The organism is Ruegeria sp. BE1 (assembly GCF_056538885.1).
This window is the reverse complement of the sequence record NZ_JBQFTY010000002.1, coordinates 555,111-611,856: the sequence shown is the minus strand read 5'-3', so window position 1 is coordinate 611,856 and position 56,746 is coordinate 555,111. Positions and strand designations below refer to the sequence as shown.

At 59.7% G+C, this 56,746-nt stretch carries 55 protein-coding genes (2 of these 55 only partly in view); 30 read left to right on the top strand and 25 right to left on the bottom strand.

Features of this window, described 5'->3' with window-relative positions; all coding sequences use genetic code 11:
• The 8 genes from ACR0J5_RS09320 to ACR0J5_RS09285 form a co-directional block, all read right to left on the bottom strand.
• Positions 1-865, bottom strand: the 5' portion of a protein-coding gene (locus tag ACR0J5_RS09320; protein WP_480652590.1) for a type II secretion system F family protein. It extends 104 nt beyond the left edge of the window; the window shows 865 of its 969 coding nt (coding positions 1-865); the start codon lies at positions 863-865; the stop codon falls past the left edge of the window.
• A 14-nt stretch (positions 866-879) separates the two neighbouring features.
• A complete protein-coding gene (locus ACR0J5_RS09315) occupies positions 880-2,313 on the bottom strand; it encodes a TadA family conjugal transfer-associated ATPase (protein WP_480652588.1) in 1,434 nt (477 codons plus the stop codon).
• A 25-nt stretch (positions 2,314-2,338) separates the two neighbouring features.
• Positions 2,339-3,568 carry a CpaE/TadZ family protein gene (locus ACR0J5_RS09310; RefSeq protein ID WP_480652587.1) on the bottom strand — a complete coding sequence of 410 codons (1,230 nt, stop codon included), beginning with the start codon at positions 3,566-3,568 and terminating at the stop codon, positions 2,339-2,341.
• Positions 3,569-3,766: 198 nt separating this feature from the next.
• Positions 3,767-4,393 carry an OmpA family protein gene (locus ACR0J5_RS09305; RefSeq protein ID WP_480652585.1) on the bottom strand — a complete coding sequence of 209 codons (627 nt, stop codon included), beginning with the start codon at positions 4,391-4,393 and terminating at the stop codon, positions 3,767-3,769.
• Positions 4,394-4,409: 16 nt separating this feature from the next.
• Positions 4,410-5,816 (bottom strand): type II and III secretion system protein family protein, encoded by a 1,407-nt coding sequence (locus tag ACR0J5_RS09300; protein WP_480652583.1) that lies wholly within the window; start codon positions 5,814-5,816, stop codon positions 4,410-4,412.
• 191 nt (positions 5,817-6,007) lie between these two features.
• Positions 6,008-6,883: a Flp pilus assembly protein CpaB gene (cpaB, locus tag ACR0J5_RS09295; protein WP_480652581.1), complete on the bottom strand. Its 876-nt coding sequence runs from the start codon at positions 6,881-6,883 to the stop codon at positions 6,008-6,010.
• A gap of 160 nt (positions 6,884-7,043) precedes the next feature.
• Positions 7,044-7,247: a hypothetical protein gene (locus ACR0J5_RS09290; RefSeq protein ID WP_480652579.1), complete on the bottom strand. Its 204-nt coding sequence runs from the start codon at positions 7,245-7,247 to the stop codon at positions 7,044-7,046.
• 94 nt (positions 7,248-7,341) lie between these two features.
• Positions 7,342-7,551: a Flp family type IVb pilin gene (locus tag ACR0J5_RS09285; RefSeq protein ID WP_480652577.1), complete on the bottom strand. Its 210-nt coding sequence runs from the start codon at positions 7,549-7,551 to the stop codon at positions 7,342-7,344.
• Positions 7,552-7,904: 353 nt separating this feature from the next.
• Between ACR0J5_RS09285 and ACR0J5_RS09280 the strand changes: the two genes are divergently transcribed.
• Positions 7,905-8,771 carry a lytic transglycosylase domain-containing protein gene (locus tag ACR0J5_RS09280; protein WP_480652575.1) on the top strand — a complete coding sequence of 289 codons (867 nt, stop codon included), beginning with the start codon at positions 7,905-7,907 and terminating at the stop codon, positions 8,769-8,771.
• Positions 8,772-8,823: 52 nt separating this feature from the next.
• On the opposite strand, the gene ACR0J5_RS09275 is transcribed toward ACR0J5_RS09280, so the two are convergent.
• From ACR0J5_RS09275 to tldD, 5 genes are all read right to left on the bottom strand, one after another.
• Positions 8,824-9,450 (bottom strand): 3-oxoacid CoA-transferase subunit B, encoded by a 627-nt coding sequence (locus ACR0J5_RS09275; RefSeq protein ID WP_480652573.1) that lies wholly within the window; start codon positions 9,448-9,450, stop codon positions 8,824-8,826.
• Positions 9,450-10,154 carry a CoA transferase subunit A gene (locus tag ACR0J5_RS09270; RefSeq protein ID WP_480652571.1) on the bottom strand — a complete coding sequence of 235 codons (705 nt, stop codon included), beginning with the start codon at positions 10,152-10,154 and terminating at the stop codon, positions 9,450-9,452. The genes ACR0J5_RS09275 and ACR0J5_RS09270 overlap by 1 nt, the downstream gene beginning before the upstream one ends.
• Before the next feature lie 92 nt (positions 10,155-10,246).
• Positions 10,247-12,871: a type I DNA topoisomerase gene (gene topA / locus ACR0J5_RS09265; protein ID WP_480652569.1), complete on the bottom strand. Its 2,625-nt coding sequence runs from the start codon at positions 12,869-12,871 to the stop codon at positions 10,247-10,249.
• 149 nt (positions 12,872-13,020) lie between these two features.
• Complete coding sequence (gene dprA / locus ACR0J5_RS09260; protein ID WP_480652567.1) at positions 13,021-14,148, bottom strand: DNA-processing protein DprA; 1,128 nt, start codon at positions 14,146-14,148, stop codon at positions 13,021-13,023.
• Positions 14,149-14,376: 228 nt separating this feature from the next.
• Positions 14,377-15,798 carry a metalloprotease TldD gene (gene tldD / locus ACR0J5_RS09255; RefSeq protein ID WP_480652565.1) on the bottom strand — a complete coding sequence of 474 codons (1,422 nt, stop codon included), beginning with the start codon at positions 15,796-15,798 and terminating at the stop codon, positions 14,377-14,379.
• 176 nt (positions 15,799-15,974) lie between these two features.
• Here tldD and coxB point away from each other — a divergent pair, with 176 nt between their 5' ends.
• From coxB to ACR0J5_RS09200, 11 genes are all read left to right on the top strand, one after another.
• Positions 15,975-16,886, top strand: a complete 912-nt coding sequence (coxB, locus tag ACR0J5_RS09250; RefSeq protein WP_480652563.1) for a cytochrome c oxidase subunit II — start codon at positions 15,975-15,977, stop codon at positions 16,884-16,886.
• 73 nt (positions 16,887-16,959) lie between these two features.
• Positions 16,960-17,916 carry a heme o synthase gene (gene cyoE / locus ACR0J5_RS09245; RefSeq protein ID WP_480652561.1) on the top strand — a complete coding sequence of 319 codons (957 nt, stop codon included), beginning with the start codon at positions 16,960-16,962 and terminating at the stop codon, positions 17,914-17,916.
• On the top strand, positions 17,913-18,074 hold the full coding sequence (locus tag ACR0J5_RS09240; protein ID WP_480652559.1) for a hypothetical protein: 162 nt from the start codon (positions 17,913-17,915) through the stop codon (positions 18,072-18,074). The genes cyoE and ACR0J5_RS09240 overlap by 4 nt, the downstream gene beginning before the upstream one ends.
• Positions 18,074-18,649 (top strand): cytochrome c oxidase assembly protein, encoded by a 576-nt coding sequence (locus ACR0J5_RS09235; protein WP_480652557.1) that lies wholly within the window; start codon positions 18,074-18,076, stop codon positions 18,647-18,649. Before ACR0J5_RS09240 ends, ACR0J5_RS09235 begins: the two co-directional genes overlap by 1 nt.
• Positions 18,650-18,671: 22 nt before the next feature.
• Positions 18,672-19,487: a cytochrome c oxidase subunit 3 gene (locus ACR0J5_RS09230; RefSeq protein ID WP_480652555.1), complete on the top strand. Its 816-nt coding sequence runs from the start codon at positions 18,672-18,674 to the stop codon at positions 19,485-19,487.
• 153 nt (positions 19,488-19,640) lie between these two features.
• Positions 19,641-20,318, top strand: coding sequence for an SURF1 family protein (locus ACR0J5_RS09225; RefSeq protein WP_480652553.1), 678 nt, complete (start codon positions 19,641-19,643; stop codon positions 20,316-20,318).
• Entirely contained in the window at positions 20,315-21,703 is a 1,389-nt protein-coding gene (thrC, locus tag ACR0J5_RS09220) for a threonine synthase (RefSeq protein WP_480652551.1), read from the top strand. The genes ACR0J5_RS09225 and thrC overlap by 4 nt, the downstream gene beginning before the upstream one ends.
• Positions 21,700-22,962 carry a M16 family metallopeptidase gene (locus ACR0J5_RS09215; protein ID WP_480652549.1) on the top strand — a complete coding sequence of 421 codons (1,263 nt, stop codon included), beginning with the start codon at positions 21,700-21,702 and terminating at the stop codon, positions 22,960-22,962. The genes thrC and ACR0J5_RS09215 overlap by 4 nt, the downstream gene beginning before the upstream one ends.
• A complete protein-coding gene (locus tag ACR0J5_RS09210; protein ID WP_480652547.1) occupies positions 22,962-23,546 on the top strand; it encodes a GNAT family N-acetyltransferase in 585 nt (194 codons plus the stop codon). The genes ACR0J5_RS09215 and ACR0J5_RS09210 overlap by 1 nt, the downstream gene beginning before the upstream one ends.
• Before the next feature lie 103 nt (positions 23,547-23,649).
• The gene (locus ACR0J5_RS09205; RefSeq protein WP_480652545.1) at positions 23,650-24,468 is read left to right on the top strand and encodes an MBL fold metallo-hydrolase; all 819 of its coding nucleotides are present in this window, start codon (positions 23,650-23,652) and stop codon (positions 24,466-24,468) included.
• Between the two features lie 38 nt (positions 24,469-24,506).
• Entirely contained in the window at positions 24,507-25,913 is a 1,407-nt protein-coding gene (locus ACR0J5_RS09200; protein WP_480652543.1) for an FAD-binding oxidoreductase, read from the top strand.
• A 39-nt stretch (positions 25,914-25,952) separates the two neighbouring features.
• On the opposite strand, the gene ACR0J5_RS09195 is transcribed toward ACR0J5_RS09200, so the two are convergent.
• From ACR0J5_RS09195 to ACR0J5_RS09185, 3 genes are all read right to left on the bottom strand, one after another.
• Complete coding sequence (locus tag ACR0J5_RS09195) at positions 25,953-26,435, bottom strand: fasciclin domain-containing protein (RefSeq protein WP_480652541.1); 483 nt, start codon at positions 26,433-26,435, stop codon at positions 25,953-25,955.
• A 168-nt stretch (positions 26,436-26,603) separates the two neighbouring features.
• Positions 26,604-27,143, bottom strand: coding sequence for an adenine phosphoribosyltransferase (locus ACR0J5_RS09190; protein ID WP_239336031.1), 540 nt, complete (start codon positions 27,141-27,143; stop codon positions 26,604-26,606).
• Between the two features lie 79 nt (positions 27,144-27,222).
• Positions 27,223-27,357 (bottom strand): hypothetical protein, encoded by a 135-nt coding sequence (locus tag ACR0J5_RS09185; RefSeq protein ID WP_480652538.1) that lies wholly within the window; start codon positions 27,355-27,357, stop codon positions 27,223-27,225.
• Positions 27,358-27,463: 106 nt separating this feature from the next.
• On the opposite strand from ACR0J5_RS09185, the gene ACR0J5_RS09180 reads away from it, so the two are divergent.
• On the top strand, positions 27,464-27,637 hold the full coding sequence (locus ACR0J5_RS09180) for a hypothetical protein (protein ID WP_480652536.1): 174 nt from the start codon (positions 27,464-27,466) through the stop codon (positions 27,635-27,637).
• A gap of 3 nt (positions 27,638-27,640) precedes the next feature.
• On the opposite strand, the gene ACR0J5_RS09175 is transcribed toward ACR0J5_RS09180, so the two are convergent.
• Together ACR0J5_RS09175 and ACR0J5_RS09170 are read right to left on the bottom strand one after the other, a co-directional pair.
• The gene (locus ACR0J5_RS09175) at positions 27,641-28,270 is read right to left on the bottom strand and encodes a LysE family translocator (RefSeq protein WP_480652534.1); all 630 of its coding nucleotides are present in this window, start codon (positions 28,268-28,270) and stop codon (positions 27,641-27,643) included.
• A gap of 51 nt (positions 28,271-28,321) precedes the next feature.
• Complete coding sequence (locus ACR0J5_RS09170; RefSeq protein ID WP_480652532.1) at positions 28,322-29,338, bottom strand: DUF418 domain-containing protein; 1,017 nt, start codon at positions 29,336-29,338, stop codon at positions 28,322-28,324.
• A gap of 215 nt (positions 29,339-29,553) precedes the next feature.
• Between ACR0J5_RS09170 and ACR0J5_RS09165 the strand changes: the two genes are divergently transcribed.
• Positions 29,554-30,423 (top strand): alpha/beta hydrolase, encoded by an 870-nt coding sequence (locus ACR0J5_RS09165; RefSeq protein WP_480652530.1) that lies wholly within the window; start codon positions 29,554-29,556, stop codon positions 30,421-30,423.
• Positions 30,424-30,428: 5 nt separating this feature from the next.
• Here ACR0J5_RS09165 and ACR0J5_RS09160 read toward each other — a convergent pair whose 3' ends face one another.
• Both ACR0J5_RS09160 and ACR0J5_RS09155 read right to left on the bottom strand, forming a co-directional pair.
• On the bottom strand, positions 30,429-31,301 hold the full coding sequence (locus tag ACR0J5_RS09160; protein ID WP_480652528.1) for an S-methyl-5'-thioadenosine phosphorylase: 873 nt from the start codon (positions 31,299-31,301) through the stop codon (positions 30,429-30,431).
• A 77-nt stretch (positions 31,302-31,378) separates the two neighbouring features.
• Entirely contained in the window at positions 31,379-31,936 is a 558-nt protein-coding gene (locus ACR0J5_RS09155; RefSeq protein WP_480652526.1) for a hypothetical protein, read from the bottom strand.
• 168 nt (positions 31,937-32,104) lie between these two features.
• Between ACR0J5_RS09155 and ACR0J5_RS09150 the strand changes: the two genes are divergently transcribed.
• On the top strand, positions 32,105-33,739 hold the full coding sequence (locus ACR0J5_RS09150) for a SulP family inorganic anion transporter (RefSeq protein WP_480652524.1): 1,635 nt from the start codon (positions 32,105-32,107) through the stop codon (positions 33,737-33,739).
• A 135-nt stretch (positions 33,740-33,874) separates the two neighbouring features.
• Here ACR0J5_RS09150 and ACR0J5_RS09145 read toward each other — a convergent pair whose 3' ends face one another.
• On the bottom strand, positions 33,875-34,480 hold the full coding sequence (locus ACR0J5_RS09145; RefSeq protein ID WP_480652522.1) for a flavin reductase family protein: 606 nt from the start codon (positions 34,478-34,480) through the stop codon (positions 33,875-33,877).
• 72 nt (positions 34,481-34,552) lie between these two features.
• On the opposite strand from ACR0J5_RS09145, the gene ACR0J5_RS09140 reads away from it, so the two are divergent.
• The 5 genes from ACR0J5_RS09140 (at position 34,553) to ACR0J5_RS09120 (ending at position 37,594) form a co-directional block, all read left to right on the top strand.
• A complete protein-coding gene (locus tag ACR0J5_RS09140) occupies positions 34,553-35,047 on the top strand; it encodes a GNAT family N-acetyltransferase (RefSeq protein ID WP_480652520.1) in 495 nt (164 codons plus the stop codon).
• Positions 35,048-35,100: 53 nt separating this feature from the next.
• On the top strand, positions 35,101-35,844 hold the full coding sequence (locus tag ACR0J5_RS09135) for an EcsC family protein (RefSeq protein ID WP_480652518.1): 744 nt from the start codon (positions 35,101-35,103) through the stop codon (positions 35,842-35,844).
• Positions 35,845-35,965: 121 nt separating this feature from the next.
• Complete coding sequence (locus ACR0J5_RS09130) at positions 35,966-36,427, top strand: NUDIX hydrolase (RefSeq protein WP_480652516.1); 462 nt, start codon at positions 35,966-35,968, stop codon at positions 36,425-36,427.
• A gap of 70 nt (positions 36,428-36,497) precedes the next feature.
• Positions 36,498-36,953: a DUF1178 family protein gene (locus ACR0J5_RS09125; RefSeq protein WP_480652899.1), complete on the top strand. Its 456-nt coding sequence runs from the start codon at positions 36,498-36,500 to the stop codon at positions 36,951-36,953.
• Positions 36,954-36,955: 2 nt separating this feature from the next.
• Positions 36,956-37,594: an SDR family NAD(P)-dependent oxidoreductase gene (locus ACR0J5_RS09120; protein WP_480652514.1), complete on the top strand. Its 639-nt coding sequence runs from the start codon at positions 36,956-36,958 to the stop codon at positions 37,592-37,594.
• Here ACR0J5_RS09120 and ACR0J5_RS09115 read toward each other — a convergent pair.
• Complete coding sequence (locus tag ACR0J5_RS09115) at positions 37,588-37,944, bottom strand: hypothetical protein (RefSeq protein WP_480652512.1); 357 nt, start codon at positions 37,942-37,944, stop codon at positions 37,588-37,590. The two genes, ACR0J5_RS09120 and ACR0J5_RS09115, sit on opposite strands and share 7 nt — an antisense overlap.
• 163 nt (positions 37,945-38,107) lie before the next feature.
• On the opposite strand from ACR0J5_RS09115, the gene ACR0J5_RS09110 reads away from it, so the two are divergent.
• From ACR0J5_RS09110 to ACR0J5_RS09085, 6 genes are all read left to right on the top strand, one after another.
• Positions 38,108-39,346, top strand: a complete 1,239-nt coding sequence (locus ACR0J5_RS09110; RefSeq protein ID WP_480652509.1) for an aspartate kinase — start codon at positions 38,108-38,110, stop codon at positions 39,344-39,346.
• 45 nt (positions 39,347-39,391) lie between these two features.
• Positions 39,392-41,635 carry a phosphoenolpyruvate--protein phosphotransferase gene (gene ptsP, locus ACR0J5_RS09105; protein ID WP_480652507.1) on the top strand — a complete coding sequence of 748 codons (2,244 nt, stop codon included), beginning with the start codon at positions 39,392-39,394 and terminating at the stop codon, positions 41,633-41,635.
• A gap of 141 nt (positions 41,636-41,776) precedes the next feature.
• On the top strand, positions 41,777-43,222 hold the full coding sequence (zwf, locus tag ACR0J5_RS09100) for a glucose-6-phosphate dehydrogenase (protein ID WP_480652505.1): 1,446 nt from the start codon (positions 41,777-41,779) through the stop codon (positions 43,220-43,222).
• 2 nt (positions 43,223-43,224) lie between these two features.
• Positions 43,225-45,030: a phosphogluconate dehydratase gene (edd, locus tag ACR0J5_RS09095; protein ID WP_480652503.1), complete on the top strand. Its 1,806-nt coding sequence runs from the start codon at positions 43,225-43,227 to the stop codon at positions 45,028-45,030.
• 3 nt (positions 45,031-45,033) lie between these two features.
• Positions 45,034-45,666 (top strand): bifunctional 4-hydroxy-2-oxoglutarate aldolase/2-dehydro-3-deoxy-phosphogluconate aldolase, encoded by a 633-nt coding sequence (locus ACR0J5_RS09090; protein WP_480652501.1) that lies wholly within the window; start codon positions 45,034-45,036, stop codon positions 45,664-45,666.
• A 51-nt stretch (positions 45,667-45,717) separates the two neighbouring features.
• Positions 45,718-46,908 carry a pyridoxal-phosphate-dependent aminotransferase family protein gene (locus ACR0J5_RS09085; RefSeq protein WP_480652499.1) on the top strand — a complete coding sequence of 397 codons (1,191 nt, stop codon included), beginning with the start codon at positions 45,718-45,720 and terminating at the stop codon, positions 46,906-46,908.
• Positions 46,909-46,984: 76 nt separating this feature from the next.
• Here the strand turns inward: ACR0J5_RS09085 and ACR0J5_RS09080 are convergent, their stop codons facing one another.
• Complete coding sequence (locus ACR0J5_RS09080) at positions 46,985-48,094, bottom strand: pyridoxal phosphate-dependent aminotransferase (protein WP_480652497.1); 1,110 nt, start codon at positions 48,092-48,094, stop codon at positions 46,985-46,987.
• A 122-nt stretch (positions 48,095-48,216) separates the two neighbouring features.
• Between ACR0J5_RS09080 and ACR0J5_RS09075 the strand changes: the two genes are divergently transcribed.
• Both ACR0J5_RS09075 and ACR0J5_RS09070 read left to right on the top strand, forming a co-directional pair.
• Entirely contained in the window at positions 48,217-48,999 is a 783-nt protein-coding gene (locus ACR0J5_RS09075) for a crotonase/enoyl-CoA hydratase family protein (protein ID WP_480652495.1), read from the top strand.
• Complete coding sequence (locus ACR0J5_RS09070) at positions 48,996-49,364, top strand: VOC family protein (protein ID WP_480652493.1); 369 nt, start codon at positions 48,996-48,998, stop codon at positions 49,362-49,364. The genes ACR0J5_RS09075 and ACR0J5_RS09070 overlap by 4 nt, the downstream gene beginning before the upstream one ends.
• Positions 49,365-49,367: 3 nt before the next feature.
• On the opposite strand, the gene ACR0J5_RS09065 is transcribed toward ACR0J5_RS09070, so the two are convergent.
• Positions 49,368-50,531, bottom strand: coding sequence for a benzoate/H(+) symporter BenE family transporter (locus ACR0J5_RS09065; RefSeq protein WP_480652898.1), 1,164 nt, complete (start codon positions 50,529-50,531; stop codon positions 49,368-49,370).
• 131 nt (positions 50,532-50,662) lie between these two features.
• A complete protein-coding gene (locus ACR0J5_RS09060) occupies positions 50,663-53,776 on the bottom strand; it encodes a valine--tRNA ligase (RefSeq protein ID WP_480652491.1) in 3,114 nt (1,037 codons plus the stop codon).
• Between the two features lie 140 nt (positions 53,777-53,916).
• Between ACR0J5_RS09060 and ACR0J5_RS09055 the strand changes: the two genes are divergently transcribed.
• Together ACR0J5_RS09055 and ACR0J5_RS09050 are read left to right on the top strand one after the other, a co-directional pair.
• Entirely contained in the window at positions 53,917-56,208 is a 2,292-nt protein-coding gene (locus ACR0J5_RS09055) for a xanthine dehydrogenase family protein molybdopterin-binding subunit (protein WP_480652489.1), read from the top strand.
• Positions 56,186-56,746, top strand: partial view of a DUF2235 domain-containing protein gene (locus ACR0J5_RS09050; RefSeq protein WP_480652487.1) — the 5' portion only. It continues 516 nt past the right edge of the window; the window shows 561 of its 1,077 coding nt (coding positions 1-561); its start codon is at positions 56,186-56,188; its stop codon lies beyond the right edge, outside the window. Before ACR0J5_RS09055 ends, ACR0J5_RS09050 begins: the two co-directional genes overlap by 23 nt.

Sequence of the window (56,746 nt, the reverse complement as noted above, 5' to 3'; positions counted from 1 at the left end):
CGTCGTAGTAGGTGGGGTCTGTTACCAGAATGAAGAGCAGACAGAACAGTGGGAAGCCGGACAGGAATTTACCGGACCACTGCGCCTCGGCTGTGATTGCTTTTACACGGCGGAACAGGCGGAAACGGGCACGGATCACCTGGGCAAGACCGGCTAGAATCTCTGCAAGGTTACCACCAGATTGTTGCTGAATGCCGACGGCGACCGACAAAAAGCGCATATCCTGCATGTCCAAACGTTCGGCCATGTCTTTCAGCGCCTCGCCCACGTCACGGCCATAGGCGCATTCGTCAGCTATGATGCCGAATTCGGTGCCCAGTGGGTCCTGAATCTCATTCGCGACGATCTGGACCGAGGAGACAAACGGGTTGCCCACGCGTAGCGAGCGTACCATCAGTTCAACCGCATCTGGCAGTTGCTCTTCCATCATGGACAGACGCTTTTTGGCCTTACGGCTCACCCAGGTGTAAACACCGCCGACGCCAATGCCGACCGACAGCGCGATCCGCAAAAGCATTTCCGTTGCCGTGCCGATGGTGAGCGCAACAAAGGCGAAGCCGGACAACAGAACCATAATCATGATCAGCTGCCGTGGAGAGAAGGCAATCGCCGCTTTCTGTGCCTTGTCAGACAGCAATGAATAGAGCGGTATGCTCTGAGACTTCATATGCTGCTGCATTTCCTTGCGCAGCTGTTCCAGAACCTGCTCGCGGCCGACGCCCTTGTCCAGCATGTCCAGACGGCGGTTCACCTTGCTGTTCAGGCTGATGGATTTGCCGAAAGCAACCAGGTAGATGCCTTCGACCAGAGCGAACACTGCGACGAAGATCACGACATATATGAGTGCCTCGATAGGCAATTGCATGATCAGATCTCCTACTACATTGTCGTTGCTTCGTAGATCGAAGCAGGCAGGTCAAAGCCCCACAGGCGGAAGCGCTCGGAATAGTGGCTGCGCACGCCGGTGGCCGTAAAGTGACCGATGATCTTGTTGTCCGGGGTCAGGCCAACACGTTGGAATTTAAAGATTTCCTGCATCGAAATCACGTCGCCTTCCATCCCGGTAATCTCAGTGATCGAGGTCATTCGACGCGAACCATCCTGCAGACGGCTGGCCTGAACGATCAGGTTCACAGCGCTTGAGATCTGGCTGCGGACCGCTTTGATCGGCATTTCGATGCCAGCCATCGCGATCATGTTTTCCAGACGCGAGATCCCGTCACGGGCCGAGTTGGCGTGGATCGTGGTCATCGAACCGTCGTGGCCGGTGTTCATGGCCTGCAACATGTCGATCACCTCGGCGCCACGCGTCTCGCCCACGATGATGCGGTCAGGGCGCATACGCAGGGCGTTTTTCAGACAGTCGCGCGGGCTGACTTCGCCTTTGCCTTCAACGTTGGGTGGGCGGCTTTCCATCCGACCCACATGGGTCTGTTGCAGCTGAAGTTCCGCCGTATCCTCGATGGTCAGGATGCGCTCGGCGTCGTCGATAAAGCTGGACAGGGCGTTCAGCGTGGTCGTTTTACCCGAACCCGTACCGCCCGATACGATGATGTTCAGACGGGTGGACACAGCGGCCTGCAGATAAGCGGCCATTTCTTCGGTGAACGCGCCGAAATTGACCAGATCGTCAATGCCCAACTTGTCCTTTTTGAATTTACGAATCGAAACCAGCGAACCGTCCACCGCAATCGGCGGAACCATGGCGTTGAAACGCGAACCATCTGCCAGACGGGCGTCAACATACGGATTGGATTCGTCGACACGACGACCCACCGCGGATACGATCTTGTCGATGATCCGCATCAGGTGTTTTTCGTCTTTGAACGTGATGTCGCTGATTTCCAGCTTACCATCGCGTTCTACGAAAATCTGCTGAGGGCCATTCACCAGAATATCGTTGACCGTATCGTCCTGCAGCAAGGTTTCAAGCGGGCCTAGGCCCGTGACCTCGTCATACAATTCCTTGTTCAGCTGCGTGCGGTCTTCGCGGTTCAGAACGATGTTACGCGCTTCGAGAATTTCGTTGGAAATGGCGCTGATCTCCGAGCGCAACTCGGACTCGCCAGCATTTTCCAACGCGGCGAGGTTCAGGTTTTCCAGCAATTCGCGGTGAAGCTCGATCTTGATCTCGCCCAGGCGTTCTTTGCGTTTGCGGTCTTTGTCCGCCGCGACCGGCTCGGCCGCTTTCTTCTGCGCGGGTCGGCGCGCCACAGCGTTGGCAGTGGGCGCTTGTTGGGCCGCAGGTTTGGGTGCTGCGGCCGGGGTTTGAACCGGCTGCGCCTCAGACTGTTTCTTGTATCTTGAAAACACGGCGGCTCTCTCCCTTTAAAACTCTTTACGCGGCTTCGGCGTCGCTGCTGCCCAGGCTGTGCAGAGATTTCGCAAGTTTTGCGATTTCACGACGCAGCGGGTTTTTAGCGGCCGCATTTGCCAATGGTTGCCCGTGGTCGCCGCTCTGCATGACCGGCTTGCCACCATCGGGCAGTTGTAAATCAATCGAAATTCCCAGGCTCTCGCCCATACGTTTGACCCGGCCTTTGCCATTCAGGTCGGTAAATTTGGGGGCGCGGTTCAAGGCAAACCGCAGCTTGTTGAACGGCAGTTCCTCTGCCTGCAGCGCGCGTTTCAGGCGCAGCGCATTCTGGGCCGAGCGCATATCTAGCTCGATCATCGCGAAATAGACATGAGCGGCCTGCAAAACGGTCTCGGACCAATGCACAAGGGTCGACGGCATGTCGACAACCACATAATCGAAATGCCTGCGGGCCGTGTCGATCACGCGCTCAATATCTTCAGGGGTGATCAGGTCCAGCGGCACCATATCGGAGGGCGCGGTCAGAACCTGCAATTTGTCTTCATAGCTCTGCAACGCCGTGGCGAAGACTTCCTCGTCCATCGAGGCGGTGTCGGACAACATCTCAAACACAGTCTCGCGGCGCGGCAGGTCCAAATAAGTGGAAACCGTGCCGAATTGAAGGTCCAGATCCAACAGGCACACTGACGGCGCCTCTTTGTCGGATACCGTGGCCAGTTCCCAGGCGAGGTTCACGGCCATTGTGGTCGAACCTACGCCGCCAGCCAGCCCGTGTACGACAAAAAGAGCAGCCTCCTTGGATTCGCCCTGTGTCAGCGGCGCAGCTTGTTGAACGGCCACCGGATCGGGCTGGTTCATCCGGGCGATAGCTTCCTGCAATTCACCTTCGGGCAGAGGGTAGGGGACAAATTCATCCGCCCCTTTGCGCAATAGCTGGTGCAGCGCAGCTGGTGTGACATCCTCGGCGATCAGAACAACTTTGATCCGCTTTTCCTTGGCGCGGGTGATGATCTCACCCATCAGCGACAGGTTGTCTTCGTCTTCGCCGTCAATCGCAAGAGCAACGAATTCCAGTGATTCGGCATCAGGCTGGCTGAAGAACGCCAGAGCCTCGGCAAATCCCAGATCACCCCATCGCTCGCCAAGTGCGGCCTCCATGTCCTCGATCAACAGATCGAAATTCTGGACATCGCGGCTGATGGTACAGGCCTGGATGGCATTTTCATCGTTTCGTGGCGATCCGCTCGTCATAGACACAATCCTCATCGCAGGTGCAGGCAAACGCAGTAAGCCTGATGGCTTTGACTGGTTCGCTTTTGCCCCGGTGCGACCACGATCGGCCGCAAGACACCTAATTGTTGAAAAACTGGCTTGGAACTTAGGCAAGATTTAGGCGCAAAAGAACCAATTGTAGGGAAATGGGCGACGATGCCGCCCATTTCCTAGGGATTATTGTTCACCTGAGGAAGAATCTTCACGCTCAATGTAGCTGTCGCGCTCACCGCTTTCTACATATTCGCGATAGATCACCTCGGCGTATTTGCCATCCAGCAATTGCGGCGCGCGATCAACAAAGCCCGAAACCTCAGTCACCGTGCGGCGGTTGCGACGATCCCGGTTCGGCGTGTCGATCAAAGGCTGCGATTTGCCAAAGGACACGACGGCCTCAAGCCGCGAGCGCGAGATGCCCTGCCGTGTCAGGAAGGCGACGGCCGCATTGGCGCGGCGCTGACCCAGTGCCCTGTTATAGGCAGTCGATCCAACAGCGTCGGTATGGCCGAATACACGGAACCGCGCCTCTGGGAACTGTTTGATCCAGTCCGCTTGACGCAACAGAACCCGCTGTGCCGTTTCATCCAGCTGAGCGCTGTCGAAGGCAAAGTTGATTTGCGTCGGAACTTCGGCCGCGAATCGCTGGCCCAGGATCTGGGCGTAGGTCAGTTCGCCGTTCAACACTTGGGTGTTGTTCAGGGTCGCATTCCCGAAAGCCCCCTGGTCGAGCTCGTACCCGGCCTCACGTGTACACGCGGTGACAGCAACCGAAAGACCCAGTGTAAGTAATGTCCACTTCTGCATTGGTCCTATCCTCCTATCAATCCAGAACGTAGCCGTAAGAGTTGCCAAAGTCCTGTTTGGCTACTTCCGAGGCTGCGCCGGAACCCGGACGCGTTGTACGAGCGGTTTTACCGTTCACGAACAGATCGAATTCGCTGGGTGGTTTCACCCGATCCGTCGGCAGCGCCAGCGCTTCGCCGCGTGTCGGCGAGACCAGATGCGCAGTGACGATGATCACCAGTTCGCTTTGATCACGCTGGTATTCCGCGCTGCGGAACAGGGCACCCAAAATTGGAACATCACCGATCCAGGGAAGCTGGCTGTTCAGGTCCGTGAAGTTGTCCTGAATCAAACCTGCAATCGCAAAGCTTTCGCCATCTCTCAACTCAACCGTGGTTTTTGTATCGCGGCTGATGAAAGTCGGTACGTTGTTGCCGGCAATTGTGAAGCTGGAATTCGGATCAATGCTCGATACCGATGTACCCAGTTCGAGGTTGATCAGATCTCCATCGACCACCCGGGGTGTAAACAGAACCTGAACACCAAAGGCACGGTACTCGATGGCAATGTTGCCGTCATCTGCAGGAACCGGAATCGGCACCTGACCACCGGCTAGGAACTCAGCCTCTTGCCCCGAAAGGGCAGATAGGTTGGGCTCTGCCAGGCTGCGGGCAAGTCCTTTGGATTCAAGAGCTTCAAGCAACAGACGAACCTGTGTCGACCCAGCGCCGAAGCCAAAAAGAATGGCACCTGTGTTTGTCTGCTGGAGCGGGATGTTGTTGTTCAATGCGTTGGCCAAAGCACCGGCATTGTTCAACGTATTGATACCGCCGGTTACATCGCTGCCGCCAAAGCCGAGCGACGCGGTCAGACTTTTCGCGACCGAGCGGTTCATTTCCGCAAAGCGCACTTTCAGCATCACCTGCTGAACACCGCCAACCGACATCAGGTTAGACACGCGTTCTGGTGCATACCGTTCGGCCAGCTCAAGTGCCCGCGCCATCTTTGCGCTGCTGGAAATCGTACCGGAAAGCACGATGCCGTCATTGGCTGTGCGCACTTCAATGGGCTCACCCGGCAGAATCTGCCGCAGACGCTCTTTGAATTCAGACACATCCGGGGACACGCGAACGCGGACGTTTGCCAGCAAACTACCGGTTGCATCAAACAGTGTCAGCGTGGTCAGGCCCGGAGCCTTACCCAATACATAAATCGTCCGATCCGACAGCGACGAAATATCCGCGATGCCCGCATTTGCAATGCTGAGTTCGGCGAAGGGTTCTTCGCTTTCAACGACAATTGCGCGGTTCATGGGAACGTCCAGCGTTTCGGCCGTCCCGTTTTTCACCACGCGCAAAGTTTCAGCCCAAGCCGTATGGCCGACCGGACCAACTGTAAGCGCCAACCCCAGAAGGGTTGCGCTAATCCAAGATGTTATTTTCATGTGACCTGCCTCTCCGATCACGCCTCGTTTTAGGTCTAATGCCCTATGCTCACTAACACTGCGCGAATTACGAATTTATTGCAATAATCAATGGTTTCTGGAATTTTCCTTATGTGGACAATCCGCAACAACCCCAAAAAAACAAGCCGCGCAATTGGCGCGGCTTGATACTGTAACGTTCTGATTTAACGTCAGTTTGTGCAGGGGATTTCCGTTTGAACGGTTTCCGCTCCGCGACGGATGTTGGTATAGCATTTACGCTCTTCAGCTTGGACTGGTTCAGGTGCAATTTCCTTGAGTCCCAACAGTTTCCGTTGGTCTACTTCGACAGCGCTTGCAACTGTGTTGTCCAACACTCCGACCAGAGCGAGCGACAGCCGTCCGGTGTTTTGCGCCTGTGCCAGCGCTGCAATCTCTTCTGGAGTTGCTGCTACCGTTACGGTGCGTGCGATTGTTGCTCCTGCCAGGTCAGAGCCTGCGGTCTGATCGACGGCAATGATTTCGATGTTCGTCTGAATCAGACGGGTAATTTCGCCACCGGCCCCCTCAAAGTCGCCCCGAATCGAACCTGTCCAGTACACGTCCACATTGTCGCCCGGTCGCAAGAAGCCAGACACACCCGAGGAAACGTCAACGCTGATAGCAAAGGCGCGTTTGCCTTCCGCGATACGCGACGTCAGGCCAGCGGCCTCACCAGGATTGGTGACTTTCACCTCCATCAGAGCTTCATCTTTTTCCATTGTCCGCAGCACATAACGATCACCGATGGCATCTTCGGGGAACAATGCGGCCATGTCGGTGAAGGTACCTTCTGGGATCGCATCTTCGGGCCAATTAACGATTCGAACGTCCTCGGCAACGATGCGCTCACCATACTTCATAGCACGGTTCGAAACGATGACGCCTACAGTCGGAACCGATTTCACGTTTGCCAATGCATCCTGTGTCGCCTGACGTTCTGCGGCCAGTTGGGCCTGGTGCTGAGCTATATAATCGCGCGCCAAGTAAACGGCGCCCCCGGCCAAAGCAACCCCGAGAATCAGGACAAGTCCAAATACCAAACGCATTCGCGTCCCCTTATATTATTAGTTTCTGTTTGATCGCTATAGATTATCGCGATGGTCAACTGGTATTAAAGGAAGATTGTGTCGAAAAGGGGGACAATGTCCGATTTTTTCGGTCTGGCGCTTTTTCAGCACGCTGCAAAACGGATCAATCGGCGACGGGTCAATCGAAAGTTATGGTGATCTGCTCCGCGACGTCGATGCTGCGAATCGCAGCTCCGTTTTTGGCGTCGAAGTCTTTTACTGGTTGGCCGAAGAAGACGAAAATGCTTGCAGCAATCCCGACAATAGCAGCTGTCAGAACAACCCAGTCGACGGTTACAGCGCCGTCTTCGTTTTGCAGGAACGCTTTGAAGATGTGTGTCATGGAGCCGCCAGCTTGCAAGTGGTTGCATAAAAAGAGGGGCCCGGCCAAAATTAGCCAGGCCCCACCAAATAATTTTCAGATCAAGCAGTAAAATTTACTGCGGGTTGATCTGAACGCTGCTGACAGCAGTGCCGGCAGTGGAGGTCAGAGCAGCGCCGACGTTGTCAGCGATATCTTTGGTGCCGTTACCGATCTGGGTGTAGGCAACTGCGGCCAGGCCAACGATAGCTGCGGTCAGAACAACCCAGTCAACTGTTACGGCGCCGTCTTCGTCTTTGCGGAAGTTCTTGATGAACTTGATCATGGTACGTCCCTCCTAAAGGATCAAAAAGTAATCAAACCTCGGTGTCTAACAGAGCTTTCTCTCTCAGTCCGCTCTCGACCGTCTCGGTGTGGCATTATGTTTGCATGTCAGGCATGGCAGGAATTGGGCCAAACAGCATTTTTTTCCTCCAGAGTTTAACTTTTTGGTAGTTTTTCGGCTAACATTTTGAAAAATAACAAATAAAAACTTGCATTGCCCAGCGGTGCCTTGTGATCTCGGTGCAAAATTACGCCAAATGAGGCGAAATTGCCCCAATTCGACGTGTTTTTCTGGCATTTCAAAGGGATTCGAGGTTCAACTTGTTGAAAAGACGAAAACACGAGGCAGGCAAAATGAAACTCCGGTTCGCAATCACATGCGTCGGCGTTATGGCGTCGATGATGTCGGTGCCGATCTCCGCCGTAGCGACCGAGGTCGAACCACGCGGTGTATATAAGCGTGTAAAAGCGGCGAAGCCCGGCGTTCGGTCCAGACCTCTCGTGCAGATCTCGCCCGAGGAACATGCAGCAGCGCCCTTTGCACCAAGCACTGGCGCAGAAATCGAAGTGCCTGAGATCATCACCCGGACAAAGGTTGTCCCCCCCAGTGTTCCGGGGGCGACCCCCAAGGGCAAACCGGTCGGTTCCTACAAAGCATTTTGGGACAAAATCTCACCCGCGTTAGCCGATTCCAGCACCGGGCGTCTGCCCGAAGCCATCAACGCCCTGGCGGCGACTAATGTGGCGTCCCCGCGTCTGCAGACATTGCAGAACATCGCCGAGAAGCAGGGGGTCGAAATTCTGCGCTCGACGGTCGGCACCGAAGTTTCGCCCGCGCTTGTTCTTGCGGTCATTTCAGTTGAATCGGCAGGCCGGGTTGACGCCGTCAGTTCAGCCGGGGCGCAGGGGTTGATGCAGTTGATGCCGGCAACCGCCCGTAGATTTGGCGTAAAGGACAGCTTTCATCCGTCGCAGAACATTTCCGGTGGCGTGAAATACCTGAACTGGCTGATGGAGGAATTCGGCAATGACCCGATCATTGTTCTGGCCGGGTATAACGCGGGCGAAGGGTCTGTACGCAAGCATGGTGGCGTTCCACCGTTTGCCGAGACACGGGATTACGTACCCAAAGTGCTGGCCGCTTTTCAGATTGCCAAAGCGCTTTGTTCAAGCCCGCCAGAGTTGATTTCAGACGGGTGCGTGTTTCAGACGCTCAATTGAAAAAGGCCCGCCGAAACTGGCGGGCCTTTTCCTTTGAAAGCCTGAGAGGCGCTCAGTTGACGATATTGGCCTCAGTCGCGGCGCGAATCTCATCTTCGGTGACGCCTGCGGCGATCTCGACGATCTTGAGCCCGCCCTCAACCACATCAAGAACGCCCAGGTTGGTGATCACGCGGTTGACCACCTTTTTGCCTGTCAGAGGCAGGGTGCACTTCTTCAGCAGCTTGGATTTGCCGTGCTTGTTGGTGTGATCCATCACAACGATCACACGGCCCACACCGGCCACCAGATCCATCGCGCCGCCCATGCCTTTGACCAGCACACCGGGGATCATCCAGTTGGCCAGATCGCCTTCTTCATCGACCTCCATCGCGCCCAGCACGGCGGCGGCGATCTTGCCGCCCCGGATCATACCAAAGGACGTGGCGCTGTCGAAATAGGCGGTGCGGGACAGCTCGGTGATTGTCTGCTTGCCTGCGTTGATTAGGTCTGGATCTTCCTCACCTTCGAACGGGAAGGGGCCCATGCCCAGCATGCCGTTCTCGGACTGCAGCGTGATGTCCTTGTCACCCACATAGTTCGCCACCAGCGTCGGGATCCCGATGCCGAGGTTCACATACATGCCGTCTTCCAGTTCCTCAGCCGCGCGTGCGGCCATCTGATTGCGGTCCCAGGGCATTATGCGTCCTCCTTCTTGCGCGTGGTGCGCTGTTCAATGCGCTTTTCGTGACTGCCCTGAATGATGCGATGCACATAGATGCCGGGCAGGTGGATCGCGTCGGGATCCAGCGAACCACGGGGCACGATTTCCTCAACCTCGGCCACGCAGATTTTGCCGCAGGTCGCAGCAGGCACGTTGAAGTTGCGGGCGGTCTTGCGGAACACCAGATTACCGGTGTCGTCCGCCTTCCACGCCTTGACGATGGCGAGGTCGGCAAAGATGCCTTCCTCCATGATATAGGTCTCGCCGTTGAAGTCCTTGTGCTCTTTGCCTTCGGCGATCACCGTACCCACACCGGTCTTGGTATAGAAACCGGGGATACCTGCGCCACCGGCGCGCATCCGCTCGGCCAGGGTGCCTTGCGGGTTGAACTCCAGCTCCAGTTCTCCGGCCAGATACTGGCGCATGAATTCAGCGTTTTCGCCGACGTAAGAGCTGATCATCTTTTTGACCTGCTTGGTCTGCAGAAGGATGCCGATGCCGAAATCGTCGACGCCCGCATTGTTCGACGCAAAGGTCAGGTTCTGCGTGCCTGCGTCCTTGATCGCCTCAAGCAGCAATTCCGGTATACCGCAGAGGCCAAAGCCGCCAGCCGCGATGAACATGTCGTCATGCAGCAGCCCGTCCAGCGCCTCGGCCGCGTTTGCATAGACTTTTTTCATGAAAAAACTCCCCCAATGACATGGTGATGGGCAGGTTGTGCCGCCACGTCACGGGGAAGTCAACGAATCCAAGGGGGTGGTGGTATTTCTACCTAAGAGGCCGCCTTCTTGGTGGTTTTCTTGGCCGCGGCCTTTTTCTTTGGCGCGGCTTTCTTTTTGGTGCCTTTCTTGGCGGCGCGTTCATTGACCAGTTCGATGGCCATCTCCTGCGTCACGTCCTCGGGCTTGATGTCCTTGGGGATGGTCGCGTTGACCTTTTCCCATTTCACATAGGGCCCATAGCGCCCGTCCAGCACCTGCATCGCGCCCCCGTCGGGGTGGTCACCCAGTTCCTTGAGCGGCTTGGCCGCCGCCCGCCGCCCACGCCCCGGATTGGCGCGTTTTTCGGCCAGCATCTCAACCGCGCGGTTCATGCCGATTTCAAAGACGTCATTGGGGTCTTTGACGTTGACATAAACGGGTTTCGCCTCTTCGGGCAGCTGGTGCATGATATACGGCCCGAACCGCCCAAAGTTCGAGCTGATCATGCCGCCCTCGGGGTGTTCGCCGATCTGGCGGGGCAGCGACAACAGCGTCAGCGCCTTGTCCAGATCCATGTCATCTTTGCTCCATCCACGGGGCAGGGACGCGCGGGGCGGCTTCTTGTTCTCGGGCGTCGGCTCGCCGCGCTGAACATAGGGACCAAACCGGCCGGATTTCAACCAGATCTCATCACCCGCATCCTCGCCCAGCAGACGCTCATCACCCTCGGCACCTTCGCCCGCGATGGGGCGGGTATAGGTGCATTCGGGATAGTTGCCACAGCCAACAAACCCGCCTGTGCGCGAGGTTTTCAGGTGCAACTGACCCACACCGCATTTCGGGCAGACGCGGGGGTCGGACCCATCCTCACGCGGGGGGTACAACTGAGGCGCAAGCGCCTCATCCAGCTTGTCCAGCACCTCGGAAATGCGCAGTTCCGAGGTCTCGCCAATCGCGGCTGAGAAATCGCGCCAGAACTTGCCCAGCAGGTCTTTGTAGTCACGCTCACCGGCGCTGACATCGTCCAACTCGCCTTCCAGATTGGCGGTGAACTCATAGCCGACATATTGCCGGAAGAAATTCAGCAAAAAGATCGTGACGATCCGGCCTTTTTCTTCGGGGATCAGCCGGTTCTTGTCCTTGCGCACATATTCGCGGTCCTGAATCGTGGTCACGATCGAGGCATAGGTGGACGGGCGCCCGATCCCCAGCTCTTCCATCCGTTTGACCAGCGTGGCCTCGGTATAGCGCGGGGGCGGCTGGGTGTGGTGTTGCAAGGCCAGCACGGCCTCATTCTCGGACAGCACCGCCTGTTTGTCGTCGCTGGTGGCCTTGGTGAATTGATCCTTCAGAGAGGTCTTGGCGAACCGCGCCGGATCGCCTTGCATGATCTGCGGCAGGCGTTTGTCGTCGTCATCGGCCACGTCATCGCGGCCTTCCTCATAAACGCGCATGAACCCGTCGAACATCACCACCTGACCGGTGGCGCGCAGGCCAACCTGACCATCGTCGCTGCCGATCTCGACCGTGGTGCGTTCCAGCCGTGCGGCGGCCATCTGACAGGCGATGGTGCGCTTCCAGATCAGGTCGTAAAGCTTGCGCTGATCCTCATCCGTAACCTTCAGGTCGCTGGCATCGCGGGCCATATCCGTGGGGCGGATACACTCGTGGGCTTCTTGCGCGTTTTTGGCCTTGTTCTTATAGATACGCGGGCTGTCGGGCACATATTCCGCGCCGTACCGGTCGGCAATCGCATCGCGCGCGGCAGCGACGGCCTCGGGCGCCATATCGATGCCGTCGGTTCGCATGTAAGTGATGTAGCCCGCCTCGTACAGCCGCTGGGCCACCTGCATCGCGTGGCGCGCGCCCATGCCGAACTTGCGGCTGGCCTCTTGCTGCAAGGTCGACGTCATGAACGGGGCCGACGGGTTGCGCGCCGCGGGTTTGGCCTCGACCGAGGTGACGCTCAGCGCGCGGCTGGTGATCGCCTGAACGGCCAGTTCGGCTTGTGTGGCGTTTTTCAGGTCATGCTTGTCCAGCTTGTTCCCGGCCAAGGTGACCAGACGCGCCTCATAAGTCTGGCCGCGTGGAGTTTCGAACAGCGCTTTGACCGACCAGTATTCAACCGGTTTGAACGCCTCGATCTCCATCTCGCGTTCAACGATCAGGCGCAGGCAGACCGATTGCACGCGACCGGCTGATTTCGCGCCGGGCAGCTTGCGCCACAGGACCGGCGAAAGGTTGAAGCCCACCAGATAGTCCAGCGCACGGCGGGCCAGATAAGCCTCAACCAAAGGCATATCGACTTGACGCGGGTTCTGCATCGCCTCGGTCACGGCGTCCTTGGTGATGGCGTTGAAGGTGACGCGGCTGACCGGCGTATCCTTTTTGATCGAGCGGCGTTTGGTCAGCGCCTCTTGCAGGTGCCAGCTGATCGCTTCGCCCTCACGATCGGGGTCGGTGGCGAGGATCAGGGCGTTGTCTTCTTTGAGCGCGTCGGCGATGGCTTTGACATGCTTGCGGCTGTCGTTGCCAACCTCCCACTTCATCTCGAATTCGTGTTCGGTATCGACCGATCCGTCCTTGGGAGGCAGGTCCCTCACGTGGCCGTAAGACGCCAAAACCGTGTAGTCAGGGCCAAGGTATTTATTGATTGTCTTGGCCTTGGCAGGGGATTCTACAACAACTACAGGCATTTAAGGGGAAACCTCGCTCGACGAATTGGGCGCCTTCTATGATGGTGCAAAATGTGTAGGGCAAGAGGGAATTGTCAATGCGTTCCTTTACAAACCCTAAAATCATGGCGATTTCAGAGCGCTAGGGGGTGGAATCTGTAGCGTGCGGATCAGGCCGACAAGGACAGCAGCCCGCCCGGCTGGCGTTGAATGCGGCCGTCCAACTCCAGATCGACCAGTGCCGGGCCGATCTCACCGGCTGAGGCGGCGACGTCGCGGATCAGCTGGTCTTCGGCGATAGGAGAAGGTCCGAGGCAGGACAGGATCTGCTGGTGCAGCGAGCCAGAGGGGCGCACGGGTTCCGGCGGGGTTTCCGGCTCGATCGGCGTGAACATTTCGGCTTGCCGCTTTGGCAGGGCTTCGATCACATCGTCGGCAGAGCGGATCAGGGTCGCCCCGTCGCGGATCAGCAGGTTGCACCCGGCGGCACGGGCGTCGAACGGGTGGCCGGGAACGGCCAGAACCTCTCGCCCCTGATCCAGCGCGTCGCGCGCGGTGATCAGGCTGCCGGATTTGGCAGCGGCTTCGACCACCACCACCGCCTGCGCCAAACCCGAAATAATCCTGTTGCGGCGCGGAAAATGCCGGGCCTGAGGGGTGACGCCCATCGGCTGTTCCGACAAGCGCAAGCCGGATTTGGCGATATCATGGGCCAGATCGGTGTTTTCGGCGGGGTAAATGACATCAACCCCTCCGGCCATGACCGCCACCGTCCCGGTTTCCAGTGCGGCCATATGCGCCGCGGTGTCGATGCCGCGGGCAAGCCCCGAAACGATGACGTAGCCGTGCTGCCCAAGATCGCTTGCCAATCCGCGCGCCATCCGCGCGCCGAGCGATGAACAATTGCGCGCGCCGACCATGGCGATGGACGGTTTTTGCAGGATCGACACATCGCCCACGGCCCATACCATAGGCGGCGCGTCGTTTAGATCATTCAAAGCCACGGGAAACTCAGCGGACCCAAGGCACAAAAGCCGCGCATTGGCGGCTTTTGCGGCCTTGAGTTCCGCCTCAATCACGCCGGGCGGGCAAACTTCATACCCTTTTATTCCGGCGGCGCGTGCCATTTCAGGCAGCGCGGCCAGCGCGTTCTGCGCTGAGCCATGTTCCCGCATCAGCCGACGAAATGTCGCCGGACCAACCTTGCGAGAGCGCAACAGACGAAGCCAGGAAAACCGATCCTCTTCCGTGGTGGGTGGGAGTGTGGGGTGATAGGAAGAATGCTGCTCTTCGGTCATCCGTCGCTCCGCCTGATTGCAGAACTGGTTTACGGCTGCAGGGGTTAACAGCGTGTAAATCCCGTCAAATTATTCGGATAATTTTCCTGAAATGAGCTGAAGATCCGTTTAGGCGGCTGAAAACAATAAAGAATAAAACGCCCGGCTGAGGGCTCACCTCAACCGGGCGTTGTGCAATGCGCGCTGGATGGCGGTGCTGGGTTAACCCTAATCGCACCCGATTCTGTGTCAGGCCGCCGATCCGCCAACCGTTAGCCCGTCCATCAGAACCGTTGGCTGGCCGACACCGACAGGCACCCATTGGCCGTCTTTGCCACACGTGCCCATGCCCGGATCAAGCGCCATGTCATTTCCCAGACCCCGGATACGTTTGAGCGCCGATGGCCCGTCACCGATCAGCGTTGCGCCCTTGACCGGTGCACCGATCTTGCCGTTTTCGACCCGATACGCCTCGGTGCAGGAAAACACGAATTTGCCGTTGGTGATGTCGACCTGACCGCCGCCAAATCCCACGGCCCAGATGCCATCCTTGATATCCGCAACCAGCGCGGCCGGGTCGGCATCGCCACCCAGCATCACGGTGTTGGTCATCCGCGGCATGGGTTTATGCGCATAGCTCTGACGCCGCCCATTACCGGTGGGCGCAACACCCATCAGGCGCGCATTCTGGCGGTCCTGCATATAGCCGGTCAGGATGCCATCTTCGATCAGAACGGTGCGCGAACTGGGCGTGCCTTCGTCATCGACAGAGATCGAGCCGCGCCGGTCTGCAATCGTCCCGTCATCCACCACGGTCACCCCTTTCGAGGCGATCTGCTGCCCCATCAGCCCGGCAAAGGCCGAGCTTCCCTTGCGGTTGAAATCGCCTTCCAGCCCATGCCCAATAGCTTCGTGCAGCAGGATACCGGGCCAACCGGGGCCAAGCGCGACCTCCATCACACCCGCAGGGGCAGGGATGGCGTCCAGATTGACCAGAGCGATCCTCAGAGCCTCACGCGCTTTGTCCTGCCAATCGGTGGGGTCGATCAACCCGTCCAGACCGACGCGTCCGCCACCGCCTGCCGAGCCGCTTTCGCGGCGGCCATTCTGCTCGACGATGACCGAGATATTCAGACGGGTCATCGGCCGCACATCGCGGACATGGACACCGTCGGGGCGCAGGATTTCGACCTCTTGCACTGCGGCTGTGATTGTTGCGCTGACCTGCACAACGCGCGGGTCCAGATCACGGGCGAAGGCGTCGATCTCGCGCAGCGTTTCGATTTTGACAGGGAAATCCGCAGATTCGATTGGATCTTCGTCCGTATACAGGCGGGTGTTGGTGGCGCGTGGTGCCTCGGCCAGTGTGCCGCCACCATCGCCCACCGCCAGCCGCGCGGTTTCAGCCGCCCGCTTGAGCGCCCCGATCGAGACATCCGTGGAATGCGCATAGCCAGCCACTTCGCCCTGTACTGCGCGCAGGCCGAATCCTTCGGAGGCGTCGTAGGATGCGGTCTTCAAACGCCCGTCATCAAAGACCAGCGCTTCGGATTTCCGGCGCTCGACGAACAGTTCGCCGTCCTCGGCACCAGCAGTGGCGGACTGCAGAACCGCAAGCGCCTCATCACGGGGAAGGGCGCTTTCAAACGGGCGAAACGGGTCGTTGGGCATCAGTTGGGACCTTTCGAGTTTGATCCAGATCAAAAACAGCGTCTGTTTGACGCAAGCATTTTGCTTTATCTACCCTCCGGAATATGGTTTTTAACGCTGCCAAAGACAACGGGATAGGTGCGACCGATTCACACCTTTTCGCCAGGGACGCAAAGATCAAACGATCAGGACAGAACATGAAGAATGCTTTGATGCTTTCGGGCTTTATGACAGCCCTCTCCAGCCTTCCCGCCATGGCTCAAGAACTTGAGATCATTGGCAAACCGGTTGATGGCGGCATGGGTTTTCAGCCCGCAGCCACCGATCTGGCCACCGGGATTCATCGACTGGACGGAATGATTCTGGTGATCATCACCGCAATCTGTATTTTCGTTGCGGGTCTGCTGATTTACTGCATTGTGCGCTACAACCAGCGCGCCAACCCCACACCGGCACGTTTTTCGCACTACACCCCGGTCGAGATCGCCTGGACCCTGGGCCCAATCCTGATTCTGGTGTTCATCGGGGCTTTCTCGCTGCCGGTTCTGTTCAAACAGCAGGAAATTCCGGAAGGTGACGTTGTCATCAAGGTTGTCGGAAACCAGTGGTACTGGACCTACGAATATGTCGATCACGACTTCGCGTTTGACAGCTACCTGCTGGGTCACCCGGCGACGCTGGACGAAGGCGCGCGCCCTGCGGATGCCGACGTGACCCCGTTCGTGCTGGATGACGCGATGCGGGCAAAGCTGGCGGACGCGGGCTACAGCGATGATGAATGGCTGCTGGCCACCGATACCGCCGTTGTTGTGCCGGTCGGCAAGGTCATCGTGATGCAGGTCACTGCATCGGACGTGATCCATTCCTGGACGATCCCCTCATTCGGGGTGAAGCAGGACGGTGTTCCGGGTCGTCTGGCCGAGCTGTGGTTCCAGGCTGACAAAGAAGGTATCTATTTCGGCCAGTGTTCCGAGCTGTGCGGCAAAGACCATGCCTACATGCCGATCACCGTCAAAGTGGTCAGCCAAGAAGCCTATGACGAATGGCTGCAAGGCGCTCTGGAAGAGTATGCCGGTCAACCTGTGCCGTATCAGGTTGCCTCGAACTAAGCCGGTTTCGGTCTAATTCCAAACATGCTAGCTGCGCGGGTTTCGCGCAGCTTTCGCCCCAAAAGGACCCGACATGAGCGACGCAAGCATCAACGCCAGCACCGTTTCTGCGCAGGCCCGCGCGGACGAGGCCAGCTTTGGCGATTATTTCGCCCTGCTGAAGCCTCGGGTGATGTCATTGGTCGTGTTCACCGCGCTGGTGGGCCTGCTGGCTGCACCGGTGCCGGTGCATCCTGTTGTGGGCTTTTGCGCCATCCTGTTCATCGCCATCGGCGGAGGGGCGTCTGGTGCCCTGAACATGTGGTGGGATGCGGATATCGACCGCGTTATGAAACGCACCAAGAACCGTCCGATTCCAGCCGGCAAGGTACAGGAAGGCGAGGCGCTTTCGCTTGGGCTGGCGCTGTCGGGTCTGTCGGTGATCATGCTTGGCTTGGCGACCAACTGGTTTGCCGGGGCTTTTCTGGGCTTTACCATCTTTTTCTACGTCGTGATCTATACGATGTGGCTCAAGCGGTCGACGCCGCAGAACATCGTGATCGGCGGTGCGGCAGGGGCATTTCCTCCGGTCATCGGATGGGTGGCTGCAACCGGATCTATGTCGATTGAGCCATGGCTGATGTTCGCCCTGACCTTCATGTGGACGCCGCCGCATTTCTGGGCGCTGGCGCTGTTCATGCGCTCGGACTACGACGATGCGGGCGTGCCGATGCTGACCGTGACCCATGGGCGTCGCGCAACCCGCTGGCATATCCTGATCTATACCGGTCTGCTGGCGCTTCTGGCCGTTGGCACCGCATTTTCGGGCATTGGCGGCCCGGTCTATCTGACCGTTGCCGTGGTGATGAACGCCCTGTTCCTGCGCGGTGCTTGGCAGATTTCCCGCCGGACCGAAGACGATTCCGAGGCGGACAATTTCAAGGTTGAACGCAGCTTTTTCAAATTGTCGCTGTTGTACCTCTTCCTGCATTTCGGTGCGATTCTGGTTGAAGCCTTGTTGAAGCCTTACGGGCTGGGAGGCTGGTCATGAGCCTGCGCAAGAGCCACGAGTTGCACGAGCGTCGCTTTAGCCGCAACCTTGGGGTCGGCCTGACACTGGCCGCCTTTATCGTGATCATTTTCGGCCTGACGATTGTAAAGGTTTCGGGCACGAGCCTGGGACAACCCGTGCAGGAGGTGCAAAACTGATGGCTTTGTCCGGTCCGCAGAAGACAGTTGCGCAAACCGTGGGTGTGGTTGTTCTTATGGGCAGCCTCGCGTGGGCGGCGGTGCCGTTTTACGACTGGTTCTGCCGAGTCACGGGCTTTGGCGGCACCACCGGCGTGGCCGAAGCAGCGCCTGAGGATATTCTGGACCGTACCGTGACCGTGCGCTTTGACGCCTCCAAAGCCAAGGATATGGCCTGGGAGTTCAAACCGGTCGAGCGCGAGATGGAAGTGCGCATTGGTGAGACCGGTCTGGCCTTCTATGAGGCGTATAATCCCACAGACCGGCCGATCGCGGGGCAGGCGTCTTATAATGTCGCGCCCTATTCGGCGGGCGGATACTTCCAGAAAATCGCCTGTTTCTGTTTTGAAGAGCAGGTGCTTGAACCCGGCGAACGGGTTCAGATGCCGGTTTCATTCTTCGTCGACCCGGAAATGGTTGACGATCTGGAAGCGAAATATGTTCATACGATCACTCTGTCGTATACATTCTACGAAATTGACCTGCCCGAGGGCTATGCTGCCTTGGATGCGCAGGCTGATACAAACACGAACTAACGCCTTTAGGTGAGGGACGCAGATGGCACACGCTAAAAACCACGATTATCACATTCTGCCACCATCGGTCTGGCCATTGTTCAGCGCAGTGGCCGGTTTTGTGATGCTGTTCGGCGCCGTCCTTTGGATGCACGGCGTAACATCGTTTATGTTCTGGGGGGGCCTTGTTGGCGTCCTGTACTGCATGTTCGCCTGGTGGTCGGACGTGGTGGCCGAAAGCCGCGCCGGGGATCACACGCCGGTTGTCCGCATCGGGTTGCGCTATGGCTTTATCCTGTTCGTGATGTCCGAGGTGATGTTCTTCTTTGCCTGGTTCTGGTCGTTCTTCAAACATCGCATGTATCCGATGTACGACTATGCAGGTACCGAATACATTCAGCCTGACATTCACGCGGTTGACCCGTTTCACCTGCCGCTGATCAACACTCTGGTCCTGTTGCTGTCGGGTTGTGCGATCACCTGGGCGCACCACGCGCTGGTGCATGACAATGACCGCAAAGCGCTGATCAATGGTCTGGCCATCGGTATCGTTCTGGGTATCCTCTTCACTGCGCTGCAGGCCTATGAATATTATGAGCTGCTGGCGCATGAAGGCTGGGAATTCGGTGGCGACCAGTTCTATTCGAACTTCTTCATGGCGACGGGTTTCCATGGTGCCCACGTGATCATCGGGACGATCTTTCTGACTGTCTGCCTGATCCGGGCCTTACGCGGGGACTTTACGCCCGAGAAGCATGTCGGTTTTGAAGCGGCCGCCTGGTACTGGCACTTTGTGGACGTGGTCTGGCTGTTCCTGTTCTTCGCGGTCTACATCTGGGGTCAGGCCCCGCTGTTCTGAGCCGGTCAGAGGATCCAAATGCAAAAGCCGCCCTTGGGGCGGCTTTTTCTCTATTTGGGCGCAAGATTGCGCCCGATACAATTGCGTGGTTGCATTCTCGACCGCTCCGCCCTTAACAAGACGCCGGTTTCTGCAACAAGGTTTCACCAGACTATGCGTCGCATTCTGTTCCTGCTGATCTTTGGGCTCGCCGGTTTGGGCGTGCTGCTGTCACTGGGCGTCTGGCAGGTGCAGCGGCTGGCCTGGAAAGAAGGTATTCTTGCCGAGATCGACGCCCGTATCACCGCAGACCCCGTGAGCTTGCCGCAGACCCCATCCGAGGAGGCAGACAAGTATCTGCCCGTCACGATCTCGGGCGACATGGAGCCGGGGGAGATCCATGTGCTGGTTTCTGTCAAACAGGTTGGGGCAGGGTATCGGATCATTCAAGCGTTTAGCACTGATGACCGGACCATTCTGGTGGATCGGGGATTTGTGCCGACCACCGCAAAGCAAACGGATCGCTTGATTGGCCCGATGGAGGTCACGGGAAATCTGCACTGGCCGGATGAGATCGACAGCTACACCCCCGAGGCGGATATCGACGCGAACATCTGGTTTGCACGCGATGTGCCCAATCTGGCTGCCGCGCTGGGGACAGAGCCTGTCTTGTTAATCGCGCGTTCGCAAACCGACACTGGCATTACGCCATTGCCCGTCGATACGGCGGGCATTCCCAACGATCATCTGCAATACGCAATCACATGGTTTGGTCTGGCTCTGGTCTGGGCCGCAATGACCGGTTATTTCCTGTGGCGCAACCGCGCCCCTGCACAGAGTGAAGAGCAATGAAATACATCTCGACCCGTGGCCAAGCGCCTGAACTGACCTTTGAAGAGGCGATGCTGACGGGCCTTGCCCGCGACGGCGGCTTGTACCTGCCCGCCGAGATCCCGGTGATGAGCCATGATGAGATCGCCGCGCTGGCCGGTCTGTCCTATGAAGAGATCGCATTCCGCGTGATGTGGCCCTATGTCAGCGGTTCATTCACCGAAGATGAGTTCAAGGATATCATTGCCCGCGCCTATGCAGGGTTCGGCCACGACGCCCGTGCGCCATTGAAGCAGTTGAACGAGAACCACTTCTTGCTGGAGTTGTTCCACGGTCCGACATTGGCATTCAAGGACTTTGCAATGCAGCTGATTGGCCAGTTGTTTCAGGTGGCCCTGAAACGGCGTGGGGATCGCGTAACCATCGTGGGCGCGACCAGTGGGGATACAGGTTCGGCCGCAATCGAAGCATTCCGAGGACTGGACGCGGTGGATGTGTTCATTCTGTTCCCCCATGGCCGTGTGTCCGAGGTGCAGCGCCGCCAGATGACCACGCCGGCCGACAGCAATGTGCACTCGCTCGCTGTGGATGGCGATTTTGACGATTGTCAGGCCGCGCTGAAGGATATGTTCAACGATTTCGATTTTCGTGACGGGGTGAAACTGGCCGGAGTGAACTCGATCAACTTCGCACGGGTGCTGGCGCAGATCGTGTACTATTTCTCGGCGGCTGTTAGTGCTGGTGCACCGCATCGCAAGGTCAGCTTTACCGTGCCGACCGGCAACTTTGGCGATATCTTCGCGGGCTATCTGGCCAAGCGTATGGGTTTGCCCATCGACCGTCTGGTTGTCGCGACCAACCAAAACGACATTCTGCATCGTTGCCTCTCGGGCGAGGGGTACTTCAAGGGCGATACAATCCCGTCGATCAGCCCGTCGATGGATATTCAGGTCAGCTCGAACTTTGAGCGTGCGCTGTACTATGCCTATGGCGAGGATGGCAGCGCCGTCGCGCAGTTGATGGATGAGCTGAAGACAGGCGGATTCAACGTGAGCCAAGGCGCGATGGAAGCCCTGCGCGAAAGCTTTGACTCGGGCCGGGTGTCCGAGGATGAAACGCTGGAGACGATCAAACACACGCTGGCCCACAGTGCGGAACTGGTCTGCCCGCACACTGCTATCGGTATCAAGGTGGGCGAAGACCATCGTGCCGCAGACGTGCCGATGATCACGTTGGCCACTGCGCATCCGGCGAAATTCCCGGCGGCGGTTGAGAAGGCGAGCGGGGAACATCCGCCTCTTCCATCCCGCATGTCTGATCTGTATGAACGTCCGGAACGGGTGACACGGATTGCCAATGATCTGGGCGCCCTTGAGGATCATATCAAAGGGCATATCGCCGAGTGACTGTCAGACAAGACCAGCTGAAGAACGGATTTCGGATCGTCAGTGAGAACATACCGGGGCTGCAATCTGCGGCCATCGGCATCTGGGTGACCGCGGGTGCGCGGAACGAGCGGATCGAACAGAACGGCATCGCGCATTTTCTTGAACACATGGCGTTCAAGGGAACCGAGCGGCGATCCGCGCTGCAAATCGCCGAAGCGATTGAGGATGTGGGCGGGTATATCAACGCCTACACATCGCGCGAGGTGACGGCCTATTACGCGCGCGTTTTGAAAGACGACGTGGCGTTGGCGATGGATGTCATCGGCGACATCGTTCTGAACCCGATTTTCGACCCGCGCGAGATCGAAGTTGAGCGTGGCGTGATCCTGCAGGAAATCGGTCAGGCCTATGACACGCCCGACGACGTGATCTTTGACTGGCTGCAAGAGCAGAGCTATCACGACCAGCCCCTGGGCCGCACCATTCTGGGACCGTCTGAGCGGGTCAGCGCGTTTTCGCGCGAAGACCTGTCGGGTTTCGTGGCTGAGCATTATGGGCCCGAGCAGATGATCCTGTCGGCGGCGGGGGCCGTGGATCATGATGCGCTGATGAAAATGGCCGAAGAGATGTTTGGTCATCTGCAACCGCGCAAAGGTTTGATTGCCGAAGCCGCGAAATTCACCGGCGGTGAAGCGCGGCAGGAGAAGGACCTCGAACAGGCCCATTTCGCGCTGGCGCTGGAAAGCCCGGGCTATCGCGACGATGCGATCTATACGGCTCAGATCTATTCCACCGCTTTGGGCGGCGGTATGTCTTCGCGCCTGTTTCAGGAAGTGCGCGAGACGCGCGGGCTCTGCTATACGATCTTTGCGCAGACCGGAGCCTATGCGGATACCGGAACGACGACGATCTACGCCGGAACGTCGGCGGATCAGGTGGGCGAATTGGCCGCGATTACCATCGATGAGATGAAGCGTGCTGCTGAGGATATGGGCCCTGAAGAGGTCGCCCGCGCCCGCGCGCAGATGAAGGCCGGGATGCTGATGGGGCTGGAAAGTCCGTCGAACCGGGCGGAACGGCTGGCGCGGCTGGTGCAGATTTGGGGCAGGGTGCCCTCGCTTGAGGACACGGTCGCCAAGATCGATGCAGTCAGCACAAAGGACGTGCGCGCCTTTGCCGAGACGATGGCGGTGCAGGCCCCGGCGGCGCTGGCGCTTTATGGTCCGGTCTCGGGTGCGCCCACATTGGCGACACTACAGGAGAGGCGCGCGGCGTGATGCTTTTGGGCCGACGCAAGCTGAAACTTGAAACAGCGCGCCTCAGCCTGCGCCCGCCCGTTCATTCCGATTTCAACGACTGGGCGGCGCTGCGGCGGGCCTCGAAAGAGTTTCTGACCCCGTGGGAGCCGATCTGGGCCAAGGATCACTTAAGCCGCAAGTCTTTCACCAACCGTGTCTATTGGGCGCAGCGATCCGTGGCGAGCGGCACGGCGATCCCGTTGTTCCTGTTCCGGCGCGAGGATGATGTGCTGGTGGGGGCGATCACCCTGGACAATATCCGGCGCGGTCCGGCACAGGCCGGGACGCTGGGCTATTGGACCGGTCAGGCCTATGCCCGCAACGGCTATATGCGCGAGGCGATTGGCGCTGTTGTGCATCATGCCTTCACCCGTCTGGACCTGAGCCGGATCGAGGCCGCGTGTTTGCCCGAAAACACGCCCTCACGCGGGTTGTTGGAGCGGTCGGCGTTCAAATATGAGGGCGTGGCGCAATCCTATTTGCAGATCAACGGGCGGTGGCGGACGCATGTTCTGTATGCGTGTCTGCGGTCTGACCGGCGCGGTAAGACCGACGCGGGGTAGTGTGACCCTGCGGGTCATCGGGGCTCTGCCCCAAACCCCGGGATATTTAAGGCCAGATGAACTAGGGGCATGACTTGGCCCGCGTCTGCGCTAATATCAGGTCATGCGCTGGTTGGTTGCGGCATTGATGATGATTTCGGGCGGGGCTGCGGCGCAGGAGCGGCGGCCGAGCCATTGTATTGCCATCGCGGATGCAGCGCCCGGGATTGAGTATCTGCACAAAGCGGCCTGGAATGATCCGGTGCCCGAGTTCTCGGTGCGGATCAGTTACGTTGCCCATGCGTCCTTCCTGATCCAGACGCAGGGCGGTTTGAATGCAGTTACGGATTTCACCGGGTTTATCGGCGGCGCGGATCTGATCCCCGATGTCGTGACCATGAACCACGCCCACAGCACCCATTGGACCGCACATCCTGACCCGGCCATTCCCCATGTTCTGCCTGGCTGGGGCGAGTTCGGGCAGGGGATCGACCATCATCTGGACCTTGGTGAAATGCTGGTGCGCAATGTCTCGACCGATATCCGGTCGGTCTATGGCGGAGTGGAAGAGCGCGGCAATTCGATCTTTGTGTTTGAGATCGAAGGGTTGTGCATCGGCCATCTGGGCCATTTGCACCATGTACCCTCAGATGAGCAATTCGCTGCGCTGGGGCGTCTTGATGTGGTGATGGCGGCGGTGGATGGGGGCACGACCATGCCGTTGCCCGACATGATCGAGGTGCTGAAACGGCTCAAAAGCTCGGTCATTATCCCGATGCACTGGTTCTCGGGCTTTTCGCTGGATCGGTTTCTGGTCGATATCCGGGATGAGTTTCCGGTTGAGCGGAATGGAGTTTCCGAGTTGACTGTGTCGCTGCGTACGTTGCCCGACAGGCCCACGGTGGTGGTTCTTGAGCCGCGTTATCTCATTGATTTGGAATAAGGCTTGTGGTGGCCCGGTTGCTTGGGCAAGGAATGGGTATGACACTGAATTCCGCAGATGAAGCCCTTGCCGACCTGATCCGCTCTCAACTGGGTGACGATATTTTGCGTCCTGTGACAGAGCGCTATCTGGAAGAACCGCGTCGTCGCTTTGCCGGGCAGGTGGGCCTGCTGGCCCTGCCACGCTCGGTCCAGGACGTGTCTGCGTTGGTTCGGCTGGCGGCGACGGCACGGGTGCCGGTTGTGCCTTATGGCGGTGGTACCGGATTGGTAGGCGGGCAGGTGATGCCCGAAGGGCCTGCGCCGCTGTTGATCTCAATGGAGCGGATGAGCGCGATCCGGGCAGTGTATCCAACCGAAAACATCCTGATTGCCGAAGCCGGCGCCATTCTGGCCGATGTGCAGGATGCGGCGGACGCGGCGGATCGACTGTTCCCGTTGGCGTTGGCCGCCCAAGGGTCGTGCCGGATTGGCGGCAACCTTGCGACCAATGCCGGGGGCGTCAACGTTTTGCGCTATGGTAATGCGCGTGATCTGTGTCTGGGGCTTGAGGCGGTGCTGCCCAGTGGTGAGATTTGGCATGGCCTTAGCCGGTTGCGCAAGGACAACACCGGTTATGACCTGCGCAATTTGCTGATCGGGGCCGAGGGTACGTTGGGGATTATCACGGCGGCGTCTTTGATGCTGTTTCCACGTCCCGCAGCGGTTGGGTCCGCAATGATTCAGGTCGCCTCGCCCGAGGCCGCGATTGATCTGCTGGCGCTGGCGCGGGATCAGTTGGGCGACGCGGTCAGTACGTTCGAACTGATCCACAGGCAGGGGCTGCAATTCCTGACCGAAGTCCTGCCGGAGGTACGTCAGCCTTTTGCCGCGCAGCCGGAATGGTGCGTGTTGATCGAACTGGGATTGTTCGCGGGGCAGGCGCCGTCCGAGGCGCTGGAAGCGCTCTATGCGGCGGCGGATGGTCTGGTGGGGGACGCCGTCATCGCGCAGAACGAGGCGCAGCGGGCCGAGCTTTGGGCCGTGCGCGAAAACATACCCGAGGCGAACCGGCTGATCGGATCGGTGTCCAGCCACGACATTTCTGTTCCGATTACAGAGATTCCCGCATTCATTGTGAAAGGTGCCGATGTGATCGGGGCACTGGGGCCGTTCCGCATCAACTGTTTCGGGCATTTGGGGGACGGCAATCTACACTATAACGTTTTCCCTCCGACAGGCCGTGACCGATCTGAATTTGATAACCAGCGGCAGGCCGTCAAAGAGGTGGTGCATGATTTGGTGCACGCCTTTGGCGGATCTGTCAGCGCAGAGCATGGCGTCGGACGGCTGAAAACCGGTGATCTTGAGAAATATGGGGATGGGACCAAATTGACGGCCATGCGCGCCATCAAGACGGCGCTTGATCCGCTGGGAATTATGAACCCCGGCGCGGTTCTGCGATAGAGGGCGCGGCCCGGGTCGAACCCAGCCGCGCCAGAGGGTTTACGAACCCGGCAGGATGACCTTGTCGATCACGTGGATCACACCGTTCGACGTTTCAATATCGGCCTGAACGACATTTGCGTCATTCACCATAACGCCGTTGTCCAGATCGATAGTTATGTCTCCGCCCTGAACAGTGGCGGCTGTCATATCGTCCGACAGATCACCCGACATCACTTTGCCCGGCACCACGTGGTAGGTCAGAACGGCGACCAATTGGTCCTTGTTCTCGGGCTTCAGCAGCGTCTCAACCGTGCCTTCCGGCAGGGCAGCAAAGGCCTCGTCTGTGGGGGCGAATACGGTGAAGGGGCCTTCGCCCTTCAGGGTATCGACCAGCTCAGCTGCCTGAACAGCCGCGACCAGGGTTTCAAAGCTGCCCGCGCCCACGGCGGTGTCGACGATATCTTTGGAGTGACCGTCGGCATAGGCAGAGGTGCTCAGGATCAGACCAGCCACACCGGCGAAAGCAAATTTGCGAAACATGATAGAGTTCCCTTGTTGGAATGTCTCAAATGACATCACCGGGGGTACGCCGTATCCACGCAACAAGATCACTGAATACGTCTATGAAATCTACTTGACCGCAGGCCGAGTGGCGCTAAGTCAGCGCCACCTGAGATTTCCACTCACATTTTTGTGACTGAATGGAGCTCAGAGCCCCTCGAATTCGCACAGAACTTGCACGTCCATGCCCATATCTTCCAGCACCTTTCGCCCACCCAGCTCAGGCAGGTCGATGATGAAAGAACATGACACGATCTCGCCGCCCAGACGTTCGATCAGCTTGATCCCGGCGGCAGCGGTGCCGCCGGTTGCCAGCAGGTCATCGACCACCAGAATTTTCTCGCCGGGTTGAATGGCGTCGTCGTGGATTTCGACGATCGCCTCGCCATATTCCAGTTTGTAATCCTGGCTGATGGTGGTGCCGGGCAGCTTGCCCTTTTTGCGGATGGGAACAAAGCCAACGCTCAACTGATGGGCGATGGCCCCGCCCAGAATAAAGCCGCGCGCCTCAAGCCCGACAACCTTGTCGATCCGTTCGCCCGCATAGGGGTGCAGCATCTGGTCGATCGCCATGCGAAACCCGCGCGGGTCGGCAAACAGGGTTGTGACGTCCCGAAACATGATCCCTTCGTGCGGGAAATCAACGATGGTGCGGATGTAATCCTTGACCGATTTGTTTCTGGACATGGCTGGCCCCTCTGGCGTCAAAATACGCTGGGCTGTTTGGCCCATTGGGGTCAGTCATGCAAGGATTGATTGGTCAGCCTTATTTGTGACGGCCCGTAATCGCGTTCGGCAGGCTCTTGTAGCGGTACAGCGCGGCGGGCAACCACGACAGGTGGGGTTTGCGCCAATTGCGCTGGTCTCGCAAAAGAAATGCCTGAGCAGTATGAAGGTTCATTGCCATATTCCTTTTTTATTGTTAGGTGCTCGATACCTACAATTTCTATGCTATGTATATACAATGAATAGCTGGCGGAATCAAGTGTTCGACGAGGAAAAACAACGTGGCAAAGAAAGACGGCAAGGGTTCCACCAAGAAAAACAGTCAGTTGGTCCTGCGTCTGGACAAGGATGAGCGCGACGCTTTTGTCGAGCTGTGCAAAGAGCTGGACACATCCGCCGCGCGCGAAATTCGTCGCTTTATCCGCAGTTTCATGAAAGAAAACGCCGAGGACTGATCTTTAGGCCGGGCGGCGCAGCACGGCCGTTGCGATGCCCATACCGATCAGGCTCAACCCTCCGAACCGGGTCAGGTTCGTGATGACATTGGGGCGTCCGATCATGCGACGCAGCTTGTCCGCCAAAAGTGCATAGGCCAGCGCGTTCAGCCAGGCGAGGCCGACGAAGGTTGCGATCAGGATCACAAATTGCGGCCCCAGCGGTTCCGCAGGGCGCAGGAATTGCGGCACAAAGGCGATAAAGAACGCGATGGATTTGGGGTTCAGGGCGGTGACGGCTGCGGCGTGGCCAAACACGCCTCGGGCGGTGACGTTGCGCCCGGTCTCGACGGTTTGCAACCCGCCCGACGGCGCGCTGCGCAGCAATTTGATGCCCAACCAGATCAGATAGGCCGCGCCCGCCCATTTCAGCACTGAAAACAGCGTGGCCGAGGCCAGCACCAACGCACCAAGCCCCAAAAGCGAGGCTGTCATGGCCACCAGATCCCCCGCTGCGACCCCTGTGGCGGATGCAACCGCAACACTGCGGCCTTTGGACAAGGCATAGCTGAGAACCAGCAGAACGGTGGGGCCGGGGACAAGAAGCAGGGCGGTGGATGCGACCACGAAGGTTAGCCAAAGATCAAGGGACATGTGCGATCCTGTGTTGCGATCTGCCCACCAAGCCTTGGCGCGCGCCTCAGGTCAAGCCTTTCCCGGCTCGGTCACGCGGCGCATTGCGGCCTCAAGCGGGCCGCGTTTGAACCGCCGCGCCCACAGCAGGGCAAACCCCGAGGACAAGGCGCAGAACAGCAGGGCATATCCAACAATCTGCGGCGCGCTGAGCGTGCCATCCAGCAGACCCATTTCCTCAAGCACGCCCATCCCGATCAGGATATGCGCCATATAGAGCGTCAGGCTTTGACGCCCCGGTGCCGTCAGGATCGGACCAATGCGCAGGTTCGCAATTTTGGGCCATAGTTTCAGCAGCAGACCGATCACCACGCAGGACGATCCGGTTCCGGCCAGAATATAGAACGGCCCCGGTGGGATGGACTCGGTGCCCAAATAGGCCGCCAGTTCAGGGTTCGCGACCAGCATTGCGGGGAACAGGGCCAGAACCGCCGCACCGTACCCCCACATGATCAACCGGTGCTGAATGCAGATCGTGTGCAGCTCGGACCGGCCGATGGCCATGCCAATCAGCAGGAAGGCGGCCCAGGGCAGGACCGGGTGCCAGCCGTTGAAAAGGGCATTGCGCAGAAACCCGGGCAAGGTCCACAGGTCGGTATAGGTCAGGGTGGCCCAATCCCACCCCCGGTCATAGTCAAAGACTAGGTTTGCCAGAACGGACAACACGACAATCCCCAGCGCGCCCAGCCACAGCCCGCGCGTGGGGGCTGTCAGAAAGGCGGCCCCAATGACGAAATAGAGCGCATAGAAATGCAGGATGTCGGCGTCGAAAACGGACATGTTGATCAGGCCAAGCACAAACAGAAATGCCGCGCGGCGCAGCAAAATCCCGGCTTGGATATTGGACAAACCTATGCCAATGCCCGCTAGGATCACGAACAGCGCCGCCGCCCGTCCTTCTAACGCGTCCACCAGAACCGACGCCCAGTCATGCCCCGGCGCAACCTGTGCGGCGATGCGGAAGTTCACCAGCACCATTCCGCAGAATGCCAAATACCGCGCGGCGTCCAATGCGTGCAAACGTTTCATCTCGGTCCTTTGTCTTTGCGGCGTGATGCCCCAGATTTGTGGCGCAAATACGGTTCGATGTTTGGTTTTGAGTAAATAATCCGAGAGGCGGGGACTCACCGCCTCGGGCGTTGCTGCAAACAGAAGTTAAAGATTGAGTGAAGAGCGATTCATCTTGCTTGAATCGCAGCCCAAAGCGCCCAAACTGAGATAAATTCACAGGATTGGAGGCACGTGTGACGCAGTCGCATCCCGATTATTCCAAGGTATTCGAACAAATGAACAAGCCCGAGCCAAAATCCGGGCGCACGCGACGTGTGCTTGTCCTGTTGATCCTGATCGGTGCGGTGTTTTACGCGGGCATCCTGGGGTACATGTACGTCAATCAGGACAATCTGCTGTATAAACCGTCCGGCGCGCTGCCGGACCCTACGGCAGTTGGGCTGGCCGATGTTGAGGTGATCTCGATCCCGATGTCGGATGGGGTTGTCCTGACGGCGTGGTCTGCGCCCGCCGCGACCGAAGGCGCGCCAACCGTTCTGTTCTTTCACGGCCAAAGCGGCAATCTGGGGGATCGCGCGGATCGGATACGTGAAATACTCAACAGCGGCTATGGCCTGCTGGCGCCCAGCTATCGCGGCTTTCCCGGTAGTCAGGGCGAGCCGTCAGAACTGGCGTTGATCTCGGATGGGATCGCGTTGTTCGACCGTCTGGACGGCGAAGGCGCGGATGTCGTCCTGCATGGTCAGAGCCTGGGCACCGGTATTGCAGCCGCCGTCGCTCAGGAACGCCCGAACGCGCAGCTATTGGTTCTTGAAGCCCCGTTTACCGCCACTGTCGATGTGGCCTCAGAGCGCTATCCGTTTCTGCCCGTCTCAACCCTGATGAGGGACCAGTTTGCCACGCGCGATGTGATTGACTCGATTACCGTGCCCATCCTGATCTTCCACGGCACCGAGGATCAAGTGGTTCCGCTGCACCACGGTCAGGCGCTGGCGGCAAAGGCGGGTGAGAACGCCCAGCTTTACGTCGCGCAGGGCGGAACCCACAACGATCTATGGACGCATGGGTTGTGGGATCAGGTGCACAGCACGCTGACGCAATAGCCGGGTCACAAAACCCGGCCCGCAACCGCATCCAGCTTGGCCAGCAGTGCCGGGTCGCGTTTTTCCGGCGCGGTCAGGATCGCGTACTCCAAGGCCCGATCGCAGCCATGTTGGCAGGGCGCGCGGTCAGGGCCCAACAGGGCGGGCAGACCTTTGACCAGCGCGCGGCCTTTCTCGGCATTGCCTGTGAGGGTGGCGATGATGGCACTTACGTCGACCTCTCCGTGATCGGGATGCCAGCTGTCATAATCGGTGACCATCGCGATTGAGGCATAGCAAAGCTCTGCCTCACGGGCGAGTTTCGCCTCGGGCATGTTGGTCATGCCAATCACGTCGCAGCCCCATTGTTCGCGATACATTTTCGATTCCGCGAGGGTCGAGAATTGTGGCCCCTCCATCGCCAGATATGTGCCGCCGCGATGTATGGTGACACCTGCGGCTTTGCCCGCAGCCTCGCACGCGTCTGACAGGCGCGGGCAGGTGGGATGCGCCACGCTGACATGGGCCACGCAGCCGGTGCCGAAAAAGCTTTTCTCGCGCGCAAAGGTCCGGTCGATGAACTGGTCGACGATTACGAAATCGCCCGGTGCCATATGTTCGCGGAACGAACCGCAGGCAGAGACCGAGATCACATCCGTGACCCCCAACCGCTTGAGCGCATCGATATTGGCGCGATAGGGAACCTCGGTCGGGGAATGCACGTGCCCGCGCCCGTGGCGGGGCAGAAAGGCCATGTCGACGCCGCCCAGTGATCCGGTCAGAATCTGGTCCGAGGGTCGGCCCCACGGCGTTTCCACGGTGACCCATTCCGAATTCTCCAGCCCGTCAATGTCATAGATGCCTGATCCGCCGATGATGGCAATTCTGGTCTGGGTCACGGGACGTCTCCGATTTCTGGTGGCTGGTCAGAGATTTGTGCGCCGCGATCTGCGGTTTGGCAAGGGGGCGCGACCGCTTAATCCGACTGGAAAAGATCCCGCGCCCGTGCCTGATCCTGAAAATCCTGCCAAGCCTCGTTGAACCCCTGCAACGCCCAGGTCAGATCCTGCGATTGTCCATGCCGGTCCCGGAAAACAAAGCGATAGGCGTCGCCCTGCAGCATGGCCTCGACGATCTCATCGGCCCGGCTGCCTTCGAAGGTACAGCTTAGCCCGGTCAGGCAACCGGGGCGGCGGGTGCGCCAGATGGTGCCATCGGCCCCATCGATCCGAAATCCCGACGGTTGAAACAGCGTGCCCGGCTCCATCCCGAATTCAATCGCAACACCATCGGGGGCAGGGGTACTGAAAACGAACTGAGCCCCGAATTTCGGCCGCAGCGAGAACACCTCGGCCCGACGGATGTAGCAGCGTTGTTTTAATACGCCTAATTCTTCGCGCTCATCACAGATCGAGTTCCAGATGCCAAACGCCTGATAATGGGTCACGCGCCAGTTGCTGGCGGTGTCATTCCCTTGCAAATCCTGCGCCAGTGCGGCGAGCGACGTCAGTAGAAAAAGGATAAACCATCGCATGCAGATACTTCTGCGCATCCGGGCCAGCCTGCGCAACTCACGACTTTGCGAGATAGCGGGTATGCGCTGTGTGCATGGCAGCCTCCCGCCTGCTGCGGTGGCTCAGGGGGGCAATGCCGGGTAGAAGACCCCTTTCGCGCGAACCCATCAGACCGACAGGACCGTTCTATGCCCCGAGCTATGCTGGCAAGCTTTGCCTCACGAATTGCCAAACCCGATCTGCGTTGGGTTCCGGATGAGGGGCTGACGGTCTCGCGCCTGCGGATCGAGCTGCTGTCGGGCCTGACTGTGGCACTGGCGCTGGTCCCCGAAGCAGTGGCCTTTGCCTTTGTCGCCGGTGTGCACCCGCTGGTCGGTCTTTATGCGGCCTTCATGGTGGGTCTGATCACGGCGGTGATTGGCGGACGTCCGGGGATGATTTCAGGTGCCACGGGTGCGCTGGCCGTGGTTATGGTGGCGCTGGTGGCAGAGCATGGCGTCGAATACCTGTTCGCCACCGTGGTCTTGATGGGCATCCTTCAGGTTATCGCCGGGGCGATGCATTGGGGGCGCTTTATCCGCTTGGTGCCGCACCCGGTGATGCTGGGCTTTGTAAACGGTCTTGCGATTGTGATTTTCCTGGCCCAGCTGGGTCAATTCAAAGTGCCCGGCACGATGGAAAACACCGGCCACGGCGTTGGTGGCGGCGAGTGGCTGTCAGGCCTGCAGCTTTATACAATGCTGGGGCTGGTGGCGCTGACCATGGCGGTGATCTGGTTCATGCCGCGCGTCACCCGGATCATTCCCGCCCCGCTGGCTGGGATCGTGGTCGTGGCGGCGCTTGTCATCGGGTTTGGTCTGGACGTGCCACGCGTGGGTGATCTGGCCTCGATCGAAGGCGGCTTGCCGCCGTTCCACATCCCGATGGTCCCGCTGAATTGGGAAACCTTTGAGATCATCCTGCCTTACGCAGTCATTCTGGCCGCAATTGGCCTGATCGAATCTTTGCTGACCCTGAACCTTGTGGGTGAGATCACCGGTAAACGTGGCGGCGCCTCGCAGGAATGTATCGCTCAGGGTGTGGCGAACGTGGCCACCGGCTTTTTTGGCGGTATGGGTGGCTGTGCCATGATCGGTCAGTCGATGATCAACGTGAAGTCCGGTGGACGCACCCGGATCGCGGGGATCGCGGCGGCGGTATTCCTGCTGGTGTTCATCCTGTTCGCCTCACCGCTGATCGAACAAATCCCCCTGGCCGCGCTGGTTGGCGTGATGTTCATGGTGGTGATCGGCACCTTTGCCTGGAACTCGTTCAAGATCATGCGCAAAGTGCCGCTGACCGACGCGTTCGTCATCGTGCTGGTGACCGTTGTTACCGTGATGGAGGACCTCGCGGTTGCCGTGGTTGTCGGCGTCATCGTCTCAGCTCTGGCCTATGCGTGGAACAACGCCAAGCGTATTCACGCAGTCACCCGTGAGTCCGAGACGGAAAAAGGCGCAAAGGTCTATGAAATCCAAGGCCCGCTGTTCTTTGGCTCAACCGAAGGGTTCGTGGAGTTGTTCGACGTCGCGAACGATCCGGAAACTGTCATCGTCGACTTCAACGAAAGCCGCGTTGTCGATCAGTCTGCGCTGCAGGCCATTGAGAACATCGCCGCTAAGTATGAAGCTGCAGGCAAACGTGTGATGCTGCGCCATCTCAGCCGTGATTGCCATCGCTTGCTGAACAAGGCCGGACACCTGATGGTCGACAGCGATGATGACCCGGATTACGAAATCGCCGTGGATTACTCTGTCCGAACCGGCATTCTGGGCGGCCATTGATTCAAGCGAGGCTCTGCCTCGCGCTCCGGGATATTTTTGGACAGATGAAGCAGGGGATCCGGAACTTCATCTGTCTATAAATATCCCGGGGGAGGCGCCCAAAGGGCGGCGGGGGCAGAGCCCCCTTTGCTGTGTTTAATCGTCAGGGCGGCTCAGCGAGAATAGCTCGGTGACAACCGAGTAGTCCCGGTAGCCAAGGCGGGCCAGGGGTTGAAAGCTGGTCACGTCGAACATGCCGTCTTTCAGACAATCGTCGCGCAAGTGGATGCCGACAACCTCACCAAAGACGACCCTGTTCGCCTCACCCGGCAGGTCCACAATCTTTGTCAGTTTGCATTCCAGCGCAGCCGGAGCGCCTTTGACCCGAGCGCATGGGATGGTTTCGCATTCGAGCGGCGTCAGACCGGCATGTTCGAACTCGTCGTGATGTTTCGACAGGCCCGCCGAACTGGCGTTCATTGCGTCCCGATGGGCATTGGCGACAACGTTGACGCAGAACACTCCGGTGGCCTCAATATTCGCAAGGCTGTCTTTGGTGCCGTCCTGATCCGGCTTTGCGCCGGTTGAGGCAAACATGACCTGTGGCGGCGTGTAAGCCACTCCGTTGAAAAACGAATATGGCGCGAGATTATTGACCCCATCTGCGCTGCGGCTGGAGATCCAGCCGATCGGGCGCGGTGTGATGATGGCGTTGAACGGATTGTGCGGCAGACCGTGGCCGTCTTCGGGGCGGTAGAACATCTGAACTCCAAGCGTTTGCCCAAGGCGTACCGAAGTGCTAGGGCGAATGCCAGCAAGGAAAAGAGGGCCGAGGTGCAGCAGTTCGGAATCAGGCCGGAAGAGCCGGACGATTGGTGGGAGGTCGAGGCCCTCTATGACCTGTGTTTTGCGCCCGGACGCGAGGCGCTGTCATCTTACCGTTTGCGCAACGATGTACCCCCGGTTTCCGGATTGTCGTTGGTTGCGCGGGATGGGCAGGGTATTTTGGCTGGGGCCATTCGGTTCTGGCCGGTGCATGTGGGCGATTACGATGCACTTTTGCTGGGGCCAGTGGCCGTGCACCCCACCCATCAGGGCGAAGGGTTGGGCGGGTTCCTGATCCATGAGGGCCTACAAGCCGGTCGCGCATTGGGTTGGGAACGTGTCATGTTGGTGGGGGACGCGCCTTATTACACCCGGTTCGGCTTCTCACACCTCAGTGGGGTCGAGATGCCCCCCCCGACCAATCCGGACCGGGTACTGGGGGTGGAATTGGCACCCGGTACATGGGGCGGCGTTCGTGGCCCAGTGACCCGCTGGAGCCGCTGACCTATTGAAACGTTGCCTCTAAACCCCGATGTCTTATGGGCAGGAGGGCACATATGCAGGACGTGGTTCTTGTTGAGAAACTGGACGCAGACGCCGAGTTGGACAGGCTGGCCGGGTACTATCGCACTGCCGGTGGGCCGGGCGTCAAACTGTTGAACAGCCTAGGAGGGTCGGCAGAAAACCTTTTGGGACAATTGCCGGAACCCATCAGGCAGGGCCTTACAGGCGCGACAGAGCAGGCCTTGTGGCTGGCGATGCACGCGGCCGAAGGGTCTCGCCGTGCGGTGCCCGATCAGCATCCATGGATCAATACCGCCGTGACCACCGCCATGGGTGCTGCTGGCGGAATGGGCGGCGTGACAACGGCGCTGATGGAACTGCCCGCAACCACCGCGATGCTGCTGCGCGCCATCCAGGGGGCCGCCGCGCGTGAAGGGTTCGATCCGTCCGAAGAGGGCGTGAAATTCGATTGCGTGCGCGTTTTGTCGGCTGCCGGGCCACTGGCTGACGATGATGGGGCCGATCTTGGCTTTTACTCCGTCAGGCTGACATTGACAGGACCGGCCATGCAAAAGCTGATCGCGGCGGTGGCACCGCGTTTGTCTGTGGTCCTTGGCCAGAAACTGGCGGCGCAATCCATACCTGTTCTGGGCGCAATAGCTGGGGGTGGAACCAACTATGTTTACACCCGCTATTATCAACAGATCGCGCGTGTTCATTTTGGCCTGCGGCGTCTGGCCATTGATGCCGATATCTCGCATGACGTTCTGGTCCGCAAATTGGCAACTCGGATCTAGCAGCCCGCCAAGGGGTTGGAGGACGACCCTATATATGGTATCCACAGCTTCGACGCCCGGCACATAAGCACAAAACACAGGGCAACAGGCAAAGTTTCCATTGGGATGGGGCACCAGCGTTTTGGACGCAAATCTTGCACCCTTTATCTTTCCGAACACCGGCCAACTGCGGATGCGGCGGCAGGCGGCGGCGCTGTGTTACCGTATTGAGCGGGGCGCCCCCAAGGTCCTGTTGATCACAACGCGAAAATCCCGCCGCTGGATCATTCCCAAGGGATGGTTGATCGACGGTCTGTCACCGGCCCAGACCGCCTGTCAGGAGGCGTGGGAAGAGGCTGGCGTGCGTGGGGTATGCCTGGGGCAGGCAGCAGGTCGGTTCTGGTATCAGAAGAACCGCAGCAAGAAAGGCCCTGTGATATGCGCCGTGGATGTCTTTCCTTTGCAGGTTCAGACGGTCTCAGCTCAGTTCCCCGAACAGCATCAACGCGACAGAAAGTGGTTTTCGCCGGAAAAGGCCGCCTCAAAGGTCAAATCGGATGAATTGGCGCAATTGTTACGAAAGCTTGGGCGGATCAATCACTGAGATGCCCTCGGAAGGGCTTGATCTTGCCATGTCCGTCGGTATCTATTCGGCAACCGACATTGGACGGACCATGATTCAATACGCCTTGAAATGCAGTAACGGCCATACATTTGACAGTTGGTTTCAATCGGCCGCCGCTTACGACAAACTTGCATCCGCTGGCATGGTGACATGCGCGGTTTGCGGGTGCTCGCGTGTCGAAAAGGCAATCATGACGCCCCGTGTGCGTCCGGCCCGCAACGCGGTGGCGAAACCATCTGCCCCCATGCCCGAGGCGGGCACGATAGATGTAGCTACCGCACCGCCGGATGTTGAGCAGGTGCTGGCGGAACTGCGCCGCAAGGTCGAGGAAAACTCGGATTATGTCGGCAAGGATTTTGCCAGTGAGGCGCGCAAGATCCATTTGGGCGATGCACCAGAACGGGCCATCTATGGCGAGGCCAAGCCGGAAGACGCCAAAGCGCTGATTGATGATGGCGTGCCGGTTGCGCCGCTGCCGTTCATCCCCAGCCGAAAGACAAACTGACGATGCATGTTGTGATCACGGGCGCAGGACGGGGTATCGGGAAAACCCTGGCCGGGCGATACCTTTCGCGTGGGGACAGGCTGACGGGCACGGCGCGCGATGGCAGTGCGCAGGTGGTTCTGGATGTGACTGATCCCGAACAGCAAGCCTCGCTGGCAGAGCATATGCAGGGGCAGCCTGTGGATTTGCTGATCTGCAATGCAGGTGTCTATCTGGACAAAGGGCAGGGCATGGATGGCTATCCGCCTGAGATGTGGGCCCAGAGTTTTGCAACCAATGTCACGGGTGTGTTCTTGACGGTACAGGCTTTGTTGCCCAACCTTCGGGCCGCGCGTGGAAGGTTGGTTATCCTGTCCTCGCAAATGGCATCGCACACCCGCGCGCCGGGCGGCAGTTACATCTACCGCGCCTCAAAGGCTGCGGCGTTGAACCTGGGGCGCAATCTGGCAACCGATCTGCGCGCGGATGGGATCGCCGTGGGGATTTATCACCCCGGCTGGGTGCAAACGGAAATGGGTGGGCCCGGGGCCGAGATCACAACAGATCAGGCCGCGGACGGCCTGATAGAGCGGTTCGATGCTTTGTCACTGGACAATACAGGTTGCTTTGAAACCTGGGACGGCCGCCCGCACGCCTATTGACGGATCAGGGCCTCTTTGGGAATTTCATAGACTTCGCCCGGATCTATGAAGACCACCATCAGGTCACCGCGCGTCTCATAGGTCAGCTTGGACGCCGAACTGCTTGAGGTCGGAACGCCGTCGTTGAAATAAATGCTGCGCACTTCGCCTGCGCCCAGCCCGACCGCCAGCGTCGTGGTGCCGTCTTCGTGATGGCGCAGCTCAGCATGGCAACTTTTCAGGGTGTCACCGGAGTTCGCGGCGCAAGGGACCGTGCCAAGGGCATTTGTTCCGTCGGTCCCGGTCAAAGTCGCCACCTGCGCAAAGGCGGGTGAAGACAGTAAGGCAAATGCGATGGCAAGGCGGGACATGGAAAACCTCTTGGAAAATTCGTCACCTAAGGCTGACAGCCAATGTGCCGGATGTAAAGCGGTCCTGTGAAGCCGTCTGATCGGTTTTGGGCTCTTGCCCTTGCGTCCCCCCTCGCATAAGACGCTCGGGACCTGAATTCCAAGGCGCGGAGAGACCACCCCCATGCCCTTACTCGTTATGAAATTCGGTGGCACGTCAGTTGCCAATCTTGACCGCATCCGCCGCGCGGCCAAACGCATCGGCGTTGAGGTGGCCAAGGGATACGACGTCATCGTCATCGTCTCTGCCATGTCGGGCAAGACCAACGAGTTGGTCGGCTGGGTAAACGAGACCTCGCCGCTGTTCGATGCGCGCGAATATGACGCCGTGGTTTCGTCGGGCGAGAATGTGACCGCAGGGCTGATGGCGCTGACGCTGCAGGAAATGGATATTCCCGCGCGCAGCTGGCAGGGCTGGCAAGTGCCGCTGATGACCACCAGCGCCCACAGTCAGGCCCGGATCGAAGAAATCCCGACCGATAACCTGAACCAGAAGTTTGGTGAGGGCATGAAAGTCGCCGTGGTCGCGGGTTTCCAGGGCATCAGCCCCGAAGGCCGCATCACCACGCTGGGCCGGGGCGGTTCTGACACCACGGCTGTGGCCTTTGCCGCCGCGTTCGATGCGGAACGCTGCGATATTTATACGGACGTGGATGGCGTCTATACCACTGACCCGCGCATCTGCGAAAAGGCGCGCAAGCTGGATCGTATTTCGTTCGAGGAAATGCTCGAACTGGCCTCGCTGGGGGCCAAGGTGCTGCAGACCCGCTCGGTCGAGCTGGCAATGCGCTACAAGGTGAAACTGCGCGTTCTCTCAAGTTTCGAAGAACAATCCGACGAGGCCGGTACGCTGGTCTGCGACGAGGAGGATATCATGGAATCCAATGTTGTGGCCGGTGTGGCCTATTCCCGCGACGAAGCCAAGATGACCGTTGTATCCGTGGCCGACCGCCCCGGCATCGCCTCGATCATCTTTACCGCGCTCAGCGACGAGGGCGTGAACGTGGACATGATCGTGCAGAACATCTCGGACGAAGGGCGCACGGACATGACCTTCTCGTGTCCCACCGATCAAGTGGCGCGGGCCGAAAAGGCGCTGACGGCGATCAAGGACGCGGGTGAGCTGAACTATGCTGAGCTGGTGGCTGACGAAGACGTCTGCAAGGTCTCGGTCGTGGGCATCGGGATGCGGTCGCAATCCGGCGTGGCGGCGAAAATGTTCAAGGTGCTCTCGGATGAGGGGATCAACATCAAGGTCATCACAACCTCTGAGATCAAAATTTCCGTTCTTGTGGACAGGAAATACATGGAACTTGCGGTTCAGGCACTGCATGATGCCTTTGAACTGGACAAGGCGGCCTGAGCTTTCAGCCAAGGGTTTAGCCTGACACCTTAACGTGGTTGGGCCATGGCGGACGGCACCGAAACAGAATCCCGCAAGCTGCTTGGGCGGCTGCGCGAAGAGATGGCGAGCGAAGCCGCCGGTCAGGAACGTCTTGACCGGATCACCAGCCTGATTGCTGACAGCATCCAGGCCGAGGTCTGCTCGATCTACCTGTTCCGTGATGAGGAAACTCTGGAGCTTTGCGCCACCGAAGGGTTGGCGCCCGAAGCCGTCCACCAGACCCGGATGCGCATGGGCGAAGGGCTGGTGGGCCGCGTTGCAAAATTCGGCAAGGTTGTGAATACGCCCGATGCGCCCTCGGCCAAGGGTTTCCGCTATATGCCGGAAACCGGGGAAGAGCGGTTTTCCTCATTCCTTGGGGTGCCGGTGCAACGGTTGGGTGAAAAGCTGGGCGTGCTTGTCGTTCAGTCCCGCGATGCGCGCGAATTTTCGGCGGATGAGGTATACGCGCTGGAAGTGGTCGCCATGGTGCTGGCCGAAATGACCGAGTTGGGCGCGTTTGTGGGCGAAGGGGCAGCCTTGTCGCCCCGCCATCAGCAATCAGTTCAGCTGACAGGTGGTCCCGCGCAAGAGGGCGCTGCCGAAGGGCATGTCTGGCTGCACGAACCGCGCGTGGTCGTCACCAACCCGATTGCTGATGATCCCCATCGCGAGCGTGAGCGTCTGTCAGAGGCAGTAGAGGAATTGCGCGTCGGCGTTGACAAGATGTTGGAAATCTCCAAGGACGGCGACACCGAGCAGTTGCAGGTGCTGGAAGCATATCGGATGTTTGCCAATTCCAAGGGCTGGATGCGCCGGATGGAAGAGGACATCGCCCGGGGCCTCAGCGCCGAAGCAGCGGTGGAAAAAGAACAATCCCAGGCGCGGGTTCGGATGGAAGAGGTGACCGATCCCTACCTGCGTGAGCGTCTGGCCGATCTGGATGATCTGTCGAACCGGCTGTTGCGTATTCTGACCGGGCAGGGAAACACCAATAGTGCCGATTTACCGCCCGATCCGATCCTGGTTGCCCGCAATATCGGCCCCGGTGATCTGCTGGAATACGGCCGGTCGCTGAAAGGGATCGTGCTCGAAGAGGGCTCGGTCGGCAGCCACGCCACCATCGTGGCCCGGGCGTTGGCCATTCCTTTGGTCGTTCATGTGGGCCGGATCACGGCCGAGGCGCTGAATGGCGATCATATTCTTGTGGACGGGGATCAGGGTGTTGTGCATCTGCGCCCCGAGGATACCGTGGTCAGCGCGTTTCGCGACAAGATCGCCATGCAGGCCAAAGCGCAGGAGCGGTATGCCTCAATCCGCGAAACGCCCTGTGTGACGCGCGACGGCGAGCGGATCAATCTGGTGATGAATGCCGGGCTGATGGCGGATTTGCCATCGCTGAACAACTCGGGCGCCGAAGGCGTGGGGCTGTTCCGCACCGAACTGCAATTCCTGATCCGCAACCAGATGCCCAAACGATCCGAGCTTGTGACGCAGTATCAGCGTGTTCTGGACGCGGCGGGGGACAAGCGCGTGGTGTTCCGTACCCTGGATATCGGGTCGGACAAGGTGCTGCCTTATATGAAACATGTGGCAGAACCCAACCCGGCACTGGGCTGGCGTGCCATCCGGGTTGGGCTGGACAAGCGCGGCGTGATGCGGATGCAATTGCAGGCGCTTTTGCGCGCGGCCAACGGGCGTCCGTTGACCATTATGTTCCCCTTCGTGGCCCAGGCCGAAGAATTCCGCGAAGCCCGTTGGGAGGTCAACAAAACCATCGAGCGCGAAAGACGTCTGGGCCACGTACTGCCCGAGACGCTTGAGGTCGGGGCCATGCTGGAAACCCCGTCTCTGGGGTTCTCACCGCAAAAGTTCTTTGATGAGGTGGATTTCATCTCAATCGGTGGCAATGACCTGAAACAGTTCTTCTTTGCCGCCGACCGCGAGAATGAGCTGGTGCGCCGCAGGTACGACACGCTGAACGTCAGTTTCCTCAGCTTCATTGAGCGGATTGTGGAACGCTGCAATATCTCGAACACGCCGCTGTCTTTCTGCGGTGAGGATGCCGGCCGTCCGGTCGAAGCCCTGTGTCTGGCGGCCATGGGCATTCGGACCTTGTCGATGCGCCCGGCCTCGATCGGTCCGGTCAAAAGCGTGCTGCTGCGGGCCGATCTGCAGTCGCTGCGCAAGATCATCGCCGATGCGCGCCACCGCGGAGAGCAATCGGTGCGCCCGGCCGTCATGGATTGGCTGCGCAATCAGGGGTGATTACAGCAGCGGCTTTGAATTTTATTTCAAATCCGGTGTTGATTTTTCCCCCGGTTTTTAATACTTCCACCGTGAATGTTAGCGATAACATGGCTGGCGACACCAGAATGAAACGTCAGCGAGCTTTGAAGGAGCCCGTCGATGGTTTCACGCGTAATTCCGGTTAACCCGTTCGACCTGGTGTTGTTCGGCGCAACTGGCGATCTGGCCCAGCGCAAGATCCTGCCGGGGCTCTATCATCGATTTGAGGTCGGGCAGATGCCCGAAGAGGCCCGGATCATCGGTACGGCACGCTCGGATATGGACAGCGAGGCATTCCGCACACAGCTGCGCGCCTCGATGAAAGATTTTGCGCCCGAATTCAAACAGGACGTGTTGGATCAGTTCCTGACCCGGGTCGAATACATTCCGGTGGATGCCATGGGCGATGGGGGCTGGGCCGATCTGGCCAAGGCCCTGCGCCCGGATGTGGTGCGGGCCTTTTACCTTTCGGTGGGTCCCAGCTTGTTTTCCGGCATCGCACAGCGGCTGAACGATCACGGAATGGCCACGCCAGACAGCCGGATCGTGGTGGAAAAGCCCTTTGGCCACGATCTGGCCTCGGCCAAGGCGCTCAACCAAGGTCTGCGCGCCTGCTTCGAGGAACATCAGGTTTACCGGATCGATCACTATCTGGGCAAAGAAACCGTGCAGAACCTGATGGCCCTGCGCTTTGCCAATTCCCTGTTCGAACCGCTTTGGAACGCAACCCATATCGATCATGTGCAGATCACGGTGGCTGAAACCGTGGGGGTCGAAGGGCGCGGGGCCTATTACGATCAATCCGGCGCGATGCGGGACATGATCCAGAACCATCTGGTGCAGCTTCTGTGTCTGACAGCGATGGAGCCGCCCTCGAAATTCGCGCCAAACGCAGTGCGCGATGAAAAGGTCAAGGTGATCGAAGCGTTGGAACCGGTGGGACCCAAGGATATCGCCCGTGGTCAGTACCGCGCCGAAAAAGGCGACGATGGGTATCTGGATCACGTTGGCAATCCCGCCAGCCGGACGGAAAGCTATATCGCGCTTAAGGCCCATATCGGGAATTGGCGCTGGGCGGGGGTGCCGTTCTATCTGCGCACGGGCAAACGCCTTCGGGCGCGGGAATCCGAGATTGCGGTGTTTTTCCGCGATCCACCCCATACTATTTTCCCCAACGTGGGGCCGCTGCACGGCAACGTGCTGGTGATCCGCCTGCAACCGGACGAAGGCATCACGCTGCGAACCACCATAAAGGAACCGGGGCAGGGTGGTTTCCGCCTGTCCGATGTAGCCCTGGATATGAGTTTTGCAGACGCGCTGGGGGATGAGGCCAAATCGCCGGACGCCTATGAGCGCCTGATCATGGATGTCATTCGCGGCGACCAGACCCTGTTCATGCGCGGGGATGAGGCCGAGGCCGCCTGGGCCTGGGTCGATCCCATTATTCAAGGGTGGGAAGAGCGTGGTGACAAACCTGCGAAATACGATCAGGGCAGTTCCGGCCCTGAAGAGGCATTGATGCTGATGCATCGCGACGGGCGTCGCTGGCGTCAGATCGGAGGGTAATCATGGTTCAAACCGTTATCAAAGACGTCACACAACGCATCATTGACCGCAGCGCCGACCTGCGCGGCCCGCATATTGAACGGATGGAGCACGCCCGGTCCAAAGGCCCGGCGCGCACGCATCTGTCTTGCAGCGGGCAGGCCCACGCCTATGCGGGGGCGGGCGAAGATCAGCAATCGATGGCCAGCGGAACTGCCGGAAATCTGGGCATCGTCACGGCCTATAACGACATGCTGTCCGCCCATCAGCCGTTCGAACGCTATCCCGGCCTGATCCGCGATGCCGTTCGTGCAGCAGGCGGCACGGCGCAGGTCGCAGGTGGTGTGCCGGCCATGTGCGATGGTGTCACGCAAGGTGAGGCGGGGATGGAGCTGTCGCTGTTCTCGCGCGATGTGATCGCTTTGGCGACCGGAGTTGCACTTAGCCACAACACCTATGACGCGGCAGTGTTTCTTGGCGTTTGCGACAAGATCGTGCCCGGCCTGATCATCGGGGCCCAGGCGTTTGGCCATTTGCCTGCCGTCTTTCTGCCCGCCGGTCCCATGACCAGCGGCCTGCCAAACGACGAAAAAGCCAAGGTCCGCCAACAATTCGCTGCCGGAGAAGTCGGCCGCGACGCGTTGATGAAAGCTGAGATGGCCGCCTATCACGGCCCCGGCACCTGTACATTCTACGGCACGGCCAACACCAACCAGATGTTGATGGAATTCATGGGCCTGCACCTGCCGGGTTCCAGTTTCATCAATCCCAACACGCCCCTGCGCGATGCGCTGACCGAGGAAGGCGCGCGCCGCGCTCTGTCCCTCAGCGCGCTGGGCAATCACTATACGCCGGTCTATCAGGTGCTGGACGAACGCGCCTTTGTGAACGGGATCGTCGGTTTGATGGCCACAGGGGGGTCGACCAACCTGTTGATCCACCTGATTGCCATGGCGCGTGCGGGTGGTATCGTTCTGGACTGGCAGGATTTCTCGGATATTTCCGCCGTGGTTCCCTTGGTCGCGCGGGTCTATCCGAACGGTCTGGCAGACGTGAACCATTTCCATGCGGCAGGCGGTTTGGGCTTTGCCATCGGTACGCTACTTGAGGATGGGCTGCTGCACCCCGATACCCTGACCGTCGCGGGGCAGGGCCTGCAGCATTACACCAAAGAGCCTAAGCTGAAGAATGGCGAATTGGTCTGGGAAGACGGCGCAGGCCACAGCCTGAACGAAAAGATCGTCCGCCCCGCCAAGGACCCGTTCCAGCCCACTGGCGGTCTGTCGCGCCTGACTGGCAATCTGGGCACCGGCGTCATGAAGGTTTCCGCCGTCGCCCCCGAACACCAAGTGGTCGAAGCCCCCGTGCGTGTTTTCCACGATCAGGACGACGTAAAAGCCGCTTTCAAAGCCGGAGAGTTCAAGGGTGACACCATTGTTGTCGTCCGCTTTCAGGGGCCCAAGGCCAACGGCATGCCCGAGCTGCACTCGCTGACGCCCATGTTGTCGATCCTGCAGGGCCGGGGGCAAAAGGTGGCGCTGGTCACTGATGGCCGCATGTCTGGTGCGTCGGGCAAGGTTCCCGCCGCGATCCATGTCTGCCCCGAGGCGTTGGATGGCGGTCCCATCGCTTACCTGCAGGACGGTGACCTGCTGCGCGTGGATGCGGTGAAAGGCGAGTTGGAAATCCTCACCCCCGGCGTGCTGGACCGGGCCCCGGCTGTTGCCGACCTGTCCGCAAACCAACACGGTGTTGGCCGCGACCTCTTCGCCGCTTTCCGCAACACAGTCGGTTCTGCCGACACTGGTGCCAGTATTTTCGGAGCTTAACCCATGTCCAAAACGCAACGCACCCGCGAAATCTGCGCCCTGGCCCCTATCGTGCCCGTTCTGGTGGTGGATGACGCGGCCCAGGCCCGCCCTCTGGCCGAGGCGCTGGTGGCAGGCGGCTTGCCCGCGCTTGAGGTCACATTGCGCACGCCCGCTGCACTGGACGCGATCCGCGCCATGGCGCAGGTCCCCGGTGGGGTCGTCGGGGCTGGTACGCTGGTGACACCCGAAGATGTACGCGCCGCCAAAAAGGCGGGGGCGCAGTTCGGCGTCTCACCCGGCGCAACCGATGCGCTTATCGCCGCCTGCGAGGCCGAAGACCTGCCCCTGTTACCCGGCGCCGCCACCGCCAGCGAAGCGATGCACCTGCTGGAACAAGGCTATGACATGCTGAAATTCTTCCCGGCCGAGGCTTCGGGCGGTGCCCCCGCCCTGAAAGCCATAGGCGCACCGCTGCCGCAGATCACCTTTTGCCCCACTGGCGGCGTATCCCCCGCAAATGCGCGAGACTACCTGTCCCTGTCCAATGTCGCCTGCGCTGGCGGCAGTTGGGTCGCTCCAAAACAGATGGTTCTGGATGGCGACTGGGCGGGGATCGAAAGCCTTGCCCGCGAGGCGTCCAAGCTGATGGATTGACGCGGCTTTTTGCTGCGTTAGGGTGGGCGTCAATTCATACAGGTTGATCCCATGACAAACCCCATCTCTCTCGCGCAGGGGCGCGGGTATTTGGCTATTCCCGGCCCTTCCGTCATGCCTGACGCGGTTCTGCAGGCCATGCACCGCCCCTCGCCGAACATCTATGACGGCGAACTGATCGATATGATGCCCGCCCTGACCCGCGACCTGCGCCGCGTCGCGGGAACCGAGCATCACGTGGCCATCTACATCGCCAACGGGCACGGCACGTGGGAGGCCGCCCTGTCCAACGTGATCGCCCCCGGCGAAACCGTTCTGGCCCCGGCGTCCGGCCGGTTTACCCATGGTTGGGCGGAAATGGCCGAGGGGATCGGCGCCAAGGTCGAGCTGCTTGATTTCGGGTCTGCGGCACCGTGGGATATGGACCGTATCGCCGAGGTACTGCGCGCCGACGAACGGCGCGACATCAAAGCGGTTCTGGCCGTCCATGTGGATACGTCCAGTTCGATTCGCAATGACGTGCCCGCACTTCGGGCGCTGCTGGATGACCTAAACCACCCAGCATTGCTGATGGCGGATTGCATCGCATCTCTGGGGTGCGAGCGGTTTGAGATGGACGCCTGGGGCGTCGATATCATGGTGACCGCGTGCCAAAAGGGGCTGATGACGCCGGCGGGTGTCGGGTTTGTCTTCTTCAACGACAAGGCACAGGCCAAACGCGCGCAAATGCGCCGTGTTTCGCAGTATTGGGACTGGCAGCCGCGCGCGGAACCAGACCTGTTCTACCAGTATTTCAACGGCACGGCACCGACGCATCACCTCTATGGCCTGCGCGCGGCGCTGGACCTGATCCATGCTGAGGGCATGGAACATGTCTGGGCCCGCCATGAACGCCTCGCCACCGCCATTTGGACGGCCTGCGAAGTCTGGGCCAACGGTGGGGCGCTACACCTCAATGTCGCGGATAGGGCTCATCGCAGCCATGCCGTCACCACGCTCAGCCTGACGGACGGGCGCGGCACCCCGCTGCGCCAGTTCACCGAAACTCAGCTGGGCCTGACGCTGGGCATCGGTCTGGGTATGCCGGATTGGGACGGGTTTTTCCGCCTCGGCCATATGGGGCATGTGAATGCTCAGATGGTGATGGGGATGCTGGGCGGGATTGAGACGGCAATGGCAGCCCTGAACATCCCCCGCGGCACCGGCGCGTTGGAGGCCGCCGCCGCGGTTCTCTCGCAATAACCCAAACCCGCCTGCTTCATCTGTCCAAAAATATCCCGGGGGAGTCGCCCAAAGGGCGGCGGGGGCAGAGCCCCCTTTACCCTTCGCCTTCCCGCGCCGCCGCCAAAGCTTCTGGCAGTGCCGCTGCAAACGCGTCCAAATCCGCCGCTTCTCCACAACTGACGCGGATACACCGGTTCTGCGGGGCAACAAATGGCATCCGAACAAAGATGCCCGCTTTAACCAGATTTTCCAGAACGGCCTTTGCAAAGGCTCCATCCTGACCGCAGTCAATGGCGACGAAATTGGTGGCCGAGGGCAGGGGCGTGAGCCCATGATCCCGCGCAATCTCGCTGAGGCGTTCTCGGGCTGCATCGATCTGTGCCTGCACATGGTGCAACCAATCGGTATCCTGTAGCGCGGCCAGCGCGCCAGCCTGAGAAGCCCGGTTCATGCCGAAATGGTTGCGCACCTTGTTGAAGGCCGAAATCAAACCGGGCGCGCCTATTGCGTATCCGACGCGTGCTCCGGCCATTCCGTAGGCTTTGGAAAACGTGCGCATTCGGATGAGGCGCGGATCATCCGCCGCCACCGGTGCGGCGGTGCCGTCGGGCGCGCATTCCACATAGGCTTCGTCCAGCACCAAAAGACACCCTTCGGGCAGCGCTTCCATCGCATCAACGATTTCCGCGCCAGTGTGCCAACTGCCCATCGGATTGTCGGGGTTGGCGAGATAGACAAGCTTTGCATCTACCTCGGCGGCCTTGGCAAACAAGGCTTTCGGATCTTCGTGATCCCTGCGATACGGCACCTTGTGCAAAACGCCTCCAAACCCTGCGACGTGGTAGTTGAAGGTGGGATAGGCGCCGTCCGAGGTGACAACCGCATCCCCAGGCGCAACAAGCAATCGCACCAGATACCCCAGCAACCCGTCGATGCCTTCGCCCACGACAATATTGTCCGGCGTTACCCCGAGGTGGGTCGCCAGCGCGTGTCGTAAGTCAAAGCTCTCGGGATCGCCATATTTCCAGATCTCCGCTGCCGCCATCGCCTCGGTCGCGCGGGGCGACGGGCCAAAGATGCTTTCATTCGCGCCAAGCCGCGCCTGAAAGGGCGTGCCGCGCTGGCGCTCTTGTGTTTCTGGTCCGACAAAGGGCACGGTTGCGGGCAGGGACAGGGCAAGCGGGGTATAACGTGGGTCAGTCATGTGGCGACTTAAACGCATGGTGGCATGGCAGGCAACACCCATACCAAACCTGCCCTAACGTTGCTGTGGAACTTGGCGTACCTTCCGGGCATGGTTGCCTGAACAGAGTTTGGGAGGTCCACATGACGCGTGTGTCCGTCGAGTATAAACACCACATTGCCCATGTCACGCTGACCCGTGGCGACAAGATGAACGCGCTGGACGATTCCATGATCAAGGCGCTGTTATCTGCGGGGCAAGAGGTTGCGGCCTCGGGCGCGCGTGCCGTGGTTTTGTCGGGTGAGGGCAAAAGCTTTTGTGCCGGGCTTGATATGGCGAGCTTTGCCAAGATGGCGCATATGGACCCGACCGAATGGCTGATGTCCCGCAGCCACGGGGATGCCAATGAGATGCAGGAGTTGGCCCTGATCTGGAGGCGCGTGCCCGTTCCGGTGATTTGCGCGATTCAGGGCGTGGCTTATGGTGGCGGTCTGCAAATCGCGCTGGGCGCCGATATTCGCATCGCGCACCCTGAGGCCAAGCTGGCGGTGATGGAAATGAAGTGGGGCATCATTCCGGATATGGGGGGGATGGTGTTGCTGCCCCAGCTTGTCCGCTCGGACGTGTTGCGGCTGCTGACCTACACAGCGCGCCCGATCGGGGCGCAACAGGCCGCTGACTGGGGGCTGGTCACCAAGCTGTCCGATGATCCGCATACCGAGGCCCTGGCGCTGGCCGAAAACATAGCAGGCAACAGCCCATCCGCGATCCGCGCGGCCAAGCGCTTGATCGAGACCGCAGAAACCAAATCCCGCGCCGAGGTGCTGTTGGCGGAATCCTCGGAACAGGTTGAACTGATCGGCAAGCCAGACCAGATGGAGGTCGTCATGGCGCAGATGCAGGGCCGCAAGCCCGAGTTCAAATGACCGGGCCCGCTGTCACCCGTCTGATCCTCTACACCAAGCGGATGGATGACATGGTGCAGTTTTATGAGACGCATTTCGGCTACACAGCGCACCGCAAGGACGGGGATCGACTGGTTGAGCTTGTGCCCTCAGCGGGAGGTGTCCATTTGCTGCTGCACCCGGCCAGCAAAGCAGCGCGTGAGGGGCAGGTGGCTGTGAAAATCGTCTTTGATATTCGCGACGTGCCTGCCTTTGTTGAAGAAGCCCGGTCTTTGGGATTGGAGTTCGGTCCCGTTCATCAGGCGGACGGGTACGTGTTTGCAAATGCCAAAGACCCGTCCAAGAACGCGATCTCAGTGTCCAGCCGGGCATTTGTGGGGCAATAGGCCCTATCTGTTGGTCACAAGATAGACGATACCGCCTGCCAGCAGCCCCCAGACCGCCGCGCCCAGGCCAAAGACAGAAATGCCAGATGCGGTGATGGCAAAGGTCAGGATCGCGGCTTCACGCTCTGCCGGAACCTCAAGCGCGGCATGGGTGGCATTGGCCATGACACCGATCAGGGCGATGCCCGTCAGGGTTCCCATCAGCAGGGGATCGGCATGGATGGCAAAGCCGGTGATGGCCACGGCGAACACGCCGAACAGGCAATAGAACACACCTGCCATCACGGCGGACCAATAGCGTTGGTTGGGGTCAGGGTGGCTGTCTTCGTTCGAACACATCGCGGCGGTGATCGCAGCAAGACATGTGGCCGGAGCGCCAAAGGGCGCGGACAACATGCTGGCCGCGCCCACGGACGAGAACAGTTTGCCCGGTGCTGGCGCATAGCCAAAGCTGCGCATCACTGCGATTCCGGGGATGTTTTGCGTGGCCATGGTGACGATGAAAAGCGGGATGCCAATGCCGATGATCGAGGCCAGCGAAAAGGACGGCAGGCCCAAAACCGGTGCCGAGATCAGCTGAGCCGGGGCCACGGATTGCCCTTTGGCGTTCAGTACAACAATGATCGCTGCGGCAATCACAGCAGCAGGCACGGCAAACAGGCGGTTGATCCGCCCGGCGATGAACCAGGTCACGATCACGGGCAACGCTTGCCACGGCAGCGCAACCGCTGCCTGAAAGGGGATGATGCACAGGGGCAGCAGGACGCCCCCCAACATGGCCTGGGCCAGTGTGGTCGGGATCGCCGCCGCCAGCCGCCCCAACGGGCGCCAGAGCCCGGCCAGAACGGTCAGCGCTCCGGCGCATAGGAACGCGCCTGTCGCTTCGGCAAATCCGGCAGCCGGCATTGCAGAGACAGCCAGCAATGCGGCTCCGGGTGTTGACCACGCAACGCTGATTGGCTGGCGATACCACAGGCTCAGTGCGATGGCGGTCAGCCCCATGGCGATGGCAGCCATCATGAGGCCGGATGCGGATTGGGCTTGTGTTGCGCCCATCGCGGCCAGCCCCTGCAGCACGATGGGAAATGAGCTGAAGAACCCGACAATGGCGACCACCAGACCGGTTGAGATGGTCTGAAACGGAGGGAGTGTGCGGGGCATGTTGATCTCAGCTTTTGTTGCCTGATCTTGCTAGCAGGGGTTTGCTTTTTGGGGCAAGGTCTTTGATCGCAAAAGAAAACCCCGCCGGTGTCTATGCGGCGGGGTTCGGGATTTCCGTATTTGGAACGAGAAGAAGATCAGGCGATTTCGGCCAGTCGGGCGAGGGCCTCGTTCAGCTTCGCCTCTTCTTCTTCGCGGGCGGCGAGGTTGGCTTTGGCTTCTTCAACCACCTCTTCCGGGGCCGAGGCCACGAATTTGGGGTTGTTCAGGCGTCCGCGCAGACCGCCCAGTTCCTTGGCCAGCTTGCCTTTGGCTTTCTCCAGCCGTTCCTTTTCCGCGCCGATGTCGATGATATCCGCCAGCGGCAGGCCGAAGGACGCGCCGGGGGCGGCGATTGAGATCGTGCCTTTGGGGAGTTCATCCGCTTTGGTCAGGCTGTCGATCCGGGCCAGACGTTTGATCAGCGCCTCGTTACGGTCCCAGGCGGCCTGGCCATGGGTGTCGATCTCGGTCACCAGCATCGGTACATAGAGGCCAGCCGGAACCCGCATCTGCGCGCGCGCCGAGCGGGTGTTCTCAATCACCGAGATCACCCAGTTCATCTCACGATCCGCATCGGCATCCACCAGTTCGATGCCATAGGTGGGCCAGTCGGCGTGGACGACCATCTTGGCGCGGTCACCTGTCAGGCCCCAGAGTTCCTCGGTGATGAAGGGCATGATCGGATGCAGCAGGACCATGCACTGATCCAGAACCCAGCGCATGGTGGCGCGAGTCTCGGCCTGTGCCTCGGCATCGTCGCCTTGCAGCAGGGGTTTCGACAGTTCCACATACCAGTCGCAGACCTTACCCCAGACAAAGGCGTACAGCCCGTTGGCCGCGTCGTTGAAGCGATAGCTTTCCAGTGCCGCGTCAACCTCGGCCCGCACGCGTGCGGTTTCGCCGATGATCCAACGGTTCACGGCCGCCTTGGGTTTCAGGTCGGCCACGTCCAGTTGCGGGACGGCATCGGTGAAGACCTCGTTCATCTCGGCAAAGCGGACGGCGTTCCAGAGCTTGGTGCCGAAGTTGCGATAGCCGGTGATGCGGTCGCGGGACAGTTTCAGCACGCCGCCAATCGCCGCCATCGAGGCATTGGTGAAGCGCAGCGCGTCGGCGCCGAACTCGTCCACGATCTCAAGCGGGTCGATGACGTTGCCGGTGGTCTTGGACATCTTTTTGCCCTTCTCGTCGCGGACGAGCGAGTGCAGGTAGACGGTGTGGAACGGGATTTCGTTAACCACGGCCAGTTGCATCATCATCATCCGCGCGACCCAGAAGAACAGGATATCCGCGCCGGTGATCAGGACATCGGTGGGGAAGTAGCGTTCCAGTTCCTCGGTCTGCTCAGGCCAGCCCAGCGTACCGATGGGCCAGAGGCCGGAGGAGAACCACGTGTCGAGGACGTCGGGGTCGCGCCAGATTGAGACGACGGAAGGCGAGGCCGCAAGCGCAATCTGTTTAGATTCTTCAACGGTCTCGAGATCGACCTTATAGAGATCCTCGCCATGTTTGTTCCGATACTCGAGGCAAACATCCAGTTCTGAATTGGCTTTGGCGTAGTAGCTCGCAGCTTTGGCTTTGGCCTCATCCCAAGTAGGCGCACAAAACGCCACAGGATCATCAAAGTCTAACGGCGCAACTTTTTCTCCGCTTTCATTTATATTCTGTTCGATACGAGGCCCATACCAAACCGGAATCTGATGCCCCCACCACAGCTGGCGCGAAATGCACCAGGGCTCGATGTTTTCCAGCCAGTGGTAATAGGTCTTCTCGCCTGACTCGGGGATGATCTTGACCGTGCCGTCCTTGACCGCGTCCAGCGCGGGGCCAACGACCTTTTCAGCGTCGACGAACCACTGGTCGGTGAACATCGGCTCGATCACCACTTTTGAGCGGTCGCCGAAGGGCTGCATGATCGGTTTGCTCTCGACCAGCGGGACCAGCGCCGTCGGGTCGTCATCCTCGCCCAGCTTGGTGCCCAGACGCGGGTCGTCCGCGCGGGTCATGACGGCCAGACCGTCGGCAGTGATTTCCTCGACAACCTTCGCACGCGCCTCAAACCGATCCAGCCCGCGCAGGTGATCGGGGATCAGATTGATCGCGTCGATCTCGTTTTCGGTAAACGCTTTGCCGCGCGCGTATTCCTGCGCCTTGCCAGCCTCTTCGGCGTAAGGCGCGCCATCGGCCCGCATCGCGCCTTTGGTGTCCATCAGGCGGTACATCGGGATGCCGCCGCGCTTGGCGACCATGTTGTCGTTGAAGTCATGCGCGCCGGTGATCTTCACCGCGCCCGAGCCGAAATCGGGGTCGGGATACTCATCCGTGATGATCGGAATTTGACGGCGATGCTCTTTCGGACCAACCGGGATTTCACAGAGTTTCCCGACGATTGGCGCGTACCGTTCATCCGATGGATGAACCGCAACAGCGCCGTCGCCCAGCATGGTTTCGGGGCGGGTCGTGGCGATGGAAATATAGTCGCGCTCTTCCGTCAGCACGATGTTCCCGTCCTCGTCCTTTTCGACATAGGTATAGGTCTCACCACCCGCCAGCGGGTATCTGAAGTGCCACATATGGCCCGGCGTTTCGATATTCTCGACCTCAAGATCCGAGATCGCGGTCTCAAAATGCGGGTCCCAGTTGACCAGGCGCTTGCCGCGATAGATCAGGCCCTTTTCGTACATATCGACGAAAACCTTGATCACCGCGTCGTGAAAATTCGCAGAATTTTCGTGGCCGGTGCGCGGGTCACGCGGCGCGCCCGCCATGGTGAAGGCGTTGCGCGACCAGTCGCAGCTGGACCCCAGCCGTTTCAGCTGTTCGATGATGGTGCCACCATATTCGCCCTTCCATTCCCAGACCTTGTCCAGAAACGCCTCGCGCCCCAGTTCGCGGCGGCCGGGTTGGCCAGTGGCGGCCAGCATCTTTTCCACCTGCATCTGCGTGGCGATGCCCGCGTGGTCCTGACCGGGCTGCCACAGCGTGTCGAACCCGCGCATCCGGTGCCAGCGGGTCAGGATGTCCTGCAGCGTGTTGTTGAACGCGTGTCCCACATGCAGCGCGCCCGTCACGTTGGGCGGGGGGATCATGATGGTAAAGCTTTCGTCGCGCGAGCGGTTCGCGCCTGCCTTGAAGGCTCCGGCCTGTTCCCAGGCCTCATAGATGCGGGCCTCGGCCTCGGCCGCGTTGAATGTCTTTTCCATCGCCATGGGGTGCGTCCTGCGTCATCAATGCTTGGTCAGCGCCTGCAATAACGAAACGCGGCGCGAAGTGGAAGGGTCTGCGGACGCTCTGGACAACGATCAGGGGCAGCCTAATGTCGCGTGCAGGGCAGCGACAGGAGCAGGCAATGGAAAAGTTCGGAAAAAGCCAGCCGGTGAAACGGACCGAAGATGTGCGGTTCCTGACCGGGCAGGGGCGGTACATGGACGATGCCGTGCCCGAAAACGCGCTGTTCGCTGCGTTCTTTCGCAGCCCTGTGGCCCATGGCCGGATCACCGCGTTGGATCTGGATGCGGCCCGCGAGGCCGATGGTGTGCGTCTGGTCATGGCGCTGGAAGAATTGGCCGAGGCGGGGATCGATACCGTGATGAACGCCGCGACCGTGCAGAACCGCGACGGATCGAAGGCGGCGGCGCCCGCACGGTACATGCTGGCCAAGGATCGGGTGCGCTTTGTCGGTGAGCCGGTCGCCGTGGTGATCGCCGAGACGCAGGCGCAGGCCCGCGACGCCGCCGAGATGATCTGGATGGAGACAGATGAGCTGCCCGCCAAGCTGGATGTGGATGCCGGAGGCGAAATGCTGCACCCCGAGGCGCCTGACAACCGCGCCTTTGACTGGGGGTTGGGGGATGAGGACGCGACGGAGGCGGCGTTCAAGGCTGCGGCCCATACCGTGTCTTTGAACGTTGTGGACAACCGTATCATCATCACATCGCTTGAGCCGCGCGGGTGTCAGGCCAGTTGGTCGGACGGACGTCTGAACTTTGCCTATGGCGGTCAGGGTGTCTGGGCCATGCGGGCACAACTGGCGCAAAAGCTGAAGCTGGACGCCGAGGCGATCCGTGTGACCACACCGGATGTGGGCGGCGGGTTCGGGATGAAGGTGATGCCGTACCCCGAATATTTCTGCGTCTCTGTGGCGGCGATGAAACTGGGTCAGCCCGTGCATTGGATGTCGGACCGGTCCGAAGCGATGCTGTCGGACCATCACGGCCGCGATCTGACCTCATTGGCCGAACTGGCCTTTGACGCGGATCACCGGATCACCGCGTACCGCGTGCACAGCAAGGTCAATCTGGGCGCGTATAACAGCCATTTCGGTCAGGCGATTCAGACCAATCTGGCCAGCAAGGTCCTGATGGGCGTGTACGACGTTCAGACCACCTACATGCGGGTTGAGGGGTTTTACACCAACACCACTCAGGTCGACGCCTATCGCGGGGCCGGACGGCCCGAGGCGATCTATGTGCTGGAACGCGTCATGGATCGGGCTGCGCGTGAACTGGGCGTGGACCCGTGGGCGCTGCGACGCAAGAACTTCATACGGCCCGATAGCTTTCCCTATACCTCAGCCACCGGTGAAACCTATGACGTGGGCGATTTCGATATGGTTCTGACCCGGGCGGGTCAGCAGACTCAGGGTTTTGCGGACCGCAAAGCCGCCGATGCCGAACGCGGCCTGATCCGGGGGCAGGGCCTGTGTTACTATATCGAAAGTATTTTGGGCGACCCTTCCGAGAACGCGAAAGTCGAGTTCTGCGAGGATGGCACCGTGAACCTCTATGTCGGCACCCAATCAAACGGGCAGGGGCACGAGACGGTCTATGCCCAGTTCCTGTCCGATCAGACCGGCATTCCGGTGGATCGGATCAATGTGGTGCAGGGCGACAGTGATCAACTGCCCCACGGGGGCGGCACGGGCGGGTCCCGCTCGGTCACGGTGCAAAGCACCGCCACGCTGGCCACAATCGATGTGATGATCGCCGCATTCACGCCCTATCTGGCCGATAAGATGGGGGTTGAGGAGAGCGATGTGCGCTTTGACCACGAAACCTTCCGCGCGCCGGGGTCGAACCTGACGCCAACATTGACCGAGGCCGCCGATATGGCCCGCGCCGATGGCCGCACCGATTTGCTGAGCCATCACGCCCGCGCAAACCTGGATGCGCGAAGTTACCCCAATGGTGCGCATGTTGCCGAAATCGTTATTGATTCTTACACTGGGGAAACCTGGGTCGACCGGTATACGGTGGTTGATGATTTCGGCAATCTTATCAACCCGATGCTGGCCGAAGGGCAGGTGCATGGCGGCGTCGTGCAGGGCATTGGTCAGGCCCTGACCGAGCATGTTGTGCATGATGCGCACGGGCAACTGCTCACGGCTTCGTTGATGGATTACGCCTTGCCCCGGGCGGCTGAGATACCCATGATTAAGTTTACCTCGGCGCCGGTTCCGTCAACTTCCAACCCGATGGGGATGAAAGGATGCGGAGAGGCCGGCACCGTGGGCGCGCTGGCCGCTGTGGCAAACGCGGTTCAGGACGCGCTTTGGGATCACGGGGTGCGGCAGGCAGATATGCCTTTCACTCCTCAGAAAGTATGGGAATTGCTGACACATGGTTCTGTCGCGGCTGAGTAAAAAGGTACTGGGATGGCTCGGACGGCCTCTGCGGTCCGAACACTCGGCCGAGTCGCGCCATCGCGAGCCGATCAGCCATGTCATTATTCTGGACGGCACCATGTCCACGCTGGAGCCGGGCCGCGAAACCCACGCCGGTCAGACCCTGCGCCTGTGTTGTGAAATGGGCAGCAAGGTCTCGGTCTTTTACGAATCCGGTGTGCAGTGGGAAAGCTGGAAATCCTCGTTGGATGTGATGATGGGGCGGGGGATCAACCGACAGATCAGGCGCGCCTATGGCTATCTGGCGTCGCGCTATAAACCCGGTGACCGGATCTATTTTATTGGCTACTCACGCGGCGCCTATGGCGTGCGCAGCCTTGCCGGTGTGATCGATGCGATCGGGCTGCTGCAGGCCGAGCACGCGACTGAGCGCAACATCAAACAAGCCTATCGCCACTATGAATGTAACGCGCACGGGTCCGCTGCCGCAGATTTCCGCCGTGCCTTCTGCCATGAGGACGTGGCGATTGAGATGGTCGGCGTCTGGGACACGGTC

Bases quoted from the DNA above. Each gene is read 5' to 3' on its own strand.
- ACR0J5_RS09310 (WP_480652587.1), bottom strand. From the start codon at position 3,568: ATGACGAGCGGATCGCCACGAAACGATGAAAATGCCATCCAGGCCTGT.
- ACR0J5_RS09305 (WP_480652585.1), bottom strand. From the start codon at position 4,393: ATGCAGAAGTGGACATTACTTACACTGGGTCTTTCGGTTGCTGTCACC.
- ACR0J5_RS09300 (WP_480652583.1), bottom strand. From the start codon at position 5,816: ATGAAAATAACATCTTGGATTAGCGCAACCCTTCTGGGGTTGGCGCTT.
- cpaB (WP_480652581.1), bottom strand. From the start codon at position 6,883: ATGCGTTTGGTATTTGGACTTGTCCTGATTCTCGGGGTTGCTTTGGCC.
- ACR0J5_RS09290 (WP_480652579.1), bottom strand. From the start codon at position 7,247: ATGACACACATCTTCAAAGCGTTCCTGCAAAACGAAGACGGCGCTGTA.
- ACR0J5_RS09285 (WP_480652577.1), bottom strand. From the start codon at position 7,551: ATGATCAAGTTCATCAAGAACTTCCGCAAAGACGAAGACGGCGCCGTA.
- ACR0J5_RS09280 (WP_480652575.1), top strand. From the start codon at position 7,905: ATGAAACTCCGGTTCGCAATCACATGCGTCGGCGTTATGGCGTCGATG.
- ACR0J5_RS09275 (WP_480652573.1), bottom strand. From the start codon at position 9,450: ATGCCCTGGGACCGCAATCAGATGGCCGCACGCGCGGCTGAGGAACTG.
- ACR0J5_RS09270 (WP_480652571.1), bottom strand. From the start codon at position 10,154: ATGAAAAAAGTCTATGCAAACGCGGCCGAGGCGCTGGACGGGCTGCTG.
- topA (WP_480652569.1), bottom strand. From the start codon at position 12,871: ATGCCTGTAGTTGTTGTAGAATCCCCTGCCAAGGCCAAGACAATCAAT.
- dprA (WP_480652567.1), bottom strand. From the start codon at position 14,148: ATGACCGAAGAGCAGCATTCTTCCTATCACCCCACACTCCCACCCACC.
- tldD (WP_480652565.1), bottom strand. From the start codon at position 15,798: ATGCCCAACGACCCGTTTCGCCCGTTTGAAAGCGCCCTTCCCCGTGAT.
- coxB (WP_480652563.1), top strand. From the start codon at position 15,975: ATGAAGAATGCTTTGATGCTTTCGGGCTTTATGACAGCCCTCTCCAGC.
- cyoE (WP_480652561.1), top strand. From the start codon at position 16,960: ATGAGCGACGCAAGCATCAACGCCAGCACCGTTTCTGCGCAGGCCCGC.
- ACR0J5_RS09240 (WP_480652559.1), top strand. From the start codon at position 17,913: ATGAGCCTGCGCAAGAGCCACGAGTTGCACGAGCGTCGCTTTAGCCGC.
- ACR0J5_RS09235 (WP_480652557.1), top strand. From the start codon at position 18,074: ATGGCTTTGTCCGGTCCGCAGAAGACAGTTGCGCAAACCGTGGGTGTG.
- ACR0J5_RS09230 (WP_480652555.1), top strand. From the start codon at position 18,672: ATGGCACACGCTAAAAACCACGATTATCACATTCTGCCACCATCGGTC.
- ACR0J5_RS09225 (WP_480652553.1), top strand. From the start codon at position 19,641: ATGCGTCGCATTCTGTTCCTGCTGATCTTTGGGCTCGCCGGTTTGGGC.
- thrC (WP_480652551.1), top strand. From the start codon at position 20,315: ATGAAATACATCTCGACCCGTGGCCAAGCGCCTGAACTGACCTTTGAA.
- ACR0J5_RS09210 (WP_480652547.1), top strand. From the start codon at position 22,962: ATGCTTTTGGGCCGACGCAAGCTGAAACTTGAAACAGCGCGCCTCAGC.
- ACR0J5_RS09205 (WP_480652545.1), top strand. From the start codon at position 23,650: ATGCGCTGGTTGGTTGCGGCATTGATGATGATTTCGGGCGGGGCTGCG.
- ACR0J5_RS09200 (WP_480652543.1), top strand. From the start codon at position 24,507: ATGACACTGAATTCCGCAGATGAAGCCCTTGCCGACCTGATCCGCTCT.
- ACR0J5_RS09195 (WP_480652541.1), bottom strand. From the start codon at position 26,435: ATGTTTCGCAAATTTGCTTTCGCCGGTGTGGCTGGTCTGATCCTGAGC.
- ACR0J5_RS09190 (WP_239336031.1), bottom strand. From the start codon at position 27,143: ATGTCCAGAAACAAATCGGTCAAGGATTACATCCGCACCATCGTTGAT.
- ACR0J5_RS09185 (WP_480652538.1), bottom strand. From the start codon at position 27,357: ATGAACCTTCATACTGCTCAGGCATTTCTTTTGCGAGACCAGCGCAAT.
- ACR0J5_RS09175 (WP_480652534.1), bottom strand. From the start codon at position 28,270: ATGTCCCTTGATCTTTGGCTAACCTTCGTGGTCGCATCCACCGCCCTG.
- ACR0J5_RS09170 (WP_480652532.1), bottom strand. From the start codon at position 29,338: ATGAAACGTTTGCACGCATTGGACGCCGCGCGGTATTTGGCATTCTGC.
- ACR0J5_RS09155 (WP_480652526.1), bottom strand. From the start codon at position 31,936: ATGCGATGGTTTATCCTTTTTCTACTGACGTCGCTCGCCGCACTGGCG.
- ACR0J5_RS09150 (WP_480652524.1), top strand. From the start codon at position 32,105: ATGCCCCGAGCTATGCTGGCAAGCTTTGCCTCACGAATTGCCAAACCC.
- ACR0J5_RS09145 (WP_480652522.1), bottom strand. From the start codon at position 34,480: ATGTTCTACCGCCCCGAAGACGGCCACGGTCTGCCGCACAATCCGTTC.
- ACR0J5_RS09135 (WP_480652518.1), top strand. From the start codon at position 35,101: ATGCAGGACGTGGTTCTTGTTGAGAAACTGGACGCAGACGCCGAGTTG.
- ACR0J5_RS09125 (WP_480652899.1), top strand. From the start codon at position 36,498: ATGATTCAATACGCCTTGAAATGCAGTAACGGCCATACATTTGACAGT.
- ACR0J5_RS09120 (WP_480652514.1), top strand. From the start codon at position 36,956: ATGCATGTTGTGATCACGGGCGCAGGACGGGGTATCGGGAAAACCCTG.
- ACR0J5_RS09115 (WP_480652512.1), bottom strand. From the start codon at position 37,944: ATGTCCCGCCTTGCCATCGCATTTGCCTTACTGTCTTCACCCGCCTTT.
- ACR0J5_RS09110 (WP_480652509.1), top strand. From the start codon at position 38,108: ATGCCCTTACTCGTTATGAAATTCGGTGGCACGTCAGTTGCCAATCTT.
- ptsP (WP_480652507.1), top strand. From the start codon at position 39,392: ATGGCGGACGGCACCGAAACAGAATCCCGCAAGCTGCTTGGGCGGCTG.
- zwf (WP_480652505.1), top strand. From the start codon at position 41,777: ATGGTTTCACGCGTAATTCCGGTTAACCCGTTCGACCTGGTGTTGTTC.
- edd (WP_480652503.1), top strand. From the start codon at position 43,225: ATGGTTCAAACCGTTATCAAAGACGTCACACAACGCATCATTGACCGC.
- ACR0J5_RS09090 (WP_480652501.1), top strand. From the start codon at position 45,034: ATGTCCAAAACGCAACGCACCCGCGAAATCTGCGCCCTGGCCCCTATC.
- ACR0J5_RS09085 (WP_480652499.1), top strand. From the start codon at position 45,718: ATGACAAACCCCATCTCTCTCGCGCAGGGGCGCGGGTATTTGGCTATT.
- ACR0J5_RS09080 (WP_480652497.1), bottom strand. From the start codon at position 48,094: ATGACTGACCCACGTTATACCCCGCTTGCCCTGTCCCTGCCCGCAACC.
- ACR0J5_RS09075 (WP_480652495.1), top strand. From the start codon at position 48,217: ATGACGCGTGTGTCCGTCGAGTATAAACACCACATTGCCCATGTCACG.
- ACR0J5_RS09070 (WP_480652493.1), top strand. From the start codon at position 48,996: ATGACCGGGCCCGCTGTCACCCGTCTGATCCTCTACACCAAGCGGATG.
- ACR0J5_RS09060 (WP_480652491.1), bottom strand. From the start codon at position 53,776: ATGGCGATGGAAAAGACATTCAACGCGGCCGAGGCCGAGGCCCGCATC.
- ACR0J5_RS09055 (WP_480652489.1), top strand. From the start codon at position 53,917: ATGGAAAAGTTCGGAAAAAGCCAGCCGGTGAAACGGACCGAAGATGTG.